Consider the following 57,671-nt stretch of genomic DNA (forward strand, 5'->3'; position numbering starts at 1 on the left):
GCCTGTTCAACACGTGGAACAACTCGCCCGAGGGCGTGACGTGCGGTGTCCGATTGCGTGCCGTGCCGCGGGCAACCATGCACCGACAACGCACGCACCACGCCGACCGACAGCGCGTCGACGCACGCCGCACATCCCGCAGCGCGCTCCTCGCACCAAGCGCGCGCAGGTAGACTCGCCGTCCTGCTCCCGCCGTGCTTCCCGACGTGACCGAATCGATCGTTCCGCGCGCGCGCAAGGCCGCGCTCACTTTCATCTTCATCACCGTGCTGATCGACGTGCTGTCGTTCGGATTGATCATCCCTGTGCTGCCGCACCTGATCGAACAGTTCGCCGGCGGCGATACCGTGCACGCGGCCTATTGGGTCGGTGTGTTCGGCACCGTGTTCGCGGTGATCCAGTTCGTCTGCTCACCGATCCAGGGAGCGCTGTCGGACCGTTACGGACGCCGGCCGGTGATCCTGCTGTCCTGCCTCGGACTGGGCCTGGACTTCATCTTCATGGCGCTGGCGAATTCGCTGCCGTGGCTGCTGGTGGGCCGCATGATCTCCGGCATGACCTCGGCCAGCTTCAGTACGGCCAATGCCTACATCGCCGATGTCACCGAACCCCAGCACCGTGCCAAGAGTTTCGGCATGATCGGCGCGGCGTTCGGCCTGGGTTTCATCATCGGCCCGCTGATCGGCGGGCAGCTTGGCGCGTTCGACCTTCGTCTGCCGTTCTGGTTTGCCGCTGGACTGGCGCTGGTGAACTTCCTGTACGGCTGGTTCGTGCTGCCCGAATCGCTGCCGGTCGAAAAGCGCAGCGCGCGCTTTGACTGGTCCCACGCCAACCCGCTGGGATCGCTGGTACTGCTCAAGCGTTACCCGCAGGTGTTTGGTCTGGCGGCGGTGGTGTTCATCGCCAATCTGGCGCACTACGTGTACCCCAGCGTTTTCGTGCTGTTTGCCGACTTCCGGTACCAGTGGGGTCCGCTGGAGGTCAGCTGGGTGCTGGCGGCGGTCGGCGTGTGCAGCGTGATCGTCAACGTCCTGCTGGTGGGTCGCGTGGTGAAGCGCATCGGCGAACGACGCGCGTTGCTGTTCGGATTGACTTGCGGCGTGGCGGGCTTCGTCGTCTACGCGTTTGCCGACCTGGGCTGGATGTTCCTGCTGGGCATTCCGGTCAGCGCGTTGTGGGCGATCGCCAGCCCAGCCACACAAGCGCTGATCACGCGCCAGGTCGGCGCCGATGTGCAGGGCCGCATCCAGGGTGCGTTGATGGGCCTGATCAGCCTGGCCGGCATTCTCGGCCCGGCGTTGTTTGCCGGCAGTTTCGGCTTCTTCATCGGTCCGCACTCGCCGCGCCCACTGCCGGGCGCGCCGTTCCTGATCGCCGCCGCGCTGCTGTCGTTCGGCGTCGCGATCGCCTGGCGCTACGCGCGCATCGGACCGGCGACGTCGATCCCGGATGGCGCCGGGGCCGCGACCGAATGACCGCTCCCTGGCCCGGCCCCTCCCGCTGACGGGAGAGGCCGGTGCCGTGTCGGACGGTGGTCAGTGGCTGGCGCGAACGTCGTCGACGTAGACGTTGACGTCGTACGCGGTCTGCGCGCGGTACAGCCAGATCGCGTCGAGCTTGACCGAGCTGGCCGTGATGGCGCCGTTGCCGTTGACCCACGCGTTCCACTGCCCCGCGTCGGTGAGCGACCACGACACCCAGGTCCACGCGTTGGCCGCTAGCGCCTTGCTGGTCGACCGTTCGGTGCCGTCGCTATCGTCGATGCCCAGCCCCACGCTGATACCGCTGCCTGCCGCGTACACCCAGAACCCGACCTGCCCGTTGGCGCGCGTCAACGCGGTGTTGCTGCCCGGGTTGCCGGTGCCAGACAGCAACCGCACCGCCCATGCCGCCGAGCTGGCCGTGTTGTCCTTCAGCAGCACCCGCAACGAGCAGCTGCCGCCCTTGCGGATGCTGCAGTCGCGTGTCGCACTCGAGGTGGCGGCAATGCCGGTGGTGCTGCCCGAGTACGCCGGGCCGGTAGTGAAATGGCCGACACTGCTCTCGAAGGTATCCAGGATGGTGGTGGTGCCCGACGTCGGGTTCAGCAGCGTGTAGTAGTGCCTCCAGTTCCAGTTGATGCCCGGGTCGGTGTGGTCCTGGCTGCTGTAATGCTGGTGGCCTTTGACATCGACGGAGGTGGGCAGCACCACCACGCCGCTGTGCGCGGGACCGTTGTAGGCGTTCGCGCAGCTGATCGCCGAGTACTTCGAGCAGAAGTTGCGCACCAGCGCGGCCGAGCTGTTGTACATCGCCGTGGTGTACCAGGAGCTGTTGTTGACGTAGCCCTCGTGCTCGATGCCCAGTGTGGTGCCGTTGTGCGCGCCGACGTGGTGGGCGGCATTGGCATTGCGCACCATCTGCGTCACCTGGCCATCCGAGCTGCGGATCACGTAGTGCGCGCTGACGCTGTACGGGTTGCTCCTGAACCACGAGATCGTGCCGGCATAGCTGCCCTGCGCGGTGTGGATGGTGACGGAGCTGTAGGAACTGCGGGCGTGGTAGTACGGCGATGCAACCCACAGTGCGGGGCCGTAGTCGGTGCTCAGGATGCCCACGTCGGTGGCCGGTTGCGCGCGCGCGACGCCGGGTGTCGCCAGTGCGGGCTGGGGGGCCTTCGCCACCAGCGTCTCGCTGCGCGGATCGAGCGTGTAGTTCGCGGTCTCGATGCGATCGCGCGTGACGTCCAGGCGCACCAACGGCGCGCGCAGGGTGATCAGCTGCTGCGGGGCGAAGGCCCGCTCCCACGCGATCGCGCGCTCGGGAACGACGACGCCGCGATCGTTGATTCCGCGGTCCTGCGCAAGCAGCACGTCGAACGCGAAGCTGGTGCGGGCGTAGTCCTCGACCTGGCTCTTGCGTGGCGACGGCGAAAAGCCGGCGTAGCGCGCGAGTGCCGGCCGGATGGCCTCCGTGGTCGGACGCACGACCAGGCCGGCGTCCTTCCGGATTTCCCGATCAAGCAATGCCGCCGCGGCGAACACGTTGAGCCGCGCGTTGCGCTTGATCTGCGCGGCCGGCACGCCGAGCAGGCGCGCGGCGTCGCCGACCTGATCGGCAAATCCGCCGCCCGCGTACAGGCCCATCACGCCGTGCGCCAGCGGCATGTGCAGGTGGCTTTCCGCCTGCGCGGTGCCGGGCTGCAGGTGCAGCCAGCGACTCTGCACGAACGCGATCGCTTCCAGCGTGCCGGCCGGAATCGCCGGGTATCGCGCGTACGCCTCGCGGAAGTAGCCCTGGAAGGCCAGCCGCTGCGGACGCAAGCTGGCTTCCTCCACCCTGAGCCGGGCGTCGAGTGCCTGCTCCTGCCCGGATACATCGCCTGCCACGGCCATCGAGGCGAGCAGGCAACCCATGACTGCAGTCAACAAACGAACCGAATGGCGCTTCATCGTCCTTGAACCCCCAGTGTCGAAACAGCCCCCTGCGCCGGACGTTCTACGCTTTCGGAATGACTATTCCGAGTAAGCACAAAGCTGGAATATTCAATTTTTGTGATGCGATCCGCAAAAGCCCCGGCCGAAGCGGGCCGTGGCGGATGCCGTCCGTCGGAGGACCACCGCCGATGCGGCAGTGCACCCAAACGCGATCGGGCGAAACGGTATGGCGGGCCGTGGGGCGGCTGTGGGTCTAGTCCGCTTGCACCGGCGTGGGCAGCAGCGCCCACATCGCGCTGCCGTGGTCGGCCCAGCGCAACGCGCTTTCGTTGAGGATCTCCAGCAGGACCTCGAACTCGTCACCGGCGGCTTCGCCGAACGGGGCCGGGTGTTCGATCAGCAGCAGGTAGCCCGGCGCCGGCAGCCACGACAGATCGGCCAGTGCATCGGCCAGTGCATCCCAGTTGCCGCCGAACCATTCCGGGAACTGCAACGCCTGCGCGAAACGCGCCAGCACCGCGTCCTTGTCCGTGCAGCCCGCCAGGTCGATGCGCACCACCGCGAAACCCAACGCGGCTCCGGCTTCGGCCATCGCCGCGGTGTCGCTGTCGGCGACAAAGTACGCGCCCGCCTGCTCGCCGTCGGCCAGCAACGCGTGCAGGTCCTGCACCGGCTCGACCGGTTCGGAGGGCTGCGCGTCGGTGGGATCGTTGGGATTCATTGCCGCACCTGTGCACGCGTTGGTTCGAAACGACGGAAGCTGCGGTAGTGATCGTCGGTGTAGAAATAGTCGACCGGCGGGTCGCCGCCGGTGACGATCCGACGCGCACCACGATCGCGCGAGCCGGGCGCGTCGACGGTGAACTCACGGTAGTAGCTGCGCGCCTGCCTCGGCAGACGGCCTTCGCGGTTCTGGAACACGACGCCGTCCTGACGATGCGCGTAGGGGCCGCCGCGAGCGATCGCATCGAGCACGGCGTGCGCTTCCCGAGGCAGGAATGCGGGGTAATCGGTGGTGGTGCGGACCACGCCACGCGCATCGCCGCGCGCCACGTGGCCATCCGCGCTTGCCTGCCGCCCGGACGGCACGCCGGTATCGGTCGACGGCGAGCCGCTGCCGTACACGGTCGGCAACGGCGGCGCGTCGCCTTGGCGCGGCGATTGCGTCCAGAACCACAGACCGATCAGCAGCGCGACACCGACCACCAGGAGATTGCGATTGCCGCGCATGCGGATGCCTGCCGTGGGGAGGGACAAAGTCTAGCCGCAGCGACACCGCAATGGCCTGACGCGTGCGGGCCATTGCGGGTCGACCTTCGCGCTCGGGAATCCTCAGCCGCAGCGCAGGTTGGTCACGACGTTGTTGTCGTCGACGTCGATGTTGAGGCGCCCTTCCAGGTACTCCATCGTCACCATCTGGCCGGGTTTGAGCACGCGCACGTTTCGTGCACCGGCCGCGTCGCCGGCGCGCTGCACGACGTCCGCGCTGGCGACCTTGCCCAGTGCACCGGCACGTGCCGCATCGGCGTTGCAGGACACGCCCGCCACGGGCGGCGCATCGGGTGACGCAGGTGGCGCGCCGTTGCTGGCGCAACCGGCCAATGCGACAAGGACCAGCGAGATGGGCAGCGACAGGGTTCGGGACATGGTGACTCCTTGAGTGATGGCGGCGCCGGGCCGCGCCGGAGCCATCGCAAACCGCGATGGCCGCGTCATCGTGCGCGATCGTGCACAACCGCCGCTGACCGCGCGGCAAGCTGCCACGTGACGTCATTGACCTCGTGCCGACTCACGGCGCCGGGTGACTCACGCCACCGTCGTCCGCCGAGCCCGCACGCTCGGCCACACCACGCCACCTACCCGCAATACGCGCCGGTGATCGCACCGCGATCGTTCACCTCGAGGTTCAGGCGGTCGCCGCTGTAATCCTGGGTGACCGCGTCGCCGGGGCGGATCACCCGCACCGTGCGGCTGCGCGAATCCACGCGTGCCAGCTCGACCACGTCCCGCGTCGGCGAGAGGCCCATGACGGAGCGTGCGCCGTCCGCGTGGCAGGCGCCGGCCTGCGGCGGTGGCGCGGTCGCCTCGTCGATCGGCAGCGCGGCGCATGCCCCCATCGACAGTAGCAACACCGCGACGGGAAGCACGGGTGAGCGACTCCCATCCAAACCCGGCGGGTGGCCTTCGTCTCGACTCGGAACAGACATGGCGTAGCTCCGTTGCAGGACGCCCGCAGCGTGGGGGCGACGTGGTGTGCGTGGCGTCAACGGCTCAGGTGGCGGCGTCCGCATCGGCCTGTGCGACCACCAGCCGCAGCAGCAGCCGCGCCAGCGTCACCACGTCCTGGTGGTTGTGCGCCGCGACGCGGCCCAGGTTGGTCGCGGCACCGCCGCGCAGGTACTGCAGCCAAGCGGCAGGCGCCTGCGAGCCGGGCAGATCGTCCTCGCGCACGATCCGCAGGAGTTCGCGCTCGATCGTCGCGAGCCGGCAGTTCTCCCAGCGCCCGCGGTAGCGACGGCGGGTCGGATGCAGCAGGTCGAGGTGGTCGAGCAGGCCAATCGGATCGCCCTGGCGCGCAAGCCGGTAGCGCGTCTTCAGCAGCGGTGCGTCGTAGCTGCGCCCGTTGTAGCTGCACAGCACGGTGTCCGGTCGCAGCCATTGCGCAAACGCCGCCAGCATCGCCGGCTCGGCCGCCATCGTGGTGATGAGCAGCTGGCGTACGCGCAGCGTGTCGCCCCGATCGGGGTCGTGGTGCCAATCGGCAGCACCGATCATGAAGGCGCGCGTGCCGGTGCCGCCGGCCAGCCCGGTGGTTTCCGTGTCGAAGAACAGCACGTCGCGCGGGTTGATCTGGCCCTCGCGTCGCGCGAACGCCAGCGACAATGCGGGGGGAACGTCGAACGGCTGGCGTGTCTCGATCAGGCGCAGGCCCGGCGCGATCTCCTCGCCGGGCAGGTGGCGATCGATCGGCCCACGCGTGACGGGTGGCGGCGTGGGTCGTCGCCCGCGGGTTTCGAGCAGACGGCGCAGCGCGGCCATGGGATCGGGTGCACTGCCGCCGCGTGCGGTAGAAGCGTCGTTGCCGGGCGCTGCGCCGGCGCCTGGCAGAACGTGCGCGGTGAACGCCGCACCGTGCGACAGCGTCGACGCAGGCAACGACGCCTGCGCGTCATCGGCGCGCGCAAGGAATCGCGTCGGCAGAGCCGCACGCGACGCCGGCGAACTCGAACGCGATGGCGCGACGCCTGGCGGCCTCGCCTCGGCCGCCCCGTCGGAGCGGTCGTGCGCGGCAGGTGCGGTGCCACCGGCTTGCCGCTTGAGCGCGCGCAGTCGTTCGATCGTGACGCTCATGGCGCTCCCGCCAGGCCGGAGCGCATCGCGTTGCGCGTGGCCGCAGCAAAGGCAACCCATCGCCCGGCGGGAACACGACGGAAGGCGCGGGAGCCGACGCAACCACGCGCGCGCACCCGGCGATGGCGTGCCGCGGCGCTCACGCCGAGGCCGCCAGCAGGCCCAGCACGCGTCGCGCCAACGCCTTCGGCGTCGCGACATCTTCGCGGTTCTCGTCCACGGCCAGGACGGGCCCCACGCACGCCGGACAACCGGCGCGGCAGTCGCACCCTTCCACCAGCTCGATCGCGCGCCGCAGCAGTTCCTCCTGCCGCGTCCACAGCGGTTCGCTGAGACCCACACCGCCGGGGAAGTTGTCGTACAGGTACACCGTCGGCACGAACTGCTGCAGCTCCGCGATCACCAGCGCGTTGCCGTCGCCACCGCGCACCTGGCCGCGGCCGCTCTCGTCGGCGGTTGCAAACCAGGCGCCGTCGCCGTTGCCCACCGACTTCTGCAGATCGCGCGCGTCGGCCATCACCGCCACCGTGGCCACCACGTGCAGCGCATACCCCGCGCCGAGGAAGCCATCGAGCGCGTCGTGCTTGCCGGAAAACCACGCCAGCAACACGGCCTGTGGCAGCTGCCACCAGACCGCGGTGGTGTGCAGCTCCTGGTCGGGCAGGTTGACCGGGCCGTAGCCGATGTTCTCGTGCGTGTAGTAGCGGATCTTCTTGTAGCCGGCGACGCGTCGCACCACGTGGACTTCGCCGTGGTGCGCGTCGCCGCAGCCCGCCGCACAGCCATCGAAGCGCTCCAGAACCTTCAGCCGGGTGTAGTCGATCGAGTCGGTGTAATAGTCGACGTGCGTGCGCGTCACGAATGCCTTGCGGCCTTCCCAGTCAAGCTTCTCGACCTGGTAGGGCGTCGACTGCACCATGTGGATCGCGCCCTCGTACAGGGTCAGTGCGGCAGCGGAGTAGTCGACCTCGGCAATGATCGTCTGACGACCGTCGGTGCGATCTACCACCACGAAGTTGCCATCTGCCACCGAGCGCAGCGACACCGCGTTGGCCGGATAGCTGTCGGCGATCCACTCCCAGCGTTCGCCCTCGCGATGCAGTACTTCGGTCTCGGCCAGCGCCTCCAGGTACACCTCCGGCTCGATCGGACCGAACATCTCGCCCACGTTGAACGCCAACTCGAACGCCGCGCAGCGGATGTGATCGAACAGCACCAGCGGCTGGTCCGGCGCGGTGCGCGCGTGCTCGGGCGATGCATCGGCGAAGAAGTCCGGGTGCCGCACCACGTACTGGTCGAGTGGCTGCGAATTGGCGACCAGCACGCCCAGGCTCGGTCGTTGGCGGCGCCCGGCGCGACCGAAGCGTTGCCACGTCGCCGCGACGGTGCCGGGGTAGCCGTTGAGCACCACCACGTCGAGGCTGCCGATATCGACGCCAAGCTCCAGCGCCGATGTCGAGATGATTCCGTCGATGCGCCCGTCGCGCATGTCGCGCTCGGCCGCGCGGCGCTCGGTGGGCAGGTAGCCGCCGCGGTAGGCGCGGATGCGTGCGGGTTTGCGCGGATCGTGATCGAACACGTCCTTGAGGTACTTGGTCAGCACCTCGACCATCAACCGCGTCTGGGCGAACACCAGCGTCTTCAGGCCGGAGCGGATCGCGATGCGCGCAATGCGGTTGCTCTGCGATCGCGCCGACGCGCGCAGGCCGAGGTCAGCATTGACCATCGGCGGGTTCCACAGCAGCACGTGTTTGTCGCCGGTGGGCGCACCGGAATCGGTGATCGCGTGCACGGCGTCCTCGATCAACGCCTGCGCGTGCTCGCGCGGGTTGCCGATGGTTGCCGAGCACAGGATGAACTGCGGACGCACGCCGTAGAACGCGCAGATGCGCTTGAGCCGACGCAGCACATTGGTGACGTGGCTGCCGAACACACCGCGATAGGTGTGGATCTCATCGATGACCACGTAACGCAGGTTTTCGAAGAACTGGGCCCACTTGGTGTGGTGCGGCAGGATCGCCTGGTGCAGCATGTCCGGGTTCGACACCACGATGTCGCCGTGCAGGCGGATCGCCTGCCGCGCATCGCCGGGCGTGTCGCCATCGAACGTGAAGGCCTTCACGCCCAGGTCGCCGGCGCGATTGAGTTCCAGCAACTCCGCCACCTGGTCCTGCGCCAGCGCCTTGGTCGGAAACAGGAACAACGCCTTGGCGCGCGCTGGCCCCATCGCCGCAGCCACCACCGGCAGCGTGTAGCACAGCGACTTGCCCGAAGCGGTGGGTGTGACGATCGCGACGTTTTCGCCACGCACTGCCGCCCGCCATGCCTGCGCCTGGTGGCTGTACAGCGATTCGATCCCGCGCGCGCGCAGCGCCGATTTCAGTGCCTGGGGCACGTCGTCGGGGATCGGTGAATAGGCGCCCTCGCGCCCGGGAATCGTGAAACTGCCGGTGATGCGGTCCCGGTAGCGGCGTGACAACGCCCGCGTCAGCGCTGCACCGTCGCCGCCGCGCGCGACGCCATCGCGCGTCGCCGCCGCAACACCGTCCGGTGGCAACAACGCCAATTCGTCCTCAATCTGTCGCGCGAGTGCCTGCCCCGGTGCCATGCGTTACTCCCCTCGATGCGCGCAGTTGAACCGGGGCCCGTCTCACCCGATGAGACGGGTGGACGCGGTCGACTGCCGTGCCGCCCTGCCCTCACGCCCGCACGCACGGCTTGCGTGCGGCGTCGATCGCTGGATCATCCGTCCATGGACAAACCCCACGCCCCTTCCTGCGACCGCAATCGCGACCCCATCCTGGCCGTGCTGCGCACGCACTTTGCCCATCGCCATCGGGTGCTGGAGATCGGCTCGGGCACCGGACAGCACGCCGTGCATTTCGCCGCGGCGATGCCATGGCTGAGCTGGCAGTGCTCGGATCGTGCCGAGAACCTGCCGGGCATCCGCCTGTGGCTGGAGGAGGCGCACCTGGCCAACACGCCCTCGCCGCAGGAACTGGACGTCGCGATGCGGCCCTGGCCGCGAATCTCGGCAGCACCTGCCGACGTCGGATCGGATCCATCGCGGTTCGACGCCGCCTTCAGTGCCAACACCTTGCACATCCTGGGCTGGAGCGAGGTCGAGGCGTTTTTTGCCGGACTGGCGACGATGCTGGCCGCCGACGCTACCGTGGTGGTCTACGGGCCGTTCAACTACGGCGGCGCCTACAGCAGCGACAGCAATCGCGAGTTCGATGGCTGGCTGAAGGCGCGCGATGCGCGTTCCGGGATCCGCGACTTCGAGTCCGTGGACGCATTGGCCCGCACCATCGGCCTGCGATTGATCGAGGATGTCGCGATGCCCGCCAACAACCGATGCCTAGTGTGGCGTCGCGTACTGGAATGAGGGACCGTTGCCGGGGTCTGGCAGACGCTAAAATGTCCGGCCTCACGGAAACCCGCGCATGCTCCGACTGACCGATATCAAGCTTCCGCTGGACCATGCCGAGGGCGCGCTGCGCGAGGCGATTCGGGTCCGGCTGGGCATCGCCGATGCCGACCTGACCGGCTACACCGTGGCACGACGCGGCTACGACGCACGCAAGCGCGGCGCCATCACGCTGATCTATGCGGTCGATGTGGACACGCCACGCGAGGCCGAACTGCTGCAGCGCGAACAGACCGCAAGCGACGGTGGCCCCGGCGATCCGACCGGCAAGTCGCCGCCGCGCGGCAAGCACGCCAAGGGCCAGGCCGGCATCCCCGAGGCCGTGGCACGTGCCATCAACACCAGCAAGCTGATCGCCACACCGGACACCACGTACCGGTTCGTGGCGCGTGCGCCGGCCGACCTGGCGCTGCGTCCGATTGTGGTGGGCATGGGGCCGTGCGGCCTGTTCGCCGGGCTGGTGCTGGCGCAGATGGGCTTTCGGCCGATCATCCTCGAGCGCGGCAAGGCGGTACGCGAACGCACGGTCGATACCTTCGGCCTGTGGCGCAAGAAGATCCTCAACCCCGAATCCAACGTGCAGTTCGGCGAGGGCGGCGCAGGCACGTTCTCCGACGGCAAGCTGCACAGCCAGATCACCGACAAGCTGCACCACGGTCGCAAGGTGCTGACCGAGTTCGTCAGCGCAGGCGCGCCCGAGGAGATCCTCTACGTCAGCAAGCCGCACATCGGCACCTTCCGGCTGGTGACGATGGTGGAGAACATGCGCGCGACGATCGAGTCGCTGGGCGGCGAGATCCGATTCAGCAGCCGCGTCGACGACCTGCTGGTGGAAACCGACGCCACCGGCACGCGCCACGTGCGCGGCGTGACGCTCGCCGACGGCAGTCAGCTTCGCGCGGACCACGTGGTGATGGCGCTGGGCCACAGCGCGCGCGACAGCTTCGCGATGCTGCACGAGCGCGGCGTGTTCGTCGAAGCCAAGCCCTTCTCGATCGGCTTTCGCATCGAACACCCGCAGTCGCTGATCGACCAGGCGCGATTCGGACCACAGGCCGGCCACGAGCTGCTCGGCGCGGCCGACTACAAGCTGGTGCACCACGCCGGCAACGGGCGTTCGGTCTACAGCTTCTGCATGTGCCCGGGTGGCACCGTGGTAGCCGCGGCCAGCGAGCCGGGGCGCGTGGTCACCAATGGCATGAGCCAGTACTCGCGCAACGAGCGCAACGCCAATGCCGGCATCGTGGTGGGAATCGCACCGGAGGACTACGCCGCGTACGGCGATGGCCCGCTGGCCGGCGTCGCGCTGCAACGCCACTGGGAGAGCCAGGCGTTCGTTCTGGGCGGCGGCGAGTACGAGGCACCGGGGCAGCTGGTTGGCGATTTCATCGCCAACCGTGCGTCAACGACGTTCGGCGCGGTGTTGCCGTCGTACACGCCGGGCGTGCGCCTGGGCAATCTGGACGAGTCGCTGCCTCGCTACGCGATCGATGCGATCCGCGAGGCGTTGCCGGCATTCGAGAAACAGATCCGCGGCTTCGCGATGCACGACGCGGTGCTGACCGGCGTGGAAACACGCACCTCGTCGCCAGTGCGGATCACGCGCGGTGGCGACGGACACAGCCTCAATACGCGCGGGCTGTTTCCCGCCGGTGAAGGCGCGGGCTACGCCGGCGGCATCCTGTCGGCGGGCGTGGACGGCATCAAGGCCGCCGAGGCGGTGGCCATGAGCATCGTCGGCGCTGCCGACTGAGGCACCGTGCGCCGTCCGGGCGCACCGGCGTGCCGGCGGATCGGCCGGTACGTGACCTGCCGACCCTCCGCCCGCTGGCGCGGTGGTGACGCACGCGCCTAACATCTGCCGCTCACGGCGCGATGTTTGCGGCTCGCGAAACGGATTTCGCGCCAATGCCCTCCACCTCATTGGAAACCGCATGGACGCCATCGCCCGAACCGCCCTGCTTGCCTCCGCCCTCGCTACCGCCAGCCTCGCGTCGGCACCCGTTTGCGCCACACCGGCACAGGACCAGGTCACCCGCTACGCCGAGCAACTGCTTGCCAGCGCGTACCGCGACGACGGCTTCGGTGCCGCCGTACTGGTAGCGCGCGGAGACGAGGTGCTTTACCGCGGCGCGCGCGGCGACGCCAACCTCGACTTCGACATCCCGCTGACGCCCGGCCGCATGTTCCGGATCGGTTCGCTGACCAAGCAGTTCGCAGCCGCCGGCCTGCTCAAGCTGGTCGAGGACGGCCGCGTGGGCCTGGACCATCCGCTGTCGCGCTACCTGCCCGACTACCCCGGCGGTGAGACGATTCGCGTGCGCGAACTGCTCAACCACACCTCCGGCGTGGCCAACTACACCGCCATTCCCGGCTACATGGACGGACCGATCCGTCGCCCCATCAGCACGGCGGGACTGGAGGTGTTCGACGACCTGCCGGTGGACTTCGCGCCGGGCGCGCAGTGGAAGTACAGCAACTCGGGTTACGTGCTGATCGGTGCGGTGATCGAATCGGTCACCCGCAAGCCGTGGCACCAGTACCTGCAACAGTCCCTGTTCGCGCCGCTGGGCATGCGCCACACCGGCTACGGAGCCAACCCGCTGGTGGCCCTGCTGACGGTCGATGGTTACACGCAGGTTGGCGACCGCACCCGTCCGGCACGGCCGCTGAGCATGACCCAGCCACACGCCTCCGGCGCGCTGGTGTCCACGGTCGATGACCTGCAGACGTGGAACCGTGCGCTGCACGAAGGACGCGTGCTGCGCGATGGCAGCTACCGGCAGATGATCACGCCCACTGGCGCGGCAGCGGCGGCGGGTTACGGCTTCGGCCTGCGCATCGACAACGTCGAGGGCCTGGACGTGATCAACCATGGCGGCAGCATCAACGGATTCTCGGCAATGCTGATCTACGTGCCGGGCGCCGACGTCAGCGTGGTGGTGCTTCAGAACCACGACGGTGCCGGCCAGTCGACCGGACCGGGCGACATCGCCGCGGCGCTGGCGATGGCGGCGCTTACCGCTCCGTAGGCCCGCTGCCGCGCCCGGCGCCACGATGGCCCGGGCCTGCCTAGTCGAGCCAGTGTTCGATCGGCGCCGGCCGACCGAACAGATGGCCCTGGCCAAACTCGCATCCCAACGCCAGCAGCGCCTGCCGCTGCTCGGTGGATTCGATGCCTTCGGCCACCACGCCCATGCCCAGCGCGCGGGCCAGTGCCAGCACGGCGGCGATCACCAAGGCACTGTTGTCCTTGCCTTCTTCGCCCAGCGCCGCGACGAATGTGCGATCGATCTTCAGCATCCGCAGCGGGAACGTGTGCAGGTAGCTGAGCGAGGAGTAGCCGGTGCCGAAGTCGTCGAGCGCCGCGCCCACGCCTTGCGCCTGCAGGCGGTCGAGCGTCGCGCGGACCCGCACGGGGTTGTCCAGCAACGAGCCCTCGGTGACTTCGATCAGCAATCGCGACGGTGCCAGTCCGCTGTCCCGCACGACGGCAAGCAACCGCACGTCGAAATCATCGCCGCGGAAATGCCGCGGAGCGACGTTGATCGACATGTAGGTGTCTTCCGGAAATCGCGTGGCCAGCGTGCAGCTCAGCTCGAACATGCGCCAGTCGATCGCCTCGATGCTGCCGCTGTCTTCGGCCACCTGAAGGAAGTCCGGTGGCCCCAGCAGGCCACGCACCGGGTGGACCCAGCGCAGCAACGCCTCGTGGCCAACCAGCCCGCCATCGTCCAGCCGCACGATCGGCTGGAAGTGCGGCACGAACCGGTCATTCTGCAGCGCCTCGCGCAATTCGCCTTCCATCGCCAGCACGTCGATCGCGCTGCGCTGCAGCGTCTCGTCGAACAGTTCGTAGCGCTTGCGGCCAGTCGCCTTGGCGCGGTACAGCGCGGTATCGGCATCGCGCAGCAGTTCGTCGGCATTGTGGTAGTGGTCGTTGCCGACCGCGATGCCGACGCTGGCCGACGGCTCCAGGGTCTTCCCGGCGATCTGCATCGGCACGCCGATGGCATCCAGCACCCGCTGAGCAACCTTGATCGCGGTGGCCGGCACGTCCACGTCCTCGAGCAGGATCGCAAATTCATCGCCGGACAGGCGCGCCACCAGGTCCGGCTCGCGCACGCATTCCTGCAAGCGGCGTGCGACCTCCTTGAGCACCTCGTCGCCCGCCAGGTGGCCGAGGCTGTCGTTGATCACCTTGAAACGGTCGACGTCCAGGTAGAGCAGACCGCAGCGGCGATGGGGCGATTCACGCAGGCGCGCAAGAACCCGTTCGATGCGGCCACGCAGGTGGCTGCGGTTGGGCAGGCCGGTCAGAGCATCGTGCAGCACCTCGTGTTCGAGCTGGTCCTGGATTCGCTCGCGCTCGTGGATCTCCTTGCGAAGTTCGTGGGTGCGCTCCTGCACACGCTCCTCCAGGTGCGCGTACGCCTGTTGCTGGATCTGTGCGGCGTGCCGGCGATTGAGGCTGTTGGCGATCTGCGAGGCGACGAAGCCGAGCAGCTCCTGGTCGGCCGGCCCGTACACGATGGACGGCTCGTAGCTTTGCACCGCCACCAGTCCGAACGCTTCCTCGCCCAGCACCAGCGGCACGCCGAGCCAGCTTTTGGCGGCAGGGCCGGTGGTGTCGGGCGCGATCTCGATCTCGCCCTGCTCGATCAGCGCTTCCACCTGCTTGCGATCGTCCACCAGGAGCGGTCTGGCGTGGCGCAGCACGTACTCGCTGAGACTGCGACCCAGCGGGCGCGCGGGATGGTTGGTTTGCAGCTCATCGACGAAGTACGGGAACGCCAGCTGGCGATGATCATCCGACAGCAGGGCGATGAAGAAATTCTTCGCGTTGAGCAGCTTGCCGACGACGTCGTGGATGCTGCCGTAGAACGCCTCCTCGGTGATGTCGGCCGTCGCCAGCTGGGCGATCTGGAACAACGCGGCCTGCAGGCGTTCGGCCCGCTTGCGCTCGACCACTTCCAACTGCAGGCCGCGATTGGCATCGGCCAACTCCAGCGTGCGCTGTTGCACGCTGCGTTCCAGGTCGTCCTGGTTGCGCTTGCGATCGAGCGCGGTGAGGATGTGGCTGCCCACGAACTCCAGCAGCGCCTCGTCCTCGGCCGAGTACGCGATGCCCGGCTGGTAGCTTTGCACGACGACTGCGCCACGCACCTCGCCGTCGCGCACCATCGGCACGCCCAGCCAGTCGTAACTGTCCGTGCCCACGTTGCGCACCGGCCCGGACGCCTGCCGGGCCAATTGTTCGGAATCGCCGCGCAGTGCCTTGCCGTCATGCAGCAAGTACCAGGTCAGTGTGCCCTCGCGCTCGCTGAAGCGGACGTCCTCGGGCAGCGGGTCTTCGACATCGACGAAGTACAGGAACCGGATCATGTCGTGCTCGGCGTCGAGCCCGACGATGAAGAAGTTCTCGGCGTACATCAGCGTGCCGACGATGGCGTGGATGCCCTTCAGCAGGTCCGGCATGTCGCGATCGGAGCCGGCGAGGTCCGAGATCGCGAACAGCGCGCGCTGCACCTGCTCGGAGTGCTCCAGCCGGGCCATGGTGCCGTGCAGGGCGACGATCTCCAGCGCGCTGCGCAGTCTCTGGTCGATGACGTGCAGGCGACCGGCGGCGCCATCGAGGAAGGGCTGCACGTGCCGCGGCGAGTCCAGGTCCACCAGCACCACCGCCTCGCTGCGCGGCAGCGGAATGGCCAGGCGTGGCCGCGAGCCATGGAGCAGGCGCGGCACCTCGTCGCCGAGCGCCTCGCGGGCCAGCTCGATGTCGTCGACCAGGTGGCCCTGGGCGATCGATTGCGGCGGCTCGATCGAGGGCGCTTCGCGGGCGTCCAGACCCCACAGCATGCTCATGCCCCGGAAGCCGGGGAGCCCGTGCAGCGCTGCGTTGACGGCCTGGGCCACCGCCTGCGGCGTGACGGCCTCCAGCAGCGGCATCATCCATGCCAGCGCCGAGACGTCGGCAGCGGGCATGACAGGCAAAGCCTCGATGCGTGAACCGACGTCCATGGCGGGACCCGATTTCCTTTCGAGGCGCAAGCTCTAGCACAGTGCCCGTGGAGGACGCGGCAGGGCGCCGGGGAGCGGGGCCGACCCGGACCCGGCACCGCCGCAAGCCGGAAAGAAAAAAGCCCCGCGGGTGCGGGGCTTTCCTCATCGGCAGGCGGGCGCGATCACGCCGTCCGCACGATCCGCAGCGGGTTGCTCCATTCCTTCAGCAGTTCGGCCTCGCGGGCCTTGGCCTTGTGCAGGTGGTCTTCCTTGACGTGGCCGTAGCCGCGGATGTGCTCGGGGATCGACGCGATTTCCGCGGCGAGGTCGACGTTGCCACTGTCGAGTTTGCCGAGCAGGCTTTCGATCGTGGCGACGTAGTCGACGATCAGCTGGCGCTCCATGCGGCGCTCCTCGGTCTTGCCGAAGATGTCGAACGCGCCACCGCGCAGGAACTTCAGCTTGGCCATCCACTTGAACGCGGTGAGCACCCACGGCCCGAACTCCTGCTTGATCAGGCGGCCGTTGGCGTCCTTCTTGGCCAGCAGCGGCGGCGCAAGGTGGAACTTGAGCTTGTAGTCGCCATCGAACTGCTGCTCGAGCCGGCGCTGGAAATCGCCGCTGGTATACAGGCGCGCGACTTCGTACTCGTCCTTGTAGGCCATCAGCTTGAATGCGTAGCGGGCGACCGCCTCGGTGAGGTCGGTGCTGCCCGGCGCGCGGTTGGCTTCGGCGTCGCGCACGCGAGTGACAAAGCTCGAGTAGCGGTTCGCGTAGGCAGCGTCCTGGTAGTCGGTCAGGAACGCGACGCGGCGGCTGATCAGCTCGTCGAGCGAACGCGACAGGCGCGCGTCGTCGAGCGGCAGGAACGCGAGGTTGTCGCCGTTGTGGGTGGCCGCCGTGCCGCTGGAGCTGGGCAGGTGGCGCAGTTCGTCGCCGTGGTTGTGCGGGGTGGGTGCGGCGTTGGCGCCCCACTCGTGGCCTTCCCACTCGCCTGGGGACAGCATCGGCAGCGCGTTCGGGGTGGACTCGGCCGCGGTCTGGGCGTTGCGCACCAGCCCGGAGGCTTCGGCCACGGCCTGGGCGTCGACCACCGCCAGGCGGCCCCAGGCAAACGCGGTCTTGTTCATCTCGACCGCGGCGCCGTTGAGCTCGACCGCACGCATCAGCGCGTCCAGCGAGATCGGCACCAGGCCCTTCTGCCAGGCGTAGCCGAGGATGAACAGGTTGGTGGCGATCGCGTCGCCCATCAACGCGGTGGCCAGCTGGGTGGCGTCGACCAGGTAAGGGTCGTTGCCGCCCAGCGCGACCTTGATGGCCGCGACGATGTCGGTGGCCGGGAACTGCATGTCCGGACGCGTGGTGAACGTGCCCGGCATCGCCTCGTAGGTGTTGAGCACGACCTTGCTGCGGCCGTCGCGGATCTTCGACAGCACCCAGTAGTCGTTGACCACCACCATGTCGCAACCGAGCACCAGGTCGGCCTCGCCCGCGGCGATGCGCACGGCGTGGATGTCGGCCGGCGTGCGGGCAATGCGGATGTGCGTGGTGACGGCGCCGCCCTTCTGCGCCAAGCCGGTCTGGTCGAGCACCGAGGCGCCCTTGCCTTCCAGGTGGCCGGCCATGCCGAGCAACGCGCCGATGGTGACCACGCCGGTGCCGCCGACACCGGTCAGCAGGATGTTCCAGGGCTGGTCGAGCGACGGCAGCACCGGCATCGGCAGATCGGTCAGGCGGTCCTTGGCCGAGGAACCCTTCTTCTTGCGCAGCGCGCCGCCTTCGACGGTCACGAAGCTTGGGCAGAAGCCGTTGACGCAGCTGTAGTCCTTGTTGCAGTTGGACTGGTCGATGTCGCGCTTGCGGCCGAACTCGGTTTCCTTGGGCAGCACCGACACGCAGAACGACTTCTTGCCGCAGTCGCCGCAGCCTTCGCAGACCAGCGAATTGACCATCACGCGCTTCTGCGGATCGACCATCTTGCCGCGCTTGCGGCGACGACGCTTCTCCGTCGCGCAGACCTGGTCAAAGATCAGCACGCTGGTGCCCTTCACCTCGCGCAGGCGCTTCTGCACCGCGTCGAGTTCCTCGCGGTCATGGAATTCCATGTCGCCGGGGAACAGCTCGCGACGGTTCCACTTGGCGATGTCGTCCGACACCACCACGATCGTCTGCACGCCTTCGCTGCGCACCTGGTGGGCAATCTGCGGAACGCTCAGCGTGCCGTCGACCGGCTGGCCGCCGGTCATCGCGACCGCGTCGTTGTAGAGGATCTTGTAGGTGATGTTGACGCCGGTGGCGACCGACTGGCGGATCGCCAGGCTGCCGGAGTGGAAGTAGGTGCCGTCGCCGAGGTTCTGGAACACGTGCGGGGTTTCGGTGAACGCCGCCTGCCCCGACCACGTGACGCCTTCGCCGCCCATGTGGGTGAAGGTGTCGGTGTCGCGATTCATCCACGTCACCATGTAGTGGCAGCCGATGCCGCCCAGCGCGCGCGAACCTTCCGGGACCACCGTCGAGGTGTTGTGCGGGCAGCCCGAGCAGTAGTGCGGCACGCGCGGAAACTGCGCACGCGGCAGGGCCAGCTCGGATTCCTTCTGCGCCATCCACTGCAGCACGTTGCGGATCTGCTCGCTGTCGTGGAACTTCTGGATGCGGCGGCCGATCACGCCGGCGATCGTTGCCGGGGTCAACTCGCCGGTGCTGGGCAGGATCCACTCGCCGCTCTCGTCGTACTTGCCGACGATCGACGGACGCGCGCCGTGCGACCAGTTGTACATGTACTCCTTCATCTGCCGCTCGATGAAGGCACGCTTCTCCTCGACGACCACGATGTCCTCGAGGCCCTTGGCGAAGTTGGCGATACCCACCGGTTCCAGCGGCCAGGTCATTCCGATCTTGTAGACGCGGATGCCCAGGTCCGCGCAGGCCTGTTCATCCAGGCCCAGGTACTCCAGCGCCTGCAGCACGTCGAGGTACGACTTGCCGGTGGTGACGATGCCAAGGCGCGCGCGCGGCGAATCGATCACGATGCGGTCGATGCGGTTGGCCCGCGCGAACGCCTGCGCGGCCTTGACCGCGTACTTGTGCAGGCGCATCTCCTGGTCCATCGGCGGATCGGGCCAACGGATGTTCAGGCCACCGACCGGCATCTCGAAGTCGTCCGGGGTGATGATCTGCAGCGCCAGCGGGTTGGCGTCGATCGACGCCGACGACTCGACTGTCTCGGCGATCGTCTTGAAGCCGATCCAACGTCCGGTGTAGCGGCTCATCGCCCAGCCGATCGCGCCCATCTCGAGGATGTCCTGCACGCCGGCCGGATTCAGGATCGGCATCATCGCGCTGACGAACTCGTCTTCCGAGCCATGCGGCAGGGTGGAGCTGCGGCAGGCGTGGTCGTCGGCGGCCAGTGCCAGCACGCCGCCGAACCGGCTTGTACCGGCGGCATTGGCGTGCTTGAACACGTCGCCGGTGCGGTCCACGCCCGGGCCCTTGCCGTACCACATGCCGTACACGCCCTCGACCTTGGCGCCGGGGAACAGGTTGGTCTGCTGGGTTCCCCAGACCATCGTCGCGCCGAGGTCCTCGTTGAGGCCCGGGGTGAACTTCACACCGGCCGCTTCCAGGTGCTTGCGCGCGCGCCACAGCTCCAGGTCGAAGCCGCCCAGCGGGCTGCCTCGGTAGCCGGAGATGAAGCCGGCCGTGTTCAGGCCCGCGGCCTGGTCGCGCAGGCGCTGCATCAGCGGCAGGCGCACCAGGGCCTGCACGCCGCTCAGGTAGATGCGGCCCTGCTCACGGCTGTACTTGTGGTCCAGCGTGTAGTCGTTGTCGACGACCCCGTTGGTGAGCGAGGTGTTCGCCGAGGACGGCGAGCTGAGTTCGGCGGTGCTGGTCATGCGTGGCTCCGGGCGCGGCGTGGAGCCGCCTCGTGGCTGCGGGAAGGACCCTTGCCCGATCTGGCGAATCCGCCGGGCAAAGCCCCGGAATTGTAACAGTCGTCCCGCGGCGAAGCCCCGTACGGGTTAGCATGCGCAGCAACCATCCGGGGGGATTCCACAATGTTTGACCGCTTTTCGTTCGCCGCCAGTGTTCTGCTGGCCAGCCTGGCGTTGCCGGTTTCGGCCCAATCGCTGGGCAAGCCGGTGGAGTTCTATTTCGACGCCGACAGCAATACGCAGCGCAACATCGTCGCCAGCCGCGACAGTGGCGAGGCGGCCATGGCAAAGCTGGCCAAGGTGGTCGAACGCAACCCCCGCGCCATTCCCGAGGCCGCCCAGCTGGCCCACGTCGCGATGGAAGGCGGCCGGACGGAGCTGGGTCGCCAGATCTACGAGCGCACCGTGCGCAACCTCGAAACCAGCGATGCGCTGTATCGCCCGGTGCTGTGGAACTACGGCTGGGATCTCTACCGCAGCGGCGACGCCGCGGCCGCCCTGGCACAGTGGGAAACCCTGATCCTGTCGCGCCGCGTCAATGCCGGCTGGATTCCGACCACCCTGGCGATGGTGCTGTGGAAGCTCGATCGCAAGGACGAGGCAGTGCAGTGGTATGCCGCCGCCGTGCGCACGGAGCCGGGCCAGTGGAGCGGCACGGCGCGCTACGCCGAGCTGCTGCCCGCCTGGCGCGACACCGAACGCGCCACGCTGGCCGAAGTGCAGGCTGCCTGGGCCGAAAACCCGCCTACCTGGCCCTGAACGCGGCGAACGCCCACCGGTAAGGGCGTCCGGACCGGGTTTGGAGCGCGTGCTCCAAGACTCACGGTTCGCGCCCCCCGCCGGCTTCACTGCCGCGCGGAACCACCGTCGCGGCCCGGGCCTCGCCCGACGCGCGCGATCGGTGCGCTCGCCGGGCGATCGCGCATCCCGCCGGGTTGCCGCGCTCTTTCCCCGCCATCGCGACGCCGCGAAACACTACCCCGTGCTTCACGGTCGCCAGGCGATCGCGACGCAAAGCCGCGCCCCGTGCCACGACCGTCGTGCACCGGCAGCGCCGGCGGAACTCTACGCCCGTCTCCTCTCTCCTCACGTCGTGCCCCCTCGCCGTGACGACCAGACGTGATCCTCGCGACCGTTCCCCGCCCGTTTCCATGGCCACGCCGACAGGACTACAGTGGGGCCAACGGTGGGGGGCCGACGCGTTGCCGCCTGCACGGAATCCGCAGCGCCTGCCAGAGGATTCGGATGTCCATTTCGGCTCTCAGCGTGATGGTGGTCGAGGACCATGGCTTCCAGCGCCGCATGGCGCTGCGGCTGCTCGCGGAGCTGGGCGTCAGTGGCGTCGACGAGGCCGCCGACGGCAACGGCGCGCTGGAATCATTGCGCCGACGTGCGCAACCGCCCGACGTGGTCATGGTCGACCTCGACATGCCTGGCATGGATGGCATCGAGTTCATCGGCCATGTCGCCCAGCACCACCTCGCCCGCTCGGTGGTCGTGGTCAGCGCGCTCGACCCGGCCCTGCTCAACACCGTCCAGACCATGGCGCGTGCCTACGGGCTGCGCGTGCTGGGCAGCGTCGAGAAACCACTGACGCTCGACAAACTCACCACCACGCTGGCCAGCTACCACGACACCCTGCTGGCCGCCGAAGACGACGAAGAGGTCGTGATCGGCGCGAGCACCATCCGCGATGCGATCGCCCTGGGTGAAATCGAACCGTGGTTCCAGCCGCAGGTGGAGTTCGCCAACGGCAAACCGGTCGGCGTGGAAGCGTTGGCGCGCTGGCGCCGCCCCGACGGTCGCATCGTCCGACCGCTGCATTTCATCGGCCTGATCGAGCGCGAAGGCCTGGTCGACGCGCTCACCGACCACATGCTGCAGCAGGCGTGTCGGCACAAGCGCGAATGGGACCGCACCGGCCTGCGCCTGAACCTGTCGGTCAACGTCTCGCCCACCACCCTGGCGTTGAGCGCTGCGGCCGACCGCTTCCAGCGGATCGTGCAGCACGAGGGCGTGGACCCGTCCGAGGTGGTGATCGAGATCACCGAAAGTTCGGTGATGACCGATGCCGCACGCGCGCTCGGGGTGCTGGCGCGGTTGCGACTGAAGGGCTTCGGGCTGTCGATCGACGATTTCGGCACCGGCTATTCCTCGCTCGCGCAGTTGTCGCAGATCCCGTTCACCGAGCTGAAGATCGACCAGGGCTTCGTGCAGGGCGCGCACGCGCAGCCGCGCAAGCGTGCGGTGGTGGAAGCCAGCCTCGACCTCGCCCGCAAGCTCGACCTCAAGGTCGTGGCCGAGGGCGTGGAAACGGTGGACGACTGGCAGATGCTGGCCGTGCTGGGTTGCGGCATGGCCCAGGGCAATCTGATCTCGCAACCCGTGCCGCCCGAGCAGCTGCAGGCAGCGCTTGGGCGCTGGCGGCGTCCCGAGTAGCGGCTGCCCATGCGCCGCTGGCTGGACAGCCTGGGCACCCGCCACCAGTTGCTGGCGCTGTTCGGGTTGTTCCTGCTTGCCGGGCTCAGCGTGCTGGTCATCGACGAAATGGCGCAGTACCGCGCCCGCGAGTCGCTGCTGACGATGAAGAACGAATCGCTGCAGCGCCTGCGGCGGATCAAGGCGATCTCCGACGCCTACGGACTGGACGTGGTCGACACCACGTTCCGCGTCCGCAACCACCTGGTCAGCTGGGAGCAGGGCGTCAGGACGGTCGACGCTGCGCGCGTCCGGATCGACCGCGAGTGGGTCGCACTGGCGGCGATGCCGCGGAATCGGCAACAGCAGGCGATGTTCGATGAGCTCCGCGCCGCGCGCGGCCCTGCCGATCGCGCCGCCGTGCAACTGCGCGCGATCCTGGTGCGCCAGGACATCGCCACGCTCGGCCGCTTCGCCGACACCGCTCTGTTCCCGGCGATCGATCCGGTGACATCGCGATTCCAGCGGCTGTCGGACCTGGCGATGCTGGAGGCCGACGCGCTGGTGAGTGCCGACCTGGCGCGCAACCGCCGGGTCAGCGCGCTGCGCATCGGGTTGACCCTGCTGACGCTGGCGATGGTCGCGCTGCTGGGCCGAGCGGTGCTGCGCAACGCCTACCGTGGCATCGAAAGCCTGACCTGGCTGGTCAAGCGCATGCGAGCACACGACTACGTGGCCGCGCCCACCTTCCACCCGCGCGGCGAACTGGGCACGGTGATGGACGCGTTCATCGACATGCGCGGCAGCGTGCTGCGTTTCGAGACGCGCCTCACCGACCACCTCATCCATACCGAACGCCTGCGCGAGGAGCTCGAACACCGCGAGGCGTTCCAGCGCTCGTTGCTCAACGCCGCGCAGACGGCGATCCTGACCGTCGACGCGCAAGGCGTGTTCACCCAGCTCAACCCGTTCGCCGAGCGTCTGCTGGGCCGCAGCGCCGCCGAACTGATCGGCCGCCAGCCGCTGCACGCGGTGTTCGCGACCGAGACACTGGAGGAGCTGGCCGCCGCGCTGCGCCTGGCGCGGGGGCAGGCGGTGCCGGCCGACTGGAATGCGTTGCGCATGCTCGCCGAGGACCAGGCGGCGCCGCGCGAGGCGCTGCTGCGCAATGCCGACGGCCGTTCCGTGCCCAGCCTGCTGGCGGTCAGCGCGATGCACGGCGACGACGGCGAGCTGCACGGGCTGCTGGTCGTGGCGGCGGACCTGTCGATGCTCAAGCGGCTGGAACGCAAGCTGCGCGAAAGCGAGGCCCGCGCGCAGGCCGCCAACGTGGCCAAGTCCTCGTTCCTGGCCGCGATGAGCCACGAGATCCGCACGCCGATGATCGGTGTCACCGGCATGGTCGAGATCCTCTCCCACACCGAGCTGGCGCCCGAGCAACGGCACGCGCTCAACGTGATCCAGCAGTCCTCCCAATCGCTGCTGCGGATCATCGGCGACATCCTCGACTTCTCGAAGATCGAGGCAGGCAGGCTCGAGTTGTCGCCCGAGGTCGCCAGCCTGCCGTCCCTGGTGCGCAGCACGGCGGCCAACTATTCCGGCTCGGCATCGAGCAAGGGGCTGGAGCTGGTGTGCCGGATCGACGAGCGCATTGCCGCGGCGCACTACGCCGACGCGTTGCGGCTGAGGCAGATCCTGTCCAACTTCCTGTCCAACGCGATCAAGTTCACCGAAAGCGGGCGGGTCGAAGTCGCGCTGGAGTCGCAGGGCCTGCTTGCCGGCGACGACGGCCGTTTTGGCCTCGGGCGTGAGCGGATCGGCCTGCGCGTCACCGACAGTGGCATCGGTATCGGCATCGAAGCGCAGCAGCACCTGTTTCAGCCTTTCAGTCAGGCCGAGGGCGACACCACGCGCCGCTTTGGCGGCACCGGTCTCGGGCTGGCGATCTGCCGGCGACTGGCCGAGCTGATGGGCGGCAGCGTCAGCATGGAAAGCGTGCCGGGGCTGGGCACGACGATGCGCATGACCGTGGTGCTGGACCGGGCCGACCCGGCCGAGCTGCCACCGGAAGTCGGCGACGCGCGCAGCGCGCCGGGCTTCTCGCCCCGGCCCCTGCCGACCATCATCGAGGCCGAACGCGAACGCAGCCTGATCCTGCTGGTCGACGACCACCCGACCAACCGCCTGGTGATCGCCCGGCAGCTGGCCTTGGCCGGTTACGCCAGCGAGGCCGCGGTGGATGGCCAGGACGGTCTCGAACGCTGGCGAACCGGGCGCTTCGCGATGGTGCTCAGCGACGTGCACATGCCGCGGCTGGACGGGTACGCGCTGGCCGGGGCCATCCGCGCCGAGGAGAACCACAGCGGCGCGGCGCGCACGGCGATCATTGCCCTGACCGCCTCGGCGCTGAAGGGCGAGGCCGAGCGCTGCCTGGCCGCCGGCATGGACGACTACCTCGCCAAACCGGTGTCGGTAGCGGCATTGGTCAACTGCATCGAGCGGTGGTTGCCGCACCTGCGCGCCGGCAACGCCGACGGGCCGCAGGGGGCCGGGCTGGCCACCTCGCTGGCCGCGCTGCGCGCCGCGAACTGGACACGGCCCGATGCCGTCGCGACATCGAGGACGCCGGCCGGCGGCAGTACGTCCGCCGATCGCCAACGCAGCGTGCAGCGGGCCGAGACGCTCGACCACGATGCCCTCGCCCAGCTGTGTGGCGCTTCGCACGACGAGGAACGCGCGGTGCTGGAGGACTTTCTCTCCAGCACGCACCAGGACCTGGCCAACCTTGCCGCCGCGCGCGACGCCGGCGACCAGGCCGCATTGACGCGCGAGGCACACAAGATCAAGGGCGCCTCGCGCATGGTCGGCGCCCTGGACCTGGCCGAAGCCGCGGCGATGCTGGAAGCCGAGGCGCGCGATGGCGAGTGGCCTTCGGTGCTGCCCCTGGCCGCCGAACTGGTGACGGCGGTGCAACGCCTGCAGTCGCACATCACGGTGCGCTACGGGTCGTGACGCGCCTGCCGGCGCATTGGCCGTGGCTTGGTGTGGCGCGGGATGACGTGCGGTGGACAGCCTCGAAAGCGTCAGGTCGTCCCGCCGGGGTGCGGCACCGCAGCGCTGGCACCCCACGCCGTAGCGCCCGTCGCGGGCGGGCGCGGATCGATCAATCCAGCACGCGGCAGAACACCGCCTTGAGGTAACGAGACTCCGGCACCTGCGCCAGCCACGGGTGATCGGCGCCGGCGCCGGACACCTTGAGGATCTGCACGGTGCGGTTGGCGTAGAAGGCGGCGCGCCGGATCATGTCGAGGAACTGTTCCTCACTGACCAGGCCGGTGCACGAGAACGTCGCAAGCATGCCGCCGGGCTTGACCACGCCGAGCGCGAGCTTGTTCATGTCCAGGTACTTCTTCAGCGCCGGGATCACCTGCTCGCGATCGCGCGTCATCTTGGCCGGATCGAGGATCACCACGTCGAACTGCTCGCCCGCGTTACCCATGTCGCGCAGGTAGGGAAAGATGTCGGCCTGCACGAACTTCACCTGCGCGCCGTTGAGCTTGGCATTGCCCTTGGCGATGTCGAGCACGTCCTCGTCGATGTCCACGCCGATGACTTCCTCGGCGCCGCGCACCTTGGCGTACACGCCAAACCCGCCGGTGTTGCAGCACAGGTCGAGCACGCGCTTGTCGCGGCACTGCTGCGACAGCCACTCGCGGTTCTCGCGCTGGTCGGCGAAGAAGCCGGTCTTGTGCGCACCGGCCGGATCGGCGCGGAACTTCACGCCGTACTCGGTGATCACGCTCGGTGCCGGTGCCGGTGTGCCGCGGAAATCGAAGCTCTCCTGCTTCTGCACGTGCTCTTCGGCAAACATGTAGAAGCGGCAGTCCGGGAACTGTTCGCGCAGCGCGGCCTGGATCCACTCGCGGTAGCGGAACGCACCGGCGCTGAAGAACTCCAGCACCAGCAGGTCGCCGTACCGGTCAACCACCAAGCCGCTGATGCCGTCACCTTCGCTGTGCACCACGCGCCAGGCGTCGCTGACCTCGTCCAGGCGAAGCACGTCGCGACGCAGCGACACCGCCGCGGCGATCTTGCGTGCAAACCAGCCGGCGTCGACCTCGACGTTCGGATCGCTCTCGAGCATGCGCAGGGCGATGCGCGAGTGGCCGTTGTAGAACCCGCGACCGATCCATTCGCCGTCGACACCGACCACGTTGACGATCTGCCCGGACTTCGGGCGGGTGGCGGGTTTGTCGACGAGGCGCTGGAAGATCCAGGGGTGGGTGGATTTCCAGGCGTTCTTGAGGCGTACGGTCGGGGTATCGGTAGTCATCCGGCCATTGTACGCGGGCCGTCTTGCCTCCAAGGACGGGCCTGTGTGCCCAAACGACCAGAAGCCGGTCGCCGCGGAGCCGTGAGACGACGCGATTCCACGCCGGACCGTTCACCCCCGCCCTTGCAATCGCGGCAAGCAGCGCCACCTGACAGGAATGCACCTGCCAACCCACGAACCGCCCCCCGACAGCCCGGATCAGCGCACGGCAGATCGCCGACGATGGCAGCGTGCCTTCAACGCCAGCCTCGCGTTCGTACTGCTGCTGGCGGCGGTATTCAGCGCGCAAGGGCAATTCGATGCCGCCGCCTGGGCGGTGCAGCCGGGCGAGCTGGCGGGACTGTGGGGGCTGTTGGCGGCCCCGCTGCTGCACGGCTCGTTCGAGCACCTGGCCAGCAACGCGATCTCGCTGCTGATGCTGGGCACGCTGGCCGGTGGCATGTACCCGCGCGCCACCGTTCGCGCGCTGCCGCTGATCTGGCTTGGCTCCGGGCTTGGCGCGTGGCTGCTCGGTGCGCCCGGCACCCACCACCTCGGCGCCAGTGGCCTCACCCACGGGCTGATGTTCCTGGTGTTCGTGCTGGGATTGCTGCGGCGCGATCGGCCGTCGATCGCCGCGGCAATGATCGCCTTCCTCCTGTACGGCGGCATGCTGCTGACGGTGCTGCCGCGCGAAGCCGGCATCTCGTGGCAATCGCACCTGGGTGGCGCGGTCGCCGGCGTCGCCGCCGCCTGGTTGTGGCGCTTGCGCGATCCGCTGGCGCCGCGCAAGCGCTACAGCTGGGAGATCGAAGAGGAACTGGCCGCGCAAGCCGCACAACGCGAACTCGACACACTGGAACCGCCCTCGCCCGAGGCGGTGCCGGTGCTGTGGCATCGCCCCGACGACGACGACCGTCGTGGCGTGGTACTGCAGTTCCCGCCCCGCCGCGACGGCTGACCGACCCGCCACGACGCGCGGCGGAGGCCGGCGGCGCGCGCGGTTCGCCTGGCGCGATCATCCGGGACGGGGCCCGGAAGGGAATCCCGATCCTTGGGATCCCCTTCCGTTACCGCAGGCGGCACGTTTCCGCGCCACCGACGCCAGCGAGACTCCGTCGCACTGGCGCGTGGCCCGGAGTGCCGGCAGGACGTCGACGGCTCCGGGCCTACCCGAAACGGTTCAAACGCCCACGGCTACCCCTGGCCAACGTCGGTTCTGCGGCGATGGCGCAGGCGTATGCCTGGTCGGCACGGCGCTTGGTGGCGGTACGACCGGCCCGGCCCGCATGCCGCGCCCGGATCGATACCGGTGGACGGTCGGAGTGACGGCGTTCGCGGCACGCGCGATCGCCTGGGCACGGCCCTGATCGTGGACGGCATCGCTGGACTCCAGCCCGGAAAGGATTCCGCACCGACCTCCCCCCTTGGGCGGCGTTGCGTCAACCCGACGATCCGCAGAGTCGGGCCATCCCGTCAATTACCCATTGGTCGAATGCGCCGGCCGATCGCGGCATCGAGGCTGGGGCGGCATCCAGTCGCACGCGGCCAGCCATCACGGCAGGCGATCGGTCACACAACGGCACCGCGCCGTGTCCCGCGATGGCGGCGAATCGCGGGACACGCCCTAGAATCCCCGGATGCATCTGATCGATATCGGCGCCAACCTCACCCACGACTCATTCGACCCCGACCGCGACGCGGTCCTGCAACGCGCGCGCGACGCCGGCGTGGTGCAGATGGTGGTCACCGGCGCCAGCCGCGAACACTCGCCGTTGGCGCTGAAGCTGGCACGCAAGCATCCGGGCGAATTGTTCGCGACCGCCGGAGTGCACCCGCACCACGCCAGCGAGTACACCGCCGAATGCGATGCGGAAATGCGCGCGCTGCATTCGCACGCCGAGGTGGTGGCGGTCGGCGAATGCGGCCTGGACTACTTCCGCGATTTCTCGCCACGACCCGCGCAGCGGCGGGCCTTCGAACTGCAGCTTCAGATCGCGGCCGAAACGAAGAAGCCGCTCTTCCTGCACCAGCGTGACGCGCACGCCGACTTCGTGTCGATGATGCGCAACTTCGACGGCCGGCTCGGCCCGGCCGTGGTGCATTGCTTCACCGGTACGCGCGAGGAGTTGTTCGACTGCCTCGATCACGACTGGCACATCGGCATCACCGGATGGCTGTGCGACGAGCGACGCGGCCAGCACCTGCGTGAGCTGGTCCGCCACATCCCGGCCAACCGCCTGATGATCGAGACCGACGCCCCCTACCTGCTGCCACGCACGGTCAAGCCGGCGCGGGCGCATCGCCGCAACGAGCCGCACTATCTGGCCCACATCGTCGAGGAACTCGCGCGCGATCGCGGCGAGGACGTCGCCATCACCGCCGCCAACGCGACCGCCACCAGCCGCGCCTTCTTCCGCCTGCCCAACCCGGAACCGTCCGCATGACCGCCAAGCCCCAGCCTCCCGTTGCCACCGGCGTGCGCTCCGCCCCGGCCTTTCCGCTGGCCCTGGGCGCCGTGCTGCTGGCGATCACGCTCGCAACCCTGGCAGTGGTGGCCGCCTCCTCACGCGCCCAGGGCGGCGACGAGCTCGCCTACCTCGGCGAATGGCTCAACTCGCTGTGCGGGACCGGACTGCTGGTGGGCATCAACGTGGCGTTCGCCGCGGCGATGGTGGACCGCCGGGGGGTTCCGCGCCGCTTCCTCGTCGCCTTGCTTGCCGCGGTGGTGGTGTTCTACCTCGGCTCGTTCCTGCTGTCGTGGGCGCGCGAACCGCTGATGAAGGCGTGGATGGGCAACGACGTGGGACGGCTGGGCATGATGATGTATTGGCTGCCGCTGGTGTCGCTGGTGCAGATGATGCTGGTGGCCTGGCTTGGCCTGCTGCTGGCCTGGCGTGTGGGCGGCGGCGGCGTGACGCCGGTGACCTGGCATCCGGGCGCGCGGCGGATGCTGGGCAGCGTGGTCGCGTTTGGCGCGTGCATCGGCGTGGTGCCGTTGCAGGGTCGGCTGATCGGCATGCTCGAGCTGGTTCCGATGGAGTTGCTGGCCAATGGTCTGCCGTGGCTGGCGCTGGTGCTCGGCGTGGTGCTGGGGTTGGCCTGGTTGATCGCGCCCATGCGCCACGGTCCCGGCGTCTGGCCACCGTTCGTTTCGGCGCTGCTGGTGGGCCCGCTGTTGCTGCTGGTGGCGATGGCCAGCCGCACGTCACTGCTCAAGATCAGCAGCAACGACGTGCTTGGCCTGGTCGCGCTGGCGTTGCTGCTGGCCTGCCCGCTGCTGGCCTGGTGCCTGTCGCGACTGGTCGGACACCGGCTGGCGAAGGCGCGGACAACCGCCGGCGGCTGAACCCCGGGGCGGACGGAGGATCCGCCAGCTATATCTGTACTACCCAGTTCGATAATATCCGCTGGTCGTCGCCCGTCGACGCCCCCAACGGATCGTGCCCATGCCCTGCCCGCCGTCGCGCCTGCTTGCTCCGCTGTCCCGTTCGCCGCGCCTTGCCGCGCTCGCGCTGGTCACCTTGATGCTGGTCGGATGCGGCGGCGAGGACCAGGCGACCGCCGCCTCGGCACCGGCGGCCACCCTCGCCGTTGGCATGGTGCCGGTGCAGGCACGCGAGATCGAACGCAGCGTCACCGTCTCCGGCCCGGTCGCGGCCTGGGAGGAGATGCAGCTGGGCGTCGAGGTGAGTGGGTTGCGGGTGACCGCACTGCACGTCGACGTCGGACAGGTGGTGCGACGCGGCCAGGTGCTGCTCGAACTGGACCACCGCATGCTCGACAGCGACCTGGCCCAGTCGCGCGCCGCGCTGGCCGAAGCCGAGGCCGGGCTGCAGCTGGCGCAAGCCAACCTCAACCGCGGCCAGGCGCTGGCCAACGAAAAACTCATCAGCGCCAGCGCCCTGGACGAGCTGCGCGCCGCGCGCGTGCAGGCGCAGGCACGTCGCGCCACGGCCGCCGCCGCGCGCGACGCCAGCCAGCTGCGACGCGATTTCGCCAGCCTGCGCGCGCCAGACGACGGCGTGATCAGCAAGCGACTCGTGCAGCCAGGCCAGGTGGTGGCGGCCGGCGGCGAGCTGCTGCGACTGATCCGCCAGGGCCGCCTGGAGTGGCGCGCCGAACTGGCCGACGCCGAGTTGGCACTCGTGCGGCCGGGCATGACCGTGCGCATCGCCACCCGCGACGGCGAAGTCACCGGCCGGGTGCGCGCGGTCAGTCCCGGGGTCGACGCCGCCACGCGCACCGGCACCGTGCACGCCGATCTGCCTCAACCCGGTGCCCTGCAGGCCGGCAGCTTCGTCGAAGGGCGCATCGCGACCGGGCGCGGCAACGCGTTGGTGGTGCCGGCGGCCTCGGTGGTGCAGCGCGACGGCCATGCGTACGTGTTCACCGCCGACGACGGCCGCACCGTCCGCCGCCTGCGCGTGCGCACCGGCAGCCGCGTCGACGGCCGGGTCGAAATCCTCGAAGGCCTGAAGGCCGGCATGCGCGTGGTCAATCAGGGCGCTGGCTTCCTCGGCGACGGTGACCTGGTGCGCGTGATCGCCACGCCCACGGCCGCACCGGCCACCGCCAACGCCCACCCGGCGACCGCGCAATGAACCTCTCGACCTGGGCGATCAAGCGACCGCTGCCGGCGCTGATGCTGTTCTTCGTGCTGTGCGTGGCCGGACTGTGGGGCTTCCACAAGTTGCCGGTGGCGCGCTTCCCCGACATTGCGTTCCCCATGGTCACCGTGACCGTGCCGTTGCCCGGCGCGTCGCCGAGCCAACTGGAAACCGAGGTCACGCGCCGCATCGAGGATTCGGTCGCGGCAATCAACGGCATCAAGCGCACGATGTCGCACGTCAGCGAAGGTGTCAGCACCACCACCATCGAGTTCGATCTGGACACCGACCTGGCGACGGCGCTCGACGACACCCGCGATGCCGTGACCCGCGTGCGCGCCGATCTGCCGCAGGACATCCGCGAACCGATCGTGGCCAAGGTCGACATCGGCGGTTCGCTGATGACCTACGCCGTCGCGTCCTCGCGGCTGAGCGTGGACGAGCTGAGCTGGTTCGTCGACCGCGAGGTCAGCAAGGCGATGTACGGCGTGCCCGGCGTGGCGGTGGTCAAGCGCCAGGGCGGCGTCGAACGCCAGGTACGCGTCGACCTCGACCCGCAGGCGCTGCAGGCCTACGGCATCAGCGCCGGCGAAGTGTCCCGGCAGCTCGCGCGCAGCCAGGCCGAACTGCCCGGCGGCAAGGCCGAGCTGGACGGCCGCCAGCAGGTGATCCGCGCCGTCGGCACCATCGCCGACGCCAATGCCCTGCGCGGGTTCTCGATCGTGCTCAACGATGGCCGCGCGGTGCGCCTGACGGCGCTGGCGACGATCAGCGACGCCGCGGCCGATCCCGACCAGGTGGCCCTGCTGGACGGCAAGCCGGTGGTCGCGTTCTCGCTGTCGCGCAGCCGTGGCTCGAGCGAACTGGACGTCGCCGAAGAAGTCGAGAAGACCATCGCCACGCTCGAGGCCGCGCACCCGGGCGTGAAGTTCCAGCTGGTCACCTCGATGGTCGAAGAGGCCGAGCGCTCCTACGAATCGTCGATGACGATGCTGTGGGAGGGTGCACTGCTGGCGCTGCTGGTGGTGTGGCTGTTCCTGCGCGACTGGCGCGCCACCTGGGTGTCGGCGGTGGCGTTGCCGCTGTCGATCATCCCGACGTTCGCGGTGATGTACCTGTTCGGTTTCACGCTGAACCTGATCACGCTGCTGGCGCTGTCGGTGGTGGTCGGCATCCTGGTGGACGACGCGATCGTCGAGATCGAAAACATCGTGCGCCACCTGCGCATGGGCAAGCCGCCACTGGAAGCCGCGCGCGAGGCCGCCGACGAGATCGGCATGGCCGTGGTCGCCACCTCGATGACGCTCGCGGCGGTGTTCGTGCCGGTCGCGTTCATGCCCGGCATTGCCGGCAAGTTCTTCCGCGAGTTCGGCTGGACCGCGGCGACCGCGGTGCTGTTCTCGCTGCTGGTCGCCCGCCTGCTCACGCCGATGATGGCCGCGTACACGCTGAAGGCGCACCCGGTCACGGAAGGCGACACGCGCTTGATGCGCTGGTACCTGGGCTGGGTGGATGCGGCGCTGCGCCACCGCGCACGCACCCTGTGGCTGGCCACCGGCATGTTCGTCGCATCGCTGGCGCTGGTGCCGCTGATCCCGGCCACCTTCATTCCGTTCTCGGACATGGGCCGCAGCAACCTCAGCCTGGAGTTGCCGCCGGGCACCCGCCTGGAGGAAACCGTGGCGCTCGACCAGGCCGCGCGCGCGCGTCTGGCCGCGATCCCCGAGCTCAAGCAGGTCTACACCACGATCGGCAGCGTGATCGACCTGGGCGACCCCAACAAGAGCGGCGTCGGCGAGGCACGCAAGGCCACCCTGGTGCTGGACTGGGGCAAGGCCGAGGACCGTTCGCGCGATCAGAAGGCGCTGGAGCGCGAGGTCCGCGCACGCCTGGCCGACCTGCCCGGCGCACGCGTGAGTTTCCTCAGCACCGAGCCGGGCGAGGTGATGCAGCTGGTCCTGGCCGGCGACGACCCGCGCAATCTCGACGACGCCGCGCTCGCGCTCGAACGCGATCTGCGCACGCTCAAGGGCCTGGGCAGCGTGTCGTCGTCGGCGTCGCTGCTGCGACCGGAAATCGTGATCACCCCGGACCCGGCGCGTGCCGCCGACCTGGGCGTGTCCACGGCCGACATCGCCGAAGCCGCGCGCATCGCCACCAGCGGTGACTACAGCCAGTACCTGGCCAAGCTCAACCTGCCCGAACGCCAGCTGCCGATCCGTGTCGGTTTCGCGCGCGACACCCTCGCCGACCCGGCCCTGGTCGCGCAGTTGCGCGTGCCCGGCCGCCACGGCCCGGTGCCGCTGGCGGCGGTGGCCGACATCCGCCAGGCCAGCGGCCCGGCGCAGATCTCGCGCTACCAGCGCCAGCGCAACATCACCTTCACCGCCGAACTCAACGGCCGTCCGCTGGGCGAGGTCATGAAAGAGGTCAGCGCGCTGCCATCGGTGAAGGCGCCGGCGCCGAGCGTGAGCTTCCTCAACGCCGGTGACGCGGAGGTGTTCGTCGAGCTGTTCGTCGGCTTCGTGCTGGCGATGGGTGCCGGCCTGGTGTGCATCTACATGGTGCTGTTGTTGCTGTTCAACCACGCGTTGCAACCGCTGACCATCCTGACCGCGGTGCCGCTGTGCGCCGGCGGTGCGTTCGGCGCGCTGCTACTGACCCAGAACATGCTGTCGCTGCCGGCGCTGATCGGCCTGCTGATGCTGATCGGCATCGCCACCAAGAATTCGATCCTGCTGGTGGACTACGCGGTGATCGCCGAGGACAAGATGGGCCTGACCCAGCACGACGCGCTGGTGGACGCCTGCCGCAAGCGCGCGCAGCCGGTGATCATGACCACCCTGGCGATGGGTGCGGGCATGCTGCCGATCGCATTGGGTTTCGCCGGTGATTCGAGCTTCCGCGCGCCCATGGCGGTGGCGGTGATCGGCGGGCTGATCACCTCGACCCTGCTGAGCCTGCTGGTGATCCCGGCGGCATTCACGGTGGTCGACGACCTGGGAGAGTGGGTCAGCGGCAAGTTCGGTCGCGGCTCGACCCACCCGCACCCGGTCGCCGCGAAGGCCGACGCCCCGGCTTGAGGCGTCGCATACCGCAAAAACAGAAAGGGCCCGCGCGACGCGGGTCCATTCTTTTGGAACTAGCACCGCCTCAGCGGCGCGCCGGCCCGTCAGCTGCGCAGGCCGACGCCGCGCTTGAGCAACCACAACCCCAGTCCGGCCAGGGCGGCGACGAAGCCCAGCATCAACGAGTACGACACCCACAGCGACACGTCACTGACGCCCAGCAGGCCGTAGCGGAACGCGTTGACCATGTAGAAGATCGGGTTGGCGTGGGTGGCGGCCTCGGCCCAGGACGGCAGCAGCTTGACCGAATAGAACACGCCGCCCAGGTAGGTCAGCGGCGTCAGGATGAAGGTCGGCACGATCGCGATGTCGTCGAACTTCTTGGCGTACACCGCGTTGACGAAGCCGGCCAGGGCGAAGATCGTCGCGCCCAGCAGCACGGTGCTGAAGGTCACCAGCGGATGCGGCACGCGCACCTTGGTGAACAGCATCGCGATGCACAGCACGATCGCGCCGACCATCATGCCGCGCAGCACCGCACCGGTGACGTAGCCGGTCAGGATCACCCAGTTGGGCATCGGGCTGACCAGCAGCTCCTCGATGTGGCGGCCGAACTTGGCGCCGAAGAAACTCGACGAGATGTTGCCGTAGCTGTTCTGGATCACGCTCATCATCACCAGGCCGGGGACGATGAAATCCATGTAGCGGATGCCGTCCATCTGGCCGACGCGCGAACCGATCAGGCCACCGAAGATCAGGAAGTACAGCGTCATCGTGATGGCCGGCGGCACCAGGGTCTGGCCCCAGATGCGCAGGATGCGGGTGACCTCGCGGCGCACGATCGTGCCCAGGGCGGTGAGGTTGCGCTGGGCGATGCTGGGCGGGTTGCTGGCGATCTCGTTCATGCCGCCTTCTCCGGTTGTGCCGCGGCCTGGCCGGGGGCGTTGTCGCCGGTCAGGCGCACGAACAGTTCTTCGAGGCGGTTGCTCTTGGTGCGCATCGAACGCACGCGGATACCCGCGTCGCCGAGCGCCGCAAACACGCGGTTGAGGTCCATCGCACGCGGCATCTCGACATCGAGCGTGTGGTCGTCCTCGGCCAGCAGCGTGGTGCCCTCGATCGCCGGCAGCTGTGCCGGCAGGTGGCCGTCGATGTCGAACAGGAACCCTTCGACGTCGAGCTTGGCCAGCAGCGCCTTCATCGGACCCTGCTCGACGATGTGGCCGCGGTCGATGATCGCCAGGTTGCGGCACAGGCTCTCGGCTTCCTCGAGGTAGTGCGTGGTGAGGATGATCGTGGTGCCGGCGGCGTTGATCTCCTTGAGCGTCTTCCACATGCCGCGGCGGATCTCGATGTCGACGCCGGCGGTGGGCTCGTCGAGGATCAGCAGGCGCGGACGGGTCATCATCGCCCGGGCAATCATCAGCCGGCGCTTCATGCCGCCCGACAACGTGCGGCTCATCAGCGTCGCCTTTTCCCACAGCTGGGCGCGCTTGAGTTCGACCTCGGCGCGCTGCAGGGCCTCCTCGCGCGGCACGCCGTAGAAGCCGGCGTAGTTGACCAGGATGTCGAGCGGCTTCTCGAACATGTTGAAGTTCAGTTCCTGGGGAACCAGCCCGATCATGCGCATCGCCGCGCCGCGGTCGGTGCGCAGGTCGGTGCCGAACACCTGGACCGAGCCCGCACTGAGGTTGACCAGCGAGCTGACGATGCCGATCAGGGTGGACTTGCCGGCGCCGTTGGGCCCGAGCAAGGCGAAGAAATCGCCGGGGGCCACGTCGAGGGACACGCCCTTGAGCGCCTCGACCTTGTTGTCGTAGGTCTTGCGAAGGTCGCGCACCGACAGTGCGGGGGCAATGTCGCGGTTGGGGTCGGTCATCGGCTGGATGGAGCTCGTCGTGGTGGCCACGCGGCGCGGCGGGACAGCCGTCGCAGGCGCGCATGGCGGGTTCGGACAACGCCTCGGGCCGCGCGCGTGGCGCGTCCGCACGACCCGAAGACGGCAGGCGGGTAGTATAGGCGGCCGCGCGGCGGCACCCAGGCCACGCAGTGTTCCACCGCGTGTGCCATGCCGGCGTGCGACCCGGGCGTGCGACCCGGGCGGGCGTCACTGCCGCGATATCGACGCCGGCTCTCCTCCTCCTGCAAAGACGTGATCCGTGGCCATCCAGCATTTCCCGCTCAAGCTTGTCTCGCGCCGCATGCTCGCGCCGACCGTCGGTCACTACGTGTTTGTGCGTGACGACGGCCAGCCGCTCGACTACCTGCCCGGCCAGTTCATCCAGGTGCACTTCCAGTACGCCGATGGCACCGCGACCAAGCGCAGCTACTCGCTGGCGACCATCCACGACCACGCGATGGGCGCGGGCGAATCGGTCGAGATCGCGGTCAGCTATGTCCCCGGCGGCGCCGCCACCGCGCTGTTCGAGGGCCTGGCCGAGGGCGGCACCATCGACGCCAGCGGGCCGTTCGGCCGCTTCTGCCTGATGCCGGCCGATGCCAACCGGCGCTACATCCTGATCGGCACCGGCACCGGCGTGACCCCGTACCGGGCGATGCTGCCGCTGCTGCAGGCGGCCATCCGCGAGCGCGGTGCCGAGGTCGTGCTGCTGTTCGGTGCGCGCAATCCGGAAGAACTGTTGTACGGCGACGAGTTCCGCCAGTTCGCCAACGAAAACCCGGGCTTCCGTTTCGTCCCCTGCTTCTCGCGCGAATTGCCGGCGGAAGGATCGCCCCACGCCCATGCCGACGTGCGCCACGGCTACGTGCAGCAGTTCCTCGCCGAGTTCCAGCCCGACGCCCAGAGCGACATCGCGTACCTGTGCGGCAACCCGAACATGGTCGATGCCTGCTTCGAGACGCTCAAGGAGCACGGCCTGCCGGTGCCGCAGATCCGCCGCGAAAAGTACGTCAGCAGCAAGTAGGCGCTCGCCTTGCACCGTCCCGGCCCCGAACGAGGGACCGGGCTCCGCGGGAGACTCCCTGTCTCCCGTCCGGGCACGCCAGCGCACCGCAGGGCGCCGTCCGCAACCGACGCGACGGGCCAGGACGTCCGTCCCGGCGTCGCCCGCCTGATCTGTCTCGCCCCAACCTGTCCCCGGCCCCGGAGATCGACGCGGCCGCCGCGGTAGCCGACGCCTGTTTCCAGCGCCTGTTCCGACCGCGTGCTTCGAAGCGCCCGTGAAAGGACATGTCAGGTTTTTCGCGCCGCCCCCGTCTGCCATCCTCGACGTGTCTGCTACACGCACACCCAAGGGGATTCATGCGCACCGCTCGATATCTGATTGCCGCTTTGACCGCGGCCCTGCTGTTGCCCGGCTGTTCCGCGCCGAATGGCAGCCACGACGCCACCGCCGCCAGCGGCACCGATGCCGGCACCTGGCAGTTCGGCAAGATCGCGTTCAAGCCCTGCTCGCTGAGCAGCCCGGTGAGTCCGCAGTCGATCGACGGCCGCTGCGCGACGTTGGCCGTGCCCGAGGACCCGGCCAAGCCCGGAGGCCGCAAGATCACCCTCAACCTGGCCTGGCTGCCCAGCAACGCCCGGGGCGAACCGGCCGCGGACCCGGTGTTCTTCCTTGCCGGTGGCCCGGGCCAGGCGGCGACGGAACACGCCGCGACCGTCAGCAACGGGCTGCGCGAGGTGCGCAAGCGTCGCGACATCGTGCTGGTCGACCAGCGCGGCACCGGCACGCTCAGCACGCTGGCCTGCAAGGGCAACGACGGCAAGCCGATAGCCTTCGACGAAACCCGTATTGCCGACACGGCGACGGTCGCCGACCTCGCCCAGCGCTGCGCCGCGGCGCTGCAAGGCAAGGCCGATCCGCGCCTGTACACCACCACCGAAGCCATCACCGACCTGGAGGCGGTGCGTGCCGCGCTCGGCGTCGAGCAGGTCAACCTCGTCGGCGTGTCGTACGGCACCCGCGTGGCGCAGCAGTACGCCACGCGCTACCCCAGCCACACGCGCACGATGCTGCTCGACGGCATCGCGCCGAACGACCTGGTGGTGGGCAACGAGTTTGCACGGACCTTCGAGCGTGCGCTGCGCCTGCAGTCGGCCAACTGCCACAAGGTGCCGGCCTGCAAGGCGCGCTTTCCGCGCGACCTGCGCAGCCAGCTGACGGCGGTGCGTCAGCGCTTGTCGGCGCAACCGGTCGAGGTGGACTACCGCGACCCGTCCACCGGCGTGACCAAGCGCGACACGCTGACCGGCGAGGGCGTGCTCGGGTTGAGCCACGCCTTCTCGTACATGCCGCAGATGGCGGCGCTGCTGCCGGTGGTGATCGACGATGCCGAGCAGGGCCGCTACGCCCCGCTGATGGCGCTGTCGCAGCTGGTGACCGGCAGCATGGAAGGCCAGATGACGCGTGGCATGCAGTGGTCGGTGCTGTGCGCCGAGGACGCCGACCGCGCGCGTCCGGACCCGGCCGACGCCGATACCGTGATCGGTGCGGACATGAGCACGATGTTCTTCGCCGCGTGCAAGGCCTGGCCGACCGGCAAGCGCCCGAGCGGATTCAACACGCCCATCCGGTCGCCGGTGCCGGCGTTGCTGATGTCGGGCGAGATCGATCCGGTGACCCCACCGGAGTATGGCGATCGCGTGCTCAAGGGCCTGCCCAACGGCCGTCACTTCGTGCTCGCAGGCCAGGGCCACAACGTGCTCGGCACGGGCTGCATGCCCAAGCTGATCGGCCAGTTCATCGAAACCGCCAACGCCAAGGCGCTCGACGGCAAGTGCCTGGACACGATCGGCTACGTGCCGCCCTTCACCAGCTTCAACGGCTGGGAACCCTGAGCGCGGTGAGCGGCAACGCCTGAGCGGGCGAATGGATGCGCGGTAGACGCCGCGCGACGCGCCCGCCCCAGCAGCCGCCGACCTGCCCCTCGGTCCCTCCTACTCCCACCTTTTCGGTCTCCCTTCATGATCACCGCACACGACCTGCACAAGGCGTTCAAGACCCAGACCGGTTTGGTCCAGGCGGTCTCGGGCGTCGATTTCGAAGCCCGCGACGGCCGGATCACCGGCTTGCTGGGTCCCAACGGCGCCGGCAAGACCACCACCTTGCGCATGCTCTACACCCTGATGCAGCCCGACCAGGGACGTGTCGAGGTCGATGGCATCGATGCCGCAAGCAATCCAGCCGCGGTGCGCCGTGCGCTGGGCGTGCTGCCCGACGCGCGAGGCGTCTACAAGCGCCTGACCGCGCGCGAGAACATCAGCTACTTCGGCGAGTTGCACGGCATGTCCAAGTCGCAGATCGCCGCGCGCACCGCCGCGCTCTCGGCGGCGCTGGACATGGGCGAGATTCTGGATCGCCAGACCGAAGGTTTCAGCCAGGGCCAGCGCACCAAGACCGCCATCGCGCGCGCACTGGTGCACGACCCCAGGAACGTGATCCTGGACGAGCCCACCAACGGCCTCGACGTGATGACCACCCGCGCGATGCGCGCCTTCCTGCAGCAACTTCGCAACGAGGGCCGCTGCGTGATCTTCTCCAGCCACATCATGCAGGAGGTGGCCGCCTTGTGTGACCGCATCGTCATCATCGCCAAGGGCCGCGTGGTCGCCGCCGGCACCGCCGACGAACTGCGCGCGACATTCGGCGAAGCCAACCTCGAGGACGCCTTCGTCAAGGCGATCGGCTCGGAGGAGGGCCTGCACGCATGAAGACCTCCGTGTTCACCACCGTCTGGTCGGTCGTCCGCAAGGAACTGCTGGACCTGTCGCGCGACCGCCGCACACTCGCGATCGCGCTGCTGCTTGGCCCGCTGCTGTACCCGACGATGCTCCTGGGCCTGGGCAAGCTGGGCGAGAGCCGCGAGCGGACCCAACTCGACCAGGTGCTCGAGGTACCGGTCGTCGGCATGGAGCGCGCCCCGAACCTGGTCGCGTTCCTGGCCACCCAGGGCATCACAGCGACGAAGGCACCGGCCGATCTGGATGCCGCGATCGCCCGCCAGGACGTCGACGTCGCGCTGCGGATCGACGAGGACTACGCGGCGGACTGGCACAAGGGCCGGCCGGCGCTGGTCGAGGTGGTCCAGGACAGCACACGCCGCAACGCCGAGATCCCGGTGACCCGCCTGCAACTGGCGCTGCACGCCTACCGCGAGCAGGTGGGCGCACTGCGCCTGATGGCGCGCGGCATCGACCCGGCGGTAACGCGTGCGGTCAACGTGGGCAACCGCGACCTGGCCACCGAAGCCGCCAAACGGGGCCGCGTGCTGGCGTCGTTGCTGCCCTACCTGTTGATCCTGTCGTCGTTCCTCGGCGGCGCGGCGCTGATCATCGATGCCACCGCCGGCGAGCGCGAGCGGCAATCGCTGGAGCCGTTGCTGGCCACGCCGGTGGCACGCGGCGCGATCGTCAGCGGCAAGATCGCCGCGGCCTGCGCGCTGGGCCTGCTGTCGCTGCTGCTGACGCTGCTGGCGTTCAAGCTCAGTGCGCAGTTGGCCGGCGACGCGGCGAAAATGCTCGACGTCAGCCTGCTGGCCATCGCCAAGATGCTGTTGATCCTGTTGCCGATGCTGCTGATCGGCACCTCGCTGCTGACCTTCCTGGCGGCCGGCTCGAAGAGCACCAAGGAAGCGCAGAGTCACATGGTGTGGCTGATGCTGTTGCCGATGGTGCCGACCATCGTGCTGATGGTGAACCCGATCAAGACCGAGCTGTGGCAGTACACGGTCCCGTTCCTGGCCCAGAACCAGCTGCTGCTGAAGGTGATCCGCGCCGAGGCGATCGACCCGCAGGTCTGGCTGGTCTACTTGGGGTGCGGCTTCGCGATGGCGGCAGTGCTGTGGTACGCGGCGACGCTGCGTTACCAGCAGGAAAAGCTCGCGATCTCGACCTGATCGACGCCGTTCCGGACCTGCCCGGGTTGCGGGCGGGTCCGGCTGGCGGCCGAACCCACCTACTCGCCCGGGACCGGGGTTGCGCCGGGTCGGCGGGTGCCGGCCTGGCCGCATCCCGGCCGGCCCGCGCGGACGGGCCCTGCGCACCGGCGTTTGGAATGCAGGCCGCATCGGCGACAATGGCGCCCCTTGCCCGCTCCTGTCCGTCGCCATGTCCAATGTTTCGCTGACCCGCCACCTGCTGGAAGAACAACGCGCCGGCCACATCAGCGCCGACCTGCGCCTGCTGATTGAAGTCGTCGCCCGCGCCTGCAAGACCATCTCGATCGCGGTGGGCAAGGGTGCGCTCGGTGGCGTCCTGGGCGAAGCCGGCACGCCGGGCGCGGCCAGCATGAACATCCAGGGCGAGGCGCAGAAGAAGCTCGACGTGATCGCCAACGACGTGCTCCTCGAGGCCAACGCCTGGGGCGGCCACCTCGCCGGCCTGGCGTCGGAGGAGATGGACCACAGCATGCCGATCGCGGACCTGTCGCCGGACGGCTACCCCAGCGGCAATTACCTGCTGCTGTTCGATCCGCTGGACGGTTCGTCCAACATCGACGTCAACATCTCCGTCGGCACGATCTTCTCGGTGCTGCGCTGCCCCGAGGGCGTCGCCGTGCCAGGCGACGAGCACTTCCTCCAGCCGGGCACCGACCAGGTGGCTGCGGGCTACTGCACGTACGGCCCGAACACCACGCTGGTGCTGACCGTCGGCCACGGCACGCACGCGTTCACGCTGGACCGTGAAGTCGGCAGCTTCATGCTGACCACGCACGGCATGCGGATCCCGGAAGAGACCAAGGAATTCGCGGTCAACATGTCCAACCAGCGCCATTGGCAGCCGCCGATGCAGCGCTACATCGGCGACCTGTTGCTGGGCAAGGAAGGTCCGCGCGGCAAGGACTTCAACATGCGCTGGGTCGCCTCGATGGTGGCCGACGTGCACCGCATCCTGACCCGCGGCGGCATCTTCAGCTATCCGCTCGACGCCAAGTGCGCCGACAAGGGCGGCAAGCTGCGCCTGATGTACGAAGCCAACCCGATGAGCCTGCTGGTCGAACAGGCCGGCGGCGCCGCCAGCACCGGTCGCATGCGCATGCTGGAAGTGCAGCCCAGCGGGTTGCACCAGCGCGTGCCGGTGTTCCTGGGCAGCAAGCTCGAGGTCGAGGCCGCGGTGCGCTACCACCTCGACCACGACGCCGGCTGAGCCAGGCCCGGAGCCCGCGCATGTCCGCCGACACCGACGTCACGCCGGGCCAGCCCGACTTCATCGAGGTCTACCCCGATGCGTTGTCGGCCGAGCTGTGCGCGCAGTTGATCGCGCGCTTCGCCGCCAGTGGCGACAGCCACCCCGGCCGGGTCGGCGGCGGCGTGATGCCCGAGCTCAAGGACAGCCGCGATCTCACCATCAGCGGCCGCGCTGACTGGCGCGAAGCCGAGATCGCGCTCAACAGCGCGATGTTCACCTGCCTGCTGGGCTACCTGCGGCGTTATCCGCACACCCTGATCGCCCCGTTGATGCTGGAAGTGCCCGGCAGCGACGGCAGCCGCCACCGGCTCACGCCCGAGCGCGTGGCGCAGATGGACGACGCCGAGCTGGCGCCGGTGGCGCGCATGGTGTTCCGTCCCGGCTCGATCAACCTGCAGCGCTACAGCGCGGGCCGCGGCGGCTATCCGTACTGGCATTGCGAGCTGTACCCGCGCGATGCCAAGTGCGAGACCCTCCACCGCCACTTGCTGTGGACGGCCTACCTCAACGACTCGTTCGAGGCCGGCGAAACCGAGTTCCTGTACCAGCAGCGCAAGATCGCGCCGCGCACCGGCAGCCTGCTGCTGGCCCCGGCGGCGTTCACCCACACCCACCGGGGCAACCGCCCGCAAGGCGGGGACAAGGTGATCGCGACCAGCTGGGTGCTGTTCCAGCGCGGCGAGCAGCTGTTCGGCACGTCGGGCGGGTGATGGTCCGATGTTGGGCGCGAGGTTGATGGCCCGATATCCTGGGCGGTCCGACCGGCGGACGCCGCGACCGCACTTCAGACGCGCGGGTGGTTCAGCACCAGCCAGTACAGACCGACCTGCTTGACCGCCCAGACGAACTGCTCGAAGTCGACCGGCTTCTGGATGTAGCTGTTGACGCCCAGCGCGTAGCTGGCCTCGACATCGAACGGCTCGGTGCTGGTGGTCAGCACCACCACCGGCAGCGTGCGCGTGGCGTCGTTGCCGCGGATCGCCTGCAGTACTTCGCGACCGTCGAGCTTGGGAAGGTTGAGGTCGAGCAGCACGATCGAAGGCAACTCACCGGCGTCGCGCCCGGCGTGCCGGCCGCGCGCGAACAGGTAATCCAGCGCCTCCGCGCCGTCCCCCACCACGACCAGCCGATTGGCGATCTTGGCTTCGTCGAACGCCAGGCGTGTGAGCTCGACGTCGTCGGGGTTGTCTTCGACCAGCAGGATTTCCTTCTGCATCAGGTGTGGTTCCGGTGTGCCGGCACGGCCGGCCATTCGACATGGAAGGTGCTGCCCTCGCCGGGGGCGGAATCGGCACGCAAGGTGCCGTGGTGGCGTTCGATGACGCGCTTGGCGATGGCCAGGCCGAGCCCGTGGCCACCGCCTTCGTCCGGGCCGTGCAGGCGCTGGAAAGGCTGGAACAGCTTGTGGGCGTAGCGCATGTCAAAGCCACTGCCGGCATCGCGCACCCACATCCGCATGCTTCCCCCGCGCGTCTCGCCGCCCACGCAGATACTCACTTGTGGCTTCTCGCGCGAGAACTTCCACGCGTTTTCCATCAACCGCGTGAACATCACCTTGAGCAGGCGCTCGTCGCCCTGCGCGACCAAACCGGGCTGGACCTCGATGGTGGCGGCCCGCTCGGGATCGGCGTCGCGCTGTTCGGCGCCCACCCACTCGGCCAGCAGGCTGAGGTCGACCTGGGTGGACTTGAGTTCGGTGCGTGTCACGTACGACAGCTCTCCCAGCGCGGCGAGCAGGCTGCTCATGCGCATCGCGGCATTGCGAATGCGCGCGAGATGGTCCAGCCCACTGGCATCCAACTGGTCGGCATGACGCTCGGCGAGCAACGCCGAGAAGCTCTCGATCGAGCGCAGCGGCGCACGCAGGTCGTGCGCGACCGCGTCGGCAAACAGCTGCAGTTGCCGTTGCGAAGCGTCGAGCGCGAGCTGGTGCTCGTCGTCGAGCGCGCGCAGGCGCTCCTGCGCCATGCGTTCGGCGGTGATGTCGCGCAATTGCACCAGCAGGTACAGCGGCGCGCCGCCCGGATCGCGCATCACCGCGACGTTGGCGTGTGTCCACACGGTGTGCCCGTCGCGGTGCCGGTAGCGCTTGGCCGCATCGATGGTGTCGATGCGGCCGGCAAGCAGGTCGTCGATCGCGGCCGCGGAGCGATCGAGGTCATCGGCGTGGGTGAACTCGGCGGCGGGGCGGCCCAGCAACTCGGCGGCGCGGTACCCGAGCATTCGCTCGAAGGCCGGGTTGACCTCGATCCAGCACCGATCGAGGTCGACGATCGCCATACCGATCCCGGAAGCGGCCATCGCGAGCCGGAAGCGTTCTTCTCCGGGAGGTGAGGCAGGTCGGGTGAATGGAGACATCGTGGCCACGCGTGGGACTCAGGGCAAGTCTAACCAGTGCCGTCGTGACGATGCGGTGCATGGCGGCGCGTGCACGGCGACCGTCCGCTCGCGCACAATGCCGGCATGAGCCTGCCGGACATCGCCTTCGAACAGATCGCGTTTCTGTTGATACTCGCCGGTGCCTTGTACCTGTTCGTCAGCGAACGCCTGCGCGTCGACGTGACCGCGATGTTGACCTTGATGGCGCTGGTGGTGACCGGCGTGCTCGACGGCAAACAGGCGCTGTCGGGCTTCGCCAGCGAGCCGGCCATCATCGTCGCGGCGGTGTTCGTGATCTCCGGCGGCCTGGCCGCGACCGGCATCACCGAACGCGTCGGGCACCGTATCGGCGTGGCCGCCGGGCGCAGCGAATCGCGCGCAATCGCGGTCACCATGCCGACCGTGGCCGCGCTGTCGTCGTTCACCCACCACGTGATGGTGACGGCGATGATGCTGCCCATCCTGATCCGCTTCGCACGCGAGCATGGGCTGTCGGCCTCGCGCCTGCTGATACCGATGTCGTTTGCCGCGTCGCTGGGCACCACGTTGACCCTGGTGAGCGCCCCGGCGTTCCTGCTCGCCGACAACCTGATCGAACGCACCGGTGCACCGGGCCTGGGGATCTTCTCGATCACCCCGATCGGCCTCGCCCTGGTGCTGCTGGGCGTGGTCTACATGCTGCTGGCGAGGTGGCTGCTGCCCAAGCGCAGTGGCGAGCACGGCGACGACCGCTACCTGCGCCTGGATCGTTACCGCACCGAACTGCTGGTGGTCGAAGGGTCGCGCTGGAGCACGCGGCCCTTGTCGGAGTTGCAGAAGGCGCTCGGCGACCGATTCCTGTTGACCGGCTGGCTGCGCGATGGCGCCCCGCGCGATGACCTCGGCCCCGACAGCTCGCTGATTGCCGGCGATGTGCTGCTGGTGGAGGCGTCGGCCGACGAGTTGGCCTCACTGCACGATGACTCCGGCCTCGAGCTCTACGCCATTGCGCGATTCGGCGCACGCACGACCGGCGACGGCGAGGCGCAACTGGTGCAGGCGGTGGTCGCGCCGGGCTCGGAGTTCATCGGCCACTCGATTCGCGAACTCGACTTCGCGCGGCGCTTCAATGCGGTGATTGTCGGGCTGTGGCGCCGCGATGGCCGCTACTACACGACCACGCACGCACGCCTGGCCGACGCGCGATTGCGCGAAGGCGACCTGCTGGTGCTGTGGGGCCGACCGTCCCGATTCAGCGAGCTGGCCGAGCACCACGGCTTCCTGATGCTGGTGCCGTTTGCCGGCGAGGCGAAACGCCGGCTACGCGCGCCGCTGGCGCTGGCGATCCTGGCCGCGACGGTGCTGGCAGCGGCGACCGAATGGCTGCCGGCACCGCTGGCGTTCCTGTTGGGTGCAGTGGCGATGGTGGTCACCCGCTGCGTGGACGTGCAGCAGGCCTACCGCGAGATCGACGTGCGCATCTTCGTGATGATCGCCGGCGTGATTCCGCTGGGCATCGCAATGGAGCAGACCGGCACCGCGCAGATGCTGGCCAATGGCCTGTTGCACGTGGTGGCGGGCTGGTCGCCGCTGGCGGTGCTGCTGGTGATGTTCGCCGTGGCCGGATTGCTGACGCAGATCCTGTCCGACGCGGCGACCACGGTGCTGCTCGGACCGATCGCGGTGTCGCTGGCGCAATCGCTGGACCTGCCGCCCACGCCGTTCGTGGTCTGCACGGCGCTGGGCGCGGTGGCGTCTTTCCTGACGCCGATCGGCCACCACGGCAACCTGCTGATCCTCGGCCCGGGCCAGTACTCGTTCAACGACTTCCTGCGCATCGGCCTGCCGCTGACGGTGATGATCGCCCTGGTCAGCACGTGGATGGCGCGCTGGCTCTGGCTGGGGGGCCCGCTGCTGCCGGCGTGGGCCGTGGCGTAACGCCACCAGGCCCTCCGATCCAGAACCGACCGTCTGGTGACCCGGGAATACAGTTCAGGCACGGCGCGTATGTTGCAGATAGTGCATTTAGTTCATATAGTGCATTTAGAGCGGAAGCCCAGCGAAACCGCACGCATTGGTGCGAGCGCGCCCTTCCGTCCAGGAGGGCAACGCATGTCGACAATCAAGGAACGCACCCGGCGCCCGAAGCCCTCGGAGATGAGTCCAGAGGAGTTGGAGATGGCCCGCGTAGCACACCGTTGTATTGGCGAGTCGCTGGATCGTGCCCACGCTGCCACGATCAAGCTCATCAGCGCAGATGGCGACTTGCCGTCCGTGCAACTGCCGACCAAGGCTCTGCGTCTGATCGGTGAAGTCCTTGGGGCCCTCAGCGAGCGCAAGTCAGTCACCGTAGTGTCGGCAAAGCGAGAAATGACGACGGTTGAGGCAGCCAACTACTTGCACGTCTCGCGCCCGTTTGTGATTCGCGAGATGGAGGCTGGTCGTCTGCCGCATCGCATGGTCGGCACGCATCGACGCGTGCAGTTCGAGGACCTGCACGCTTACAAGCAACGGATGCTAGCCAGTCAGAAGGATGCGCTGCGGCAGCTTGCTGAGAACGCTAATGAACTCGGCCTAGATTACTGATGGCAGGGCACGCACGTTACACCGCTGTGTTGGACGCGTGCGTGCTCTACCCGGCCTGCGTAGCTGATGCCTTGATGAGCATGGCGGTTGCGGGGCTATACGCGGCCAAATGGACGACTCGAATTGAACAAGAGTGGCTCCGCAATCTCGGGCGCGATAGGCCCGAGATTGCCGGCAAGCTTGTTCGCCGCCGCGATCTCATGCGGCAAGCGATTCCGGACTGGGAAGTGCCCGAAGCAGCAAGTGATGCAGTGGCGTCCGGATTGGCGCTTCCCGATCCAGGTGACGTGCACGTCCTGGCCGCAGCGATTGCAGGTCACGCTGATTGCATTGTGACGGCCAACTTGAAGGACTTTCCGGCGAACGTTCTCGATGTGCACGGTCTATCGGCCATTCATCCTGACGATTTCCTGATCGCACAGTTCGATCTAGATTCAATCGCGGCACTAGCGGCATTCAAGGAAATGCGTGCCCGCTCGAAGAGCCCCCCTTTGACTCCGGAAGAGTTCGCAGGCGCGTTCGAACGTAACGGTCTGGTGGCGATGGCCGAACGCCTGCGCGTGGCAGCCGAGTTGATCTAGCTAGTGCCCGCGGAAGGGAGCGGCATCCGGATTGCGCAAACTGGTTGGCCTGAGGTCCCGACCGGAGACTGCGCCCCACCCCGACGCCATCGCTCAGAACAGCTCGCCCTGCGGCGACGGTGAGCGCGGCGCCACGAACGCGCTGCAATCCAGCGCGGGCAGGCGGCCAAAGTCCAGCCGGCGGTGCGCCTTGGCGAATCGCTGGGCGATCATGTCCGCAAACGGCCCCTCTCCGCGCATGCGCTTGCCGAAAGTACTGTCGTAATCCTTGCCCCCGCGCATCTGTCGCACCAGGCTCATGACGTGCGCGGCGCGCTCGGGGTAGTGCAGCTGCAACCACTCGCGCCAGACCTCCTTGAGCTCGTGCGGCAGGCGCAGCAGCACGTAGCTGGCGGCCTGCGCGCCGGCGTCGCGGGCCGCCTCGAGGATGTGCTCGAGTTCGTGGTCGCTGACCATCGGCACCACGGGCGCGACCAGCACGCCCACCGGAACGCCAGCCTGGCTGAGCTCGCGGACGATCTTGAGCCGCGTGTGTGGCGCGGCGGCGCGCGGTTCCATGCGCGCGGCCAGGCGGTTGTCGAGCGTGGTCACCGAGACGTACACGCTGACCAGCCGTTCGCGCGCCATCGACGCCAGCAGGTCGACATCGCGCAGGATCAGCGATCCTTTCGTGACAAAGCTGACCGGGTGGTGGCACTGGGCCAGCAGTTCCAGCAGCTCGCGCGTGATCCGGTAGCGACGCTCGATCGGCTGGTAGGCGTCGGTGTTGATGCCCAGCGCGATCGGCGCGCACCGGTAGCTCGAACGGGCCAGCTCGATGCGCAGGCGTTCGGCGGCATTGGTCTTGGCGAACAGCCGGGTCTCGAAGTCGATCCCGGGCGACAACTCGAGGTAGGCATGCGAGGGTCGGGCGAAGCAGTACACGCAGCCGTGCTCGCAGCCGCGGTACGGGTTGATCGACTGGCTGAATGCGATGTCGGGCGAGTCGTTGCGGCTGATGATGCTGCGCGCGCGCTCCTCGGTGACCCGCGTGGCGGGGTTGGGCTGGTCGGCCAGGTCTTCATAGACCGAACCCCAGCCGTCGTCCTCGCCGCGCGTGGTGGTAACCGCGTAGCGGCCAGCGACCTGCGAGGCCGCGCCGCGGCCTTTGATCGGCGTCTGCGCTTTCCGGGCGTCTTCCATGGGCTTAGCCTAGTCTTCCATCGTCGCAGATGCTGCGACTCAGACGCCGAGGAATCCGCCCCATGCTGGACGCGCTGCGAGGTGTGTGGGACGCGATTCTCGCGATCCCGCACCTGAAGCTTTACCTCACCGTCGCCTATGTCGGCTATGTGCTGTGGCTGGGCGCCTGGATCGCGTTGCAGAAACGTGAACCGGCCGCGACGCTGAGCTGGTTGATCAGCCTGGCCGCCCTGCCCTACGTCGGTTTCGTGATTTATTACTTCTTCGGCCCGCAGCGCATCCAGCGCCAGCGGCTGCGGCGGCTGCGCAACCGTGGGCGCCTGGATCCGCACCCGTCCGGCTTCGACCGCGACGCGGACGCGCTGGAACTCGCGCGCGTGGCGCAGGCCACCACCGGCCTGGCCCCGACCACCGCAACCCGCGCCGACCTGCTGATCGACGGGGCGGCCAAGTACACCGCGCTGCTGGCGGAGATCGCCAAAGCGCGCGAGCACATCCACCTGGAGTACTACATCTACCTGCCCGATCGCACCGGCACCGCGCTGCGCGACGCCCTGGTCGAACGTGCGCGCGCCGGCGTGAAGGTGCGACTGCTGCTCGATGCGGTGGGTTCGGGAAAGGTGTCCTGGCGCTACCTGCAGCCGTTGATCGATGCCGGCGGCGAGGTCGCCTGGTTCCATCCGATGCGGTTGCGCTGGTTCTGGAAGCGGCCGTGGCTGAACCTGCGCACGCATCGCAAGATCGTCGTGGTGGACGGCTGCGTCGCGTTCACCGGTGGCATCAACATCACCGACGAGGAAGACGAGCGGCTGCGCGAAGACGCCTATCGCGACCTGCACCTGCGGCTGGAAGGCGACGTGGTGCGGGCGCTGCAGCTGGTGTTCGTCGAGGACTGGGCGTACGCCACCGGCGACCCGCCACTCAAGCTCGCCCTGCCGATCTGCGGCGCCGGGACAGTGGCCGCGCAGGTCCTGGTGTCCGGGCCGGATTCGCCGTGGGAAGCCATCCACCGCCTTCACGTGGGCGCCATTCATTCGGCGCGCCGCCGGGTGTGGCTGGTGACACCGTACTTCGTCCCCGGCGAGGCGGCGCGAATGGCGTTGACGTCGGCCGCGCTGGGCGGCCTGGACGTGCGCCTGCTGGTGCCCAAGGTCAGCGACAGCGTGCTGGTCACCTGGGCGGCACGCTCCTACTTCGACGAGCTGCTTTCGGCCGGCGTCCGGATCCACGAGTACGGTCCCCGCCTGCTGCACACCAAGGCGCTGCTGTGCGACGACGAGGTCGCGATCATCGGCAGCGCGAACTTCGACAACCGCAGCTTCCGACTCAACTTCGAATTGTCGGTGCTGTTCCGCGACGCCGGGTTGGCCGGGCAGCTGGCGGCACTGATCGAGAACGAGCTCGGCCAGACCACGCGGGTGCGTGACGACCGCGGGCGGCCGCTGTGGCGTTCACGCCTGCCCGAGGCGATCGCGCGGCTGATGTCGCCACTGCTCTGATCGCGCGCCACTGGCGACGAGCGGTCGCCGCCGCGGTCTGGCCGGACGACCCATGCGGTGGTCGGGCGGTAAACTCGACGCGCCACACTCTGGAGCGTTCCGCGATGTCCTGGCTCTACCTGCTACTGGCCCTTGCCGCGATCGTGGTTGCGTTCAAGGCTTCCTCGCTGGCCGTGGTGCTGGTCTGCCTGCTGGTCGCCTTCGGTCTGGTTCTCGTCTGGGTCATGGGCATCCTGGCTCAGCGCGTCGAGGACAGCAGCCGCGACGTCGGAATGATGATCGATCCGACCGAGCTGCGTCGCCTGCGTGAGCAGGCCGAAGCGCGCAAGCTGGCCGAGGCGAACAACGCCGCCCCGCCGCACTCCGACGCAACGCATTGAACCGCTGTAACGGTTCGGCGCCGGCGGACACCGGTGCCGGTTGTGCGGTGCGGCCTGTCGGCGTCACCCTTCACGCGCTCGGAGCCCCGCGCGCGACCCGACGCCAGAACGGGGCGCACCCGTGACGGCGCTCAGCGTCAACGTCAACAAGATCGCCGTGCTGCGCAACTCGCGCGGCGGCGGCGAGCCCGACGTGGTCCGCGCCGCGATCGCCTGCCTGGATGCCGGCGCACACGGCATCACCGTCCACCCCCGACCCGACGCCCGCCACATCCGCAGCGACGACGTGTACGCCCTGTCCGAGCTCACGCGCGCTCGCGGCGTCGAGTACAACCTCGAAGGCAACCCGTTTGCACCGCCGCGCGACGGTTATCCGGGTTTCCTGGCGTTGTGCGAGCAGGTGCGTCCCGCGCAGGCAACCCTGGTGCCCGATGGCGACGGCCAGTTGACCTCGGACCACGGCTTCGACTTCGCCCGTGACGGCGAGGCACTGCGACCGCTGGTCGCCGCGCTGAAGGCGTTGGGTTGCCGGGTAAGCCTGTTCGCGGATGCGGAATCCATGCACTACGACATCGCCGCGGCAGTGGGCGCCGATCGGATCGAGCTCTACACCGGGCCGTACGCCGAATCCCATGCATTGGGCGGCGCGCCCCTGGACGCGGCGCTCTCGCGCTTCCGGGCCGCCGCGCAGCGTGCGCAGGCGGTTGGGCTTGGCGTCAACGCCGGTCATGACCTGAGCCAGGACAACCTGGCCGCCTTCCTGGCCACTGTGCCGGACGTGCTGGAGGTGTCGATCGGCCATGCCCTGATCGGCGAAGCGCTGTACGACGGCCTGGACCGGACCGTTCGCCGGTATCTCGCGCTCTGCCAAGCCTAGCGCGTGCGGCCTGCGCGCCGTCGTGGATGACGCGCAGGCTAGGCGTACGTCAGGGACGCAGGGCGATGTGCCCGAGGCCGTTGCGACGGGCGCTGGCCAATGCGGTCGTGAAGCCCTGGTAGTCGGCGTCGCCGCTGGCGTCGATCTGGACAACGCTGTCAGGCGAACGCTGGGCCACTGAGCGCAGCGCCGCGTCCAGCGAGGCCGCCCCCAGCTGCACGCCATCGAGCAGGAAGTTGCCGTCCGCCTGGACCTGCAATTGCACGCGCGGCGGTGGCTCGCTGCGCCCGTTTCCGCGACCCAGGTCGAGGGGCAGCGATCGCGTCACCACCGGCGCGGCGATCATGAAGATCACCAGCAGGACCAACATCACATCGACCAACGGCGTGATGTTCATCGTCGCCATCTCGCTCGAACCGCGTGACTGGGTAGCAAAAGCCGAATCGCTCATCGTCTCCGCTCCTTGCCGGTTGCCGGGGTCCAGAGTGCACCCACGCCGCCGCCGGCTGCAATCGTCGCGATCGCAGTCACCGATCGCGATCGTCGATCCCGATCACCGAACGCACCCACCGATCGCCTGCGCCGATCGCCATGGGTGCACGCGCGCCAGCAACGCCGGCCGGCAGTGGATCGCGAACTCCAGGGCCGACGTGGGACAGGACGCGCGAGTGGCACGGCATGCGCCAGTGGGTGGGCAGCCTTCGCCCGACATCGGGGCCGTGTTGCGGTCAGGCCAGTTCCAGTCGGGCAGGGCGGCGGATAGCGCAACCTGAGGCAAGACGCACGACGCGAAGGGCGTGCGCCGGTGGGTTGCCCATCTTCGCCCGGCGTCGGAGCGGTGTGGCGGGCGGGCCAATTCCGGCCGGGCCGAGCGGGCTGATCCGCCCAGACCGCGCGGCGTCCGGCGGCGGACGGCAGCGGCCCGAGCGCAATAGCGGTAGCAGCGATGCAAACGGCGGGGCGGGGTGGGGCAAAAAAAAACGCCGCCCGAAGGCGGCGTCTATCACTATCGGTAAGCGTTGTGCTCTTACTTCTGCACGAAGCCGATCTTCTGCATGTCGGCGTTCTTCGCATGGGCAAGCACCTTGGCGAGGATGCCGTAATCGGCGTCGCTGCTGGTGTCGATCTCAAGCAATGGTTGGTTGGCCGGATTACGGTTCACCTCAACCTGCATCATGTTCTGGAGCACGCTCAAAGGCTGCGGTGCGTCGTTCCAGTACACCTGGCCGGATGCGTCGATGCGCAACTTGATCGGCGGCGGCGGTTCAACCGGGTTGGGGTTCGGAACGGTAGTCGGCTGCGGCAGGTTCACTTCGATCGGGTACGACATGATCGGTGCGGTGACCATGAAGATGATCAGCAGCACCAGCATCACGTCGACCAGCGGCGTGACGTTCATGTCCGACATCGCCGAACCACCGGAGTTGGAACTGAAAGCCATAGTGTTGTCTCCGGTTTGCCTTAGCGTTCTTTGGTCGCGACGAAGCCGACCTTGCGCATGCCCTGGGACTGCGCGATTTTCACCACTTCCTCGACGATCCGGTACTTGGTGGTCTTGTCACCACGTACGTTGATCTGAGGCTGTGGCATGCGCTGCGCCTCGATGGAAAGGCGACTTTCCAGCAGGTCCTTGGTGATCGGCTCGTCGTTCCAGAACAACGAGCCGTTCTCCATCACCGCAAGGGTGATTGGCTGCACGATCGGAGCCTTCTCTTCGCGCGCATCCAGGTTGGCCTGAGGCAGCTCGACCTTCACTTTGTGCGACATCAACGGCGCCGTGATCATGAAGATGATCAGCAGCACCAGCATCACGTCGACCAGCGGCGTGACGTTGATCTCGGCCATCGGGCCGCCGCTTTCATTGCCTGCACTAAAAGCCATAACCGAACTCCAGCTGACCTAGATGACGTGCCGACTTAGCGCTTGGCCGCCAGCTCGCCAACGCGCGAACCGGTAGCGAAGAAGTCGTGCAGGTCGTGCGCGAAGGTGTCGAACTTGTTGTTCGTCACGCGGTTCAGGCGGATGAAGAAGTTGTACGCGAGCACGGCCGGGATCGCGACGAACAGGCCGATGGCGGTCATGATCAGCGCTTCGCCGACCGGGCCGGCAACCGCGTCGATCGACGCCTGGCCGGTCGCACCGATCTTGATCAGGGCGTGGTAGATGCCCCACACGGTGCCGAGCAGGCCGACGAACGGCGCGGTCGAACCGACGGTGGCGAGCACGGTCAGACCACCCTCGAGACGCATCGACTCGCGGGTCACGGCCTGGCGCAGGGCGCGGTCCACGAACTCCGAACGGTTCAGCGACTCAACCAGACGCGAACCTTCGTGGCGCTGGTGGTGAGCGGCGGCCTGGGCGGCGTCGAGCGCGATCTTGGAGAACGGCTCGGCGCGCGACTGCTCTTCCATGTAGCGGATGGCGTCCTGGGCGTTCGGGGTTTCCCAGAACGTGCTGATCACACGGTCCGAGCTGCCCTTCAGGCGCAGGTTCTTGATGAAGTTCATGACGATCCAGTAGATCGACAGGACCGACATGGTGGCGAGCGTGATGAACACGACCCAGCCGACGAAATCGAAGTTCTGCAACAGATGCGCGAAGCTCATCTGGTTGAGCGCTTCGGCGTTGTTGCCCCCAGCAGCAGCGGCGGTGGTGGTTTCCTGCAGCATGACGCTTACCTTTGATTGAAGTGATGAAGGTGATGCGTAATTGGAAAAATGTTCCGTTACAGCGAACGGTGGACCGGACTGGCCGGTCCGGGCCGTTTACAGCTTGAAGTCGACGTTGACGTGGGCCCTGCCGCCAACCTTCTGGCCATTACGCATGCCAGGGTTGACCTTCCAGCGCTTCACACCCTCGACGGCGGCGCGGTCGAGATCGCGGTTGCGACTGGACTTGGCGACGCGGGCTTCGATGATGTTACCCGCAGCGTCGAACACGACCTCGACCACGACCGTACCGGTTGCGCCTTCGCGCAATGCCGACGGCGGGTACTTGACCGGGTACTGCGAGCGGGTGCTTGCGTCGACGTCACCACCGGCCAGATCGACCGACTGCGCGGGCGGCGCGGGCGGTGCCGGCGGCGGTGCCGGCGGATCGATCGGGCTCGGATCGGTGTTCTCGATCGGCGGCTGATCCGGCGGCGGCGGCAGTGCCGTCGGACGCGGAGGCGTGAGCTTCGGTGGCGGCTCCAGCTGCTTCGGCGGCTCTTCGGGCGGCGGCGGCGGCGGTGGCGGCGGCGGCGGTGGCTTGATCAGGTTGACGATCGTGACGTCCTCCTCCGCCTGCTGGCTTGCTGGCGGCACCATCGGCGCAAGCAGGAGCAACAGTGCAGCGACGTGCACGGCGACCGCCGAGCTGATACCGGCAATACGTGCCCAGTTCAACCCTTCGTCTTCGTCTTTGATTACGTGATTATCGAGGTCTTGCGTCATGCGCCGTCAGCTCGGAAGGTGGTGCCGGACGCTTTGGCGTCTCGGGCCGTCATACGATTCACGCACCGTTCAAGCCGCGTGAACCCCGTAGCATATACCAAGATGTGAGCCTGATTCCAAGCGCCATCTGGCATATCGTGATGCCGCTCCTGGCTCAAAGCGCCAGGATCTTGCGTGCGTCTTCCGGCTTGCTGAGCCCCTTGGCGATGGCTTGCTTGGCGGCCTCCTTGGCCTCCGGGATACGATCTTCCTGCCACAGTACACGGGCCAGGTTCAGATAGGTGTCACCGTTCGGCGCGAGCGGTGCAGCCTTGCGGTAGGCCTCGATCGCGGGGGCCACCTGTTCAGAGAAGTAGTAGGCCTGCGCGAGCGCCAGATACGTCTGGAAGTCGCCCTGCAGCACGCCCTTCTGGAGGCCGTCGTTGATGACGTTGGCCGCTTCGCGCTCTTTACCGTCAAGGTTCAGGTACAGCGCGTACAGCTGGCGGTATTCCTTGTCCTCGGTCAGCTGACCGGCGGTGCGCAGCTTCTCGAGCACGCCGATGGCTTTGTCGAGCATGTCGCCTTGCTGGTAGCTGGCGGCGAGATTGAGCTGGGCGCGCTTGTCGGTCGGATTCTTGCTGGCGATCTGTTCAGCCAGGGCCGCCGCCTCGGCGCTCTGGCCGGTCTCGAAGTAGGTTGCCATCAGCAGCTGCTGCCAGTCCGCCTTCGGCTCGGGCGACGCGTCGATCGCCTGCTTGAGCACGGTGGCGGCCTCGGGATAGCGCTCGAGGCGGTACAACGCGTTGCCCTTCAGCACCAGGTGCTCGGGCTTCTGGGTCCCGGTCTCGGTGAAGAAGCGCTCGAGCGTCACCAGCGAGTCGGCGTACTGCTCTTCCTGCAGCTGCAGCTGGGCCAACATCATCATCGCGTCGAAGTGGCCGTTGTTGTCGAGCCCGTTGAACTCCATCGCCTTGCGCAGGTAGGCCTGCGCGGCGGCGACGTCATCGGCCTCGTAGGCGATCTGCGCACCGATCTGGGCGGCGAAAGCGTGGTCGTACGCGTTGGCGGCGGCGTTGGCGATGATCTCGTCCGCCGCGGCGCGCGCTTCGGCGCCCTTGTCCTCTTCGTAGAGGTCCATCATTTTCTTCAGCTTCGGGGTCACGCGGGCCGACGCCTTGGCCTCGGGCGAGGTGCGGGTCGCCTGCGGGTACTTGGCCTCGCTGCGGTTGGTGCTGGTTTCTTCGCTCTTCTGCGCGTGGCGATCACGGCGAGCCTGCGCACGTTCCTGCGCGGACTGGGCACTGGCCTGGGAGAACGCACCGACCAGCAGGACAGCGCCGATGGCGGCCGCCAGGACATGGCGAGTTCGGAGATTGGACTTGCTCATCGACTACCTCGATCTGCTGCCGTCGCTGGTGCGGCGGGCTGCGGCTCTGGCCGGGGGGCGCCAACCTATCAGAACGCGCACCTTGACGAAACGGGGTTGCGTCCCAAGAGCGTCCGTGTTTAGCCGCAATTCGGGCGGCGTCCGGATGCACGTGCCTGCTGGTACACCGGTTGCAGGCCGCCGGCGCGACTGCGCAGTTCCTGGATGCGTGTCTGGGGGTTGGGATGCGTCGACATCCATTGCGGTGCCTGGCTGGAACCGACCTCGATCATGTGCTGCCACAAGTCGACCGCCTGGCCAGGATCGAACCCGGCCTTGGCCATGAGTTGCTGACCCACCACATCGGCCTCGGATTCCTGTTGGCGATTGTTCGGCAGCAGGATGAGGCCCTGCGCCGCCACGCCGCCAATCTGCGTGGTCGCCTGCGCCGCGCCTTCGCCGTACACCGATCCGACCAGCGCACCGAGGATGCCCAGGCCGGTCTGGGTTCCCAGCTGCTTGGTCACGCGTTCGTCGTGGTGGCGGGAGATCACATGGCCGATCTCGTGCGCGACTACCGCGGCCAACTGGTCCTGGCTCCGGGCGACGGTGAAGATGCCGGTGTGGATGCCGACCTTGCCGCCAGGCAGCGCGAAGGCGTTGGGCGATTTGTCGACGAACAGCGCCGTCTCCCAGCCGGTCTGTTGGCTGGCAGGCAGCTCACGGGTGATCGCACCGAC

The 57,671-nt window shown here is 68.4% G+C and carries 45 protein-coding genes and 1 pseudogene (1 of these 46 only partly in view); 24 read left to right on the top strand and 22 right to left on the bottom strand.

Going from position 1 to position 57,671, the window contains the following annotated elements; all coding sequences use genetic code 11:
• The first annotated feature begins 206 nt into the window (after nt 1-206).
• Nucleotides 207-1,475 (top strand): TCR/Tet family MFS transporter, encoded by a 1,269-nt coding sequence (locus tag EER27_RS09680; RefSeq protein WP_317843125.1) that lies wholly within the window; start codon nt 207-209, stop codon nt 1,473-1,475.
• Nucleotides 1,476-1,535: 60 nt separating this feature from the next.
• Here EER27_RS09680 and EER27_RS09685 read toward each other — a convergent pair whose 3' ends face one another.
• The 7 genes and pseudogenes from EER27_RS09685 to EER27_RS09715 form a co-directional block, all read right to left on the bottom strand.
• Entirely contained in the window at nt 1,536-3,395 is a 1,860-nt protein-coding gene (locus EER27_RS09685; RefSeq protein WP_223807261.1) for an N-acetylmuramoyl-L-alanine amidase, read from the bottom strand.
• Between the two features lie 274 nt (nt 3,396-3,669).
• The gene (locus EER27_RS09690) at nt 3,670-4,137 is read right to left on the bottom strand and encodes a barstar family protein (RefSeq protein WP_223807262.1); all 468 of its coding nucleotides are present in this window, start codon (nt 4,135-4,137) and stop codon (nt 3,670-3,672) included.
• Nucleotides 4,134-4,646: a guanyl-specific ribonuclease gene (locus EER27_RS09695; protein ID WP_123087909.1), complete on the bottom strand. Its 513-nt coding sequence runs from the start codon at nt 4,644-4,646 to the stop codon at nt 4,134-4,136. Before EER27_RS09695 ends, EER27_RS09690 begins: the two co-directional genes overlap by 4 nt.
• Nucleotides 4,647-4,748: 102 nt before the next feature.
• Nucleotides 4,749-4,913, bottom strand: a pseudogene (locus tag EER27_RS17595) (I78 family peptidase inhibitor); the annotation flags it as partial.
• 359 nt (nt 4,914-5,272) lie between these two features.
• On the bottom strand, nt 5,273-5,623 hold the full coding sequence (locus tag EER27_RS09705; protein WP_190285732.1) for an I78 family peptidase inhibitor: 351 nt from the start codon (nt 5,621-5,623) through the stop codon (nt 5,273-5,275).
• 64 nt (nt 5,624-5,687) lie between these two features.
• A complete protein-coding gene (locus EER27_RS09710) occupies nt 5,688-6,767 on the bottom strand; it encodes a ribonuclease H-like domain-containing protein (protein ID WP_123087912.1) in 1,080 nt (359 codons plus the stop codon).
• A 139-nt stretch (nt 6,768-6,906) separates the two neighbouring features.
• Entirely contained in the window at nt 6,907-9,375 is a 2,469-nt protein-coding gene (locus EER27_RS09715) for a DEAD/DEAH box helicase (RefSeq protein WP_123087913.1), read from the bottom strand.
• 144 nt (nt 9,376-9,519) lie between these two features.
• Between EER27_RS09715 and EER27_RS09720 the strand changes: the two genes are divergently transcribed.
• From EER27_RS09720 to EER27_RS09735, 3 genes are all read left to right on the top strand, one after another.
• On the top strand, nt 9,520-10,155 hold the full coding sequence (locus tag EER27_RS09720; protein ID WP_123087914.1) for a DUF938 domain-containing protein: 636 nt from the start codon (nt 9,520-9,522) through the stop codon (nt 10,153-10,155).
• 58 nt (nt 10,156-10,213) lie between these two features.
• Entirely contained in the window at nt 10,214-11,950 is a 1,737-nt protein-coding gene (locus EER27_RS09730) for an NAD(P)/FAD-dependent oxidoreductase (RefSeq protein ID WP_223807263.1), read from the top strand.
• Between the two features lie 181 nt (nt 11,951-12,131).
• The gene (locus tag EER27_RS09735; RefSeq protein WP_123087915.1) at nt 12,132-13,229 is read left to right on the top strand and encodes a serine hydrolase domain-containing protein; all 1,098 of its coding nucleotides are present in this window, start codon (nt 12,132-12,134) and stop codon (nt 13,227-13,229) included.
• A 40-nt stretch (nt 13,230-13,269) separates the two neighbouring features.
• Here EER27_RS09735 and EER27_RS09740 read toward each other — a convergent pair whose 3' ends face one another.
• Nucleotides 13,270-16,218, bottom strand: a complete 2,949-nt coding sequence (locus EER27_RS09740) for a bifunctional diguanylate cyclase/phosphodiesterase (RefSeq protein WP_223807264.1) — start codon at nt 16,216-16,218, stop codon at nt 13,270-13,272.
• A gap of 164 nt (nt 16,219-16,382) precedes the next feature.
• Nucleotides 16,383-20,093, bottom strand: a complete 3,711-nt coding sequence (locus EER27_RS09745) for an indolepyruvate ferredoxin oxidoreductase family protein (RefSeq protein WP_123087916.1) — start codon at nt 20,091-20,093, stop codon at nt 16,383-16,385.
• A gap of 162 nt (nt 20,094-20,255) precedes the next feature.
• On the opposite strand from EER27_RS09745, the gene EER27_RS09750 reads away from it, so the two are divergent.
• The 3 genes from EER27_RS09750 to EER27_RS09760 all read left to right on the top strand — a co-directional run bounded on the left by EER27_RS09750 (nt 20,256) and on the right by EER27_RS09760 (nt 25,562).
• On the top strand, nt 20,256-20,891 hold the full coding sequence (locus EER27_RS09750) for a tetratricopeptide repeat protein (protein ID WP_123087917.1): 636 nt from the start codon (nt 20,256-20,258) through the stop codon (nt 20,889-20,891).
• Between the two features lie 486 nt (nt 20,892-21,377).
• Entirely contained in the window at nt 21,378-22,571 is a 1,194-nt protein-coding gene (locus EER27_RS09755; RefSeq protein ID WP_123087918.1) for an EAL domain-containing response regulator, read from the top strand.
• 9 nt (nt 22,572-22,580) lie between these two features.
• Nucleotides 22,581-25,562, top strand: a complete 2,982-nt coding sequence (locus tag EER27_RS09760) for a hybrid sensor histidine kinase/response regulator (RefSeq protein ID WP_123087919.1) — start codon at nt 22,581-22,583, stop codon at nt 25,560-25,562.
• A 151-nt stretch (nt 25,563-25,713) separates the two neighbouring features.
• On the opposite strand, the gene EER27_RS09765 is transcribed toward EER27_RS09760, so the two are convergent.
• Complete coding sequence (locus EER27_RS09765) at nt 25,714-26,883, bottom strand: class I SAM-dependent rRNA methyltransferase (protein ID WP_123087920.1); 1,170 nt, start codon at nt 26,881-26,883, stop codon at nt 25,714-25,716.
• Between the two features lie 163 nt (nt 26,884-27,046).
• Here EER27_RS09765 and EER27_RS09770 point away from each other — a divergent pair, with 163 nt between their 5' ends.
• From EER27_RS09770 to EER27_RS09790, 5 genes are all read left to right on the top strand, one after another.
• The gene (locus tag EER27_RS09770; protein WP_425480836.1) at nt 27,047-27,823 is read left to right on the top strand and encodes a rhomboid family intramembrane serine protease; all 777 of its coding nucleotides are present in this window, start codon (nt 27,047-27,049) and stop codon (nt 27,821-27,823) included.
• A 679-nt stretch (nt 27,824-28,502) separates the two neighbouring features.
• Entirely contained in the window at nt 28,503-29,309 is an 807-nt protein-coding gene (locus EER27_RS09775) for a TatD family hydrolase (RefSeq protein WP_123087922.1), read from the top strand.
• Nucleotides 29,306-30,211, top strand: a complete 906-nt coding sequence (locus EER27_RS09780) for a hypothetical protein (RefSeq protein WP_123087923.1) — start codon at nt 29,306-29,308, stop codon at nt 30,209-30,211. The genes EER27_RS09775 and EER27_RS09780 overlap by 4 nt, the downstream gene beginning before the upstream one ends.
• A 100-nt stretch (nt 30,212-30,311) precedes the next feature.
• Entirely contained in the window at nt 30,312-31,466 is a 1,155-nt protein-coding gene (locus tag EER27_RS09785; protein ID WP_123087924.1) for an efflux RND transporter periplasmic adaptor subunit, read from the top strand.
• On the top strand, nt 31,463-34,555 hold the full coding sequence (locus EER27_RS09790; protein ID WP_123087925.1) for an efflux RND transporter permease subunit: 3,093 nt from the start codon (nt 31,463-31,465) through the stop codon (nt 34,553-34,555). Before EER27_RS09785 ends, EER27_RS09790 begins: the two co-directional genes overlap by 4 nt.
• A gap of 89 nt (nt 34,556-34,644) precedes the next feature.
• Here the strand turns inward: EER27_RS09790 and EER27_RS09795 are convergent, their stop codons facing one another.
• Entirely contained in the window at nt 34,645-35,445 is an 801-nt protein-coding gene (locus EER27_RS09795; RefSeq protein ID WP_190285733.1) for an ABC transporter permease, read from the bottom strand.
• Nucleotides 35,442-36,419, bottom strand: a complete 978-nt coding sequence (locus tag EER27_RS09800) for an ABC transporter ATP-binding protein (RefSeq protein WP_123087926.1) — start codon at nt 36,417-36,419, stop codon at nt 35,442-35,444. Before EER27_RS09800 ends, EER27_RS09795 begins: the two co-directional genes overlap by 4 nt.
• A 280-nt stretch (nt 36,420-36,699) precedes the next feature.
• Here EER27_RS09800 and EER27_RS09805 point away from each other — a divergent pair, with 280 nt between their 5' ends.
• The 6 genes from EER27_RS09805 (at nt 36,700) to EER27_RS09830 (ending at nt 43,396) form a co-directional block, all read left to right on the top strand.
• A complete protein-coding gene (locus EER27_RS09805; RefSeq protein ID WP_123087927.1) occupies nt 36,700-37,464 on the top strand; it encodes a ferredoxin--NADP reductase in 765 nt (254 codons plus the stop codon).
• 338 nt (nt 37,465-37,802) lie between these two features.
• Nucleotides 37,803-39,338 carry an alpha/beta hydrolase gene (locus EER27_RS09810; protein ID WP_123087928.1) on the top strand — a complete coding sequence of 512 codons (1,536 nt, stop codon included), beginning with the start codon at nt 37,803-37,805 and terminating at the stop codon, nt 39,336-39,338.
• A gap of 126 nt (nt 39,339-39,464) precedes the next feature.
• Entirely contained in the window at nt 39,465-40,211 is a 747-nt protein-coding gene (locus EER27_RS09815) for an ABC transporter ATP-binding protein (protein ID WP_123087929.1), read from the top strand.
• Nucleotides 40,208-41,395, top strand: coding sequence for an ABC transporter permease (locus EER27_RS09820; protein ID WP_123087930.1), 1,188 nt, complete (start codon nt 40,208-40,210; stop codon nt 41,393-41,395). The genes EER27_RS09815 and EER27_RS09820 overlap by 4 nt, the downstream gene beginning before the upstream one ends.
• 211 nt (nt 41,396-41,606) lie before the next feature.
• Nucleotides 41,607-42,644 (top strand): class 1 fructose-bisphosphatase, encoded by a 1,038-nt coding sequence (locus tag EER27_RS09825; RefSeq protein WP_123087931.1) that lies wholly within the window; start codon nt 41,607-41,609, stop codon nt 42,642-42,644.
• A 20-nt stretch (nt 42,645-42,664) separates the two neighbouring features.
• Nucleotides 42,665-43,396, top strand: coding sequence for a 2OG-Fe(II) oxygenase (locus tag EER27_RS09830; RefSeq protein WP_123087932.1), 732 nt, complete (start codon nt 42,665-42,667; stop codon nt 43,394-43,396).
• A gap of 74 nt (nt 43,397-43,470) precedes the next feature.
• Here EER27_RS09830 and EER27_RS09835 read toward each other — a convergent pair whose 3' ends face one another.
• Both EER27_RS09835 and EER27_RS09840 read right to left on the bottom strand, forming a co-directional pair.
• On the bottom strand, nt 43,471-43,902 hold the full coding sequence (locus tag EER27_RS09835) for a response regulator (RefSeq protein ID WP_123088165.1): 432 nt from the start codon (nt 43,900-43,902) through the stop codon (nt 43,471-43,473).
• On the bottom strand, nt 43,902-45,044 hold the full coding sequence (locus tag EER27_RS09840; protein ID WP_123087933.1) for a sensor histidine kinase: 1,143 nt from the start codon (nt 45,042-45,044) through the stop codon (nt 43,902-43,904). The genes EER27_RS09835 and EER27_RS09840 overlap by 1 nt, the downstream gene beginning before the upstream one ends.
• Nucleotides 45,045-45,149: 105 nt before the next feature.
• Here EER27_RS09840 and EER27_RS09845 point away from each other — a divergent pair, with 105 nt between their 5' ends.
• From EER27_RS09845 to EER27_RS09855, 3 genes are all read left to right on the top strand, one after another.
• Entirely contained in the window at nt 45,150-46,982 is a 1,833-nt protein-coding gene (locus EER27_RS09845; protein ID WP_223807265.1) for an SLC13 family permease, read from the top strand.
• Nucleotides 46,983-47,156: 174 nt separating this feature from the next.
• Complete coding sequence (locus EER27_RS09850) at nt 47,157-47,630, top strand: excisionase family DNA-binding protein (protein WP_190285735.1); 474 nt, start codon at nt 47,157-47,159, stop codon at nt 47,628-47,630.
• A complete protein-coding gene (locus EER27_RS09855; protein WP_123087934.1) occupies nt 47,630-48,211 on the top strand; it encodes a PIN domain-containing protein in 582 nt (193 codons plus the stop codon). The genes EER27_RS09850 and EER27_RS09855 overlap by 1 nt, the downstream gene beginning before the upstream one ends.
• A gap of 93 nt (nt 48,212-48,304) precedes the next feature.
• Here EER27_RS09855 and EER27_RS09860 read toward each other — a convergent pair whose 3' ends face one another.
• Entirely contained in the window at nt 48,305-49,393 is a 1,089-nt protein-coding gene (locus EER27_RS09860) for a PA0069 family radical SAM protein (RefSeq protein ID WP_123087935.1), read from the bottom strand.
• 62 nt (nt 49,394-49,455) lie between these two features.
• Here EER27_RS09860 and cls point away from each other — a divergent pair, with 62 nt between their 5' ends.
• From cls to EER27_RS09875, 3 genes are all read left to right on the top strand, one after another.
• Nucleotides 49,456-50,892: a cardiolipin synthase gene (cls, locus tag EER27_RS09865; protein ID WP_123087936.1), complete on the top strand. Its 1,437-nt coding sequence runs from the start codon at nt 49,456-49,458 to the stop codon at nt 50,890-50,892.
• Between the two features lie 104 nt (nt 50,893-50,996).
• Nucleotides 50,997-51,272: a hypothetical protein gene (locus tag EER27_RS09870; protein WP_123087937.1), complete on the top strand. Its 276-nt coding sequence runs from the start codon at nt 50,997-50,999 to the stop codon at nt 51,270-51,272.
• Nucleotides 51,273-51,393: 121 nt separating this feature from the next.
• A complete protein-coding gene (locus EER27_RS09875) occupies nt 51,394-52,149 on the top strand; it encodes a pyridoxine 5'-phosphate synthase (RefSeq protein WP_123087938.1) in 756 nt (251 codons plus the stop codon).
• Nucleotides 52,150-52,198: 49 nt separating this feature from the next.
• On the opposite strand, the gene EER27_RS09880 is transcribed toward EER27_RS09875, so the two are convergent.
• From EER27_RS09880 to EER27_RS09910, 7 genes are all read right to left on the bottom strand, one after another.
• Nucleotides 52,199-52,600: an ExbD/TolR family protein gene (locus EER27_RS09880; RefSeq protein ID WP_123087939.1), complete on the bottom strand. Its 402-nt coding sequence runs from the start codon at nt 52,598-52,600 to the stop codon at nt 52,199-52,201.
• A 576-nt stretch (nt 52,601-53,176) separates the two neighbouring features.
• Nucleotides 53,177-53,590, bottom strand: a complete 414-nt coding sequence (locus EER27_RS09885; RefSeq protein WP_123087940.1) for an ExbD/TolR family protein — start codon at nt 53,588-53,590, stop codon at nt 53,177-53,179.
• 20 nt (nt 53,591-53,610) lie between these two features.
• Entirely contained in the window at nt 53,611-54,030 is a 420-nt protein-coding gene (locus EER27_RS09890; RefSeq protein WP_123087941.1) for an ExbD/TolR family protein, read from the bottom strand.
• Between the two features lie 35 nt (nt 54,031-54,065).
• Nucleotides 54,066-54,818, bottom strand: coding sequence for a MotA/TolQ/ExbB proton channel family protein (locus tag EER27_RS09895; RefSeq protein ID WP_123087942.1), 753 nt, complete (start codon nt 54,816-54,818; stop codon nt 54,066-54,068).
• Nucleotides 54,819-54,914: 96 nt separating this feature from the next.
• Nucleotides 54,915-55,583 (bottom strand): energy transducer TonB, encoded by a 669-nt coding sequence (locus tag EER27_RS09900; RefSeq protein WP_123087943.1) that lies wholly within the window; start codon nt 55,581-55,583, stop codon nt 54,915-54,917.
• A gap of 154 nt (nt 55,584-55,737) precedes the next feature.
• Entirely contained in the window at nt 55,738-56,952 is a 1,215-nt protein-coding gene (locus EER27_RS09905; protein ID WP_123087944.1) for a tetratricopeptide repeat protein, read from the bottom strand.
• Between the two features lie 119 nt (nt 56,953-57,071).
• On the bottom strand, nt 57,072-57,671 hold the 3' portion of the coding sequence (locus EER27_RS09910) for a M48 family metallopeptidase (protein WP_123087945.1). It continues 204 nt past the right edge of the window; only the last 600 of its 804 coding nucleotides appear in the window; its start codon lies off the right edge, out of view; the stop codon is at nt 57,072-57,074.

The sequence above is a fragment of the Montanilutibacter psychrotolerans genome (assembly GCF_003719825.1).
Classification (GTDB): Bacteria; Pseudomonadota; Gammaproteobacteria; order Xanthomonadales; family Xanthomonadaceae; genus Montanilutibacter; species Montanilutibacter psychrotolerans.

Coding starts and splice junctions, on each gene's coding strand:
- EER27_RS09815 (WP_123087929.1), top strand. CDS start 39,465: ATGATCACCGCACACGACCTGCACAAGGCGTTCAAGACCCAGACCGGT.
- EER27_RS09830 (WP_123087932.1), top strand. CDS start 42,665: ATGTCCGCCGACACCGACGTCACGCCGGGCCAGCCCGACTTCATCGAG.
- EER27_RS09785 (WP_123087924.1), top strand. CDS start 30,312: ATGCCCTGCCCGCCGTCGCGCCTGCTTGCTCCGCTGTCCCGTTCGCCG.
- EER27_RS09755 (WP_123087918.1), top strand. CDS start 21,378: ATGTCCATTTCGGCTCTCAGCGTGATGGTGGTCGAGGACCATGGCTTC.
- EER27_RS09795 (WP_190285733.1), bottom strand. CDS start 35,445: ATGAACGAGATCGCCAGCAACCCGCCCAGCATCGCCCAGCGCAACCTC.
- EER27_RS09685 (WP_223807261.1), bottom strand. CDS start 3,395: ATGGGTTGCCTGCTCGCCTCGATGGCCGTGGCAGGCGATGTATCCGGG.
- EER27_RS09890 (WP_123087941.1), bottom strand. CDS start 54,030: ATGGCTTTTAGTGCAGGCAATGAAAGCGGCGGCCCGATGGCCGAGATC.
- EER27_RS09825 (WP_123087931.1), top strand. CDS start 41,607: ATGTCCAATGTTTCGCTGACCCGCCACCTGCTGGAAGAACAACGCGCC.
- EER27_RS09775 (WP_123087922.1), top strand. CDS start 28,503: ATGCATCTGATCGATATCGGCGCCAACCTCACCCACGACTCATTCGAC.
- EER27_RS09735 (WP_123087915.1), top strand. CDS start 12,132: ATGGACGCCATCGCCCGAACCGCCCTGCTTGCCTCCGCCCTCGCTACC.
- EER27_RS09845 (WP_223807265.1), top strand. CDS start 45,150: ATGAGCCTGCCGGACATCGCCTTCGAACAGATCGCGTTTCTGTTGATA.
- EER27_RS09760 (WP_123087919.1), top strand. CDS start 22,581: ATGCGCCGCTGGCTGGACAGCCTGGGCACCCGCCACCAGTTGCTGGCG.
- EER27_RS09750 (WP_123087917.1), top strand. CDS start 20,256: ATGTTTGACCGCTTTTCGTTCGCCGCCAGTGTTCTGCTGGCCAGCCTG.
- EER27_RS09790 (WP_123087925.1), top strand. CDS start 31,463: ATGAACCTCTCGACCTGGGCGATCAAGCGACCGCTGCCGGCGCTGATG.
- EER27_RS09820 (WP_123087930.1), top strand. CDS start 40,208: ATGAAGACCTCCGTGTTCACCACCGTCTGGTCGGTCGTCCGCAAGGAA.
- EER27_RS09765 (WP_123087920.1), bottom strand. CDS start 26,883: ATGACTACCGATACCCCGACCGTACGCCTCAAGAACGCCTGGAAATCC.
- EER27_RS09840 (WP_123087933.1), bottom strand. CDS start 45,044: ATGTCTCCATTCACCCGACCTGCCTCACCTCCCGGAGAAGAACGCTTC.
- EER27_RS09705 (WP_190285732.1), bottom strand. CDS start 5,623: ATGTCTGTTCCGAGTCGAGACGAAGGCCACCCGCCGGGTTTGGATGGG.
- EER27_RS09710 (WP_123087912.1), bottom strand. CDS start 6,767: ATGAGCGTCACGATCGAACGACTGCGCGCGCTCAAGCGGCAAGCCGGT.
- EER27_RS09810 (WP_123087928.1), top strand. CDS start 37,803: ATGCGCACCGCTCGATATCTGATTGCCGCTTTGACCGCGGCCCTGCTG.
- EER27_RS09720 (WP_123087914.1), top strand. CDS start 9,520: ATGGACAAACCCCACGCCCCTTCCTGCGACCGCAATCGCGACCCCATC.
- EER27_RS09835 (WP_123088165.1), bottom strand. CDS start 43,902: ATGCAGAAGGAAATCCTGCTGGTCGAAGACAACCCCGACGACGTCGAG.
- EER27_RS09870 (WP_123087937.1), top strand. CDS start 50,997: ATGTCCTGGCTCTACCTGCTACTGGCCCTTGCCGCGATCGTGGTTGCG.
- EER27_RS09885 (WP_123087940.1), bottom strand. CDS start 53,590: ATGGCTTTCAGTTCCAACTCCGGTGGTTCGGCGATGTCGGACATGAAC.
- EER27_RS09850 (WP_190285735.1), top strand. CDS start 47,157: ATGTCGACAATCAAGGAACGCACCCGGCGCCCGAAGCCCTCGGAGATG.
- EER27_RS09740 (WP_223807264.1), bottom strand. CDS start 16,218: ATGGACGTCGGTTCACGCATCGAGGCTTTGCCTGTCATGCCCGCTGCC.
- EER27_RS09895 (WP_123087942.1), bottom strand. CDS start 54,818: ATGCTGCAGGAAACCACCACCGCCGCTGCTGCTGGGGGCAACAACGCC.
- EER27_RS09745 (WP_123087916.1), bottom strand. CDS start 20,093: ATGACCAGCACCGCCGAACTCAGCTCGCCGTCCTCGGCGAACACCTCG.
- cls (WP_123087936.1), top strand. CDS start 49,456: ATGCTGGACGCGCTGCGAGGTGTGTGGGACGCGATTCTCGCGATCCCG.
- EER27_RS09800 (WP_123087926.1), bottom strand. CDS start 36,419: ATGACCGACCCCAACCGCGACATTGCCCCCGCACTGTCGGTGCGCGAC.
- EER27_RS09880 (WP_123087939.1), bottom strand. CDS start 52,600: ATGAGCGATTCGGCTTTTGCTACCCAGTCACGCGGTTCGAGCGAGATG.
- EER27_RS09860 (WP_123087935.1), bottom strand. CDS start 49,393: ATGGAAGACGCCCGGAAAGCGCAGACGCCGATCAAAGGCCGCGGCGCG.
- EER27_RS09715 (WP_123087913.1), bottom strand. CDS start 9,375: ATGGCACCGGGGCAGGCACTCGCGCGACAGATTGAGGACGAATTGGCG.
- EER27_RS09695 (WP_123087909.1), bottom strand. CDS start 4,646: ATGCGCGGCAATCGCAATCTCCTGGTGGTCGGTGTCGCGCTGCTGATC.
- EER27_RS09780 (WP_123087923.1), top strand. CDS start 29,306: ATGACCGCCAAGCCCCAGCCTCCCGTTGCCACCGGCGTGCGCTCCGCC.
- EER27_RS09730 (WP_223807263.1), top strand. CDS start 10,214: ATGCTCCGACTGACCGATATCAAGCTTCCGCTGGACCATGCCGAGGGC.
- EER27_RS09690 (WP_223807262.1), bottom strand. CDS start 4,137: ATGAATCCCAACGATCCCACCGACGCGCAGCCCTCCGAACCGGTCGAG.
- EER27_RS09905 (WP_123087944.1), bottom strand. CDS start 56,952: ATGAGCAAGTCCAATCTCCGAACTCGCCATGTCCTGGCGGCCGCCATC.
- EER27_RS09900 (WP_123087943.1), bottom strand. CDS start 55,583: ATGACGCAAGACCTCGATAATCACGTAATCAAAGACGAAGACGAAGGG.
- EER27_RS09855 (WP_123087934.1), top strand. CDS start 47,630: ATGGCAGGGCACGCACGTTACACCGCTGTGTTGGACGCGTGCGTGCTC.